This is a genomic window from Streptomyces sp. BRA346 (assembly GCF_052851135.1).
This window is the reverse complement of record NZ_JAIWIH010000044.1, coordinates 1-57,671: the sequence shown is the minus strand read 5'-3', so window position 1 is coordinate 57,671 and position 57,671 is coordinate 1. Positions and strand designations below refer to the sequence as shown.

Annotated in this window: 42 protein-coding genes, 2 tRNA genes, 1 pseudogene and 1 riboswitch (1 of these 46 running past the window's edge); of the genes and pseudogenes, 21 read left to right on the top strand and 24 right to left on the bottom strand. The window is 71.1% G+C overall.

Features of this window, described 5'->3' with window-relative positions; all coding sequences use genetic code 11:
• The 4 genes from LCH29_RS37440 to LCH29_RS37425 all read right to left on the bottom strand — a co-directional run.
• On the bottom strand, positions 1–410 hold the beginning of the coding sequence (locus LCH29_RS37440; protein ID WP_446466155.1) for a glucarate dehydratase family protein. It extends 823 nt beyond the left edge of the window; 410 of the gene's 1,233 nt are visible here — the first part of the coding sequence; the start codon lies at positions 408–410; its stop codon lies off the left edge, out of view.
• Positions 411–418: 8 nt separating this feature from the next.
• A complete protein-coding gene (locus LCH29_RS37435; protein WP_446466140.1) occupies positions 419–1,318 on the bottom strand; it encodes a 5-dehydro-4-deoxyglucarate dehydratase in 900 nt (299 codons plus the stop codon).
• 180 nt (positions 1,319–1,498) lie between these two features.
• Positions 1,499–2,425: a carbohydrate ABC transporter permease gene (locus LCH29_RS37430; protein WP_446466139.1), complete on the bottom strand. Its 927-nt coding sequence runs from the start codon at positions 2,423–2,425 to the stop codon at positions 1,499–1,501.
• Positions 2,422–3,441, bottom strand: coding sequence for a carbohydrate ABC transporter permease (locus tag LCH29_RS37425; RefSeq protein WP_446466138.1), 1,020 nt, complete (start codon positions 3,439–3,441; stop codon positions 2,422–2,424). The genes LCH29_RS37430 and LCH29_RS37425 overlap by 4 nt, the downstream gene beginning before the upstream one ends.
• 242 nt (positions 3,442–3,683) lie before the next feature.
• On the opposite strand from LCH29_RS37425, the gene LCH29_RS37420 reads away from it, so the two are divergent.
• Complete coding sequence (locus tag LCH29_RS37420; protein ID WP_446466154.1) at positions 3,684–4,826, top strand: RNA-guided endonuclease InsQ/TnpB family protein; 1,143 nt, start codon at positions 3,684–3,686, stop codon at positions 4,824–4,826.
• Positions 4,827–4,860: 34 nt separating this feature from the next.
• Here the strand turns inward: LCH29_RS37420 and LCH29_RS37415 are convergent, their stop codons facing one another.
• Positions 4,861–6,174, bottom strand: coding sequence for an ABC transporter substrate-binding protein (locus tag LCH29_RS37415; RefSeq protein WP_446466137.1), 1,314 nt, complete (start codon positions 6,172–6,174; stop codon positions 4,861–4,863).
• Positions 6,175–6,465: 291 nt separating this feature from the next.
• On the opposite strand from LCH29_RS37415, the gene LCH29_RS37410 reads away from it, so the two are divergent.
• A complete protein-coding gene (locus LCH29_RS37410) occupies positions 6,466–9,435 on the top strand; it encodes a glycoside hydrolase family 2 TIM barrel-domain containing protein (protein WP_446466153.1) in 2,970 nt (989 codons plus the stop codon).
• Positions 9,436–9,504: 69 nt separating this feature from the next.
• On the opposite strand, the gene LCH29_RS37405 is transcribed toward LCH29_RS37410, so the two are convergent.
• Positions 9,505–9,577 (bottom strand) — tRNA-Glu (locus LCH29_RS37405).
• An 81-nt stretch (positions 9,578–9,658) separates the two neighbouring features.
• The gene (locus LCH29_RS37400; protein WP_446466136.1) at positions 9,659–11,128 is read right to left on the bottom strand and encodes a metallophosphoesterase family protein; all 1,470 of its coding nucleotides are present in this window, start codon (positions 11,126–11,128) and stop codon (positions 9,659–9,661) included.
• A gap of 105 nt (positions 11,129–11,233) precedes the next feature.
• Here LCH29_RS37400 and LCH29_RS37395 point away from each other — a divergent pair, with 105 nt between their 5' ends.
• The 5 genes from LCH29_RS37395 to LCH29_RS37375 all read left to right on the top strand — a co-directional run bounded on the left by LCH29_RS37395 (position 11,234) and on the right by LCH29_RS37375 (position 16,097).
• Positions 11,234–11,584, top strand: a complete 351-nt coding sequence (locus tag LCH29_RS37395; protein WP_184503447.1) for a metallopeptidase family protein — start codon at positions 11,234–11,236, stop codon at positions 11,582–11,584.
• Between the two features lie 100 nt (positions 11,585–11,684).
• Positions 11,685–12,242: a hypothetical protein gene (locus LCH29_RS37390; protein WP_446466135.1), complete on the top strand. Its 558-nt coding sequence runs from the start codon at positions 11,685–11,687 to the stop codon at positions 12,240–12,242.
• 261 nt (positions 12,243–12,503) lie between these two features.
• The gene (locus LCH29_RS37385) at positions 12,504–14,627 is read left to right on the top strand and encodes a DEAD/DEAH box helicase (RefSeq protein ID WP_446466134.1); all 2,124 of its coding nucleotides are present in this window, start codon (positions 12,504–12,506) and stop codon (positions 14,625–14,627) included.
• Positions 14,628–14,747: 120 nt separating this feature from the next.
• A tRNA-Lys gene (locus LCH29_RS37380) sits at positions 14,748–14,820 on the top strand.
• 194 nt (positions 14,821–15,014) lie between these two features.
• On the top strand, positions 15,015–16,097 hold the full coding sequence (locus LCH29_RS37375; RefSeq protein ID WP_446466133.1) for a right-handed parallel beta-helix repeat-containing protein: 1,083 nt from the start codon (positions 15,015–15,017) through the stop codon (positions 16,095–16,097).
• Between the two features lie 87 nt (positions 16,098–16,184).
• On the opposite strand, the gene LCH29_RS37370 is transcribed toward LCH29_RS37375, so the two are convergent.
• From LCH29_RS37370 to LCH29_RS37360, 3 genes are all read right to left on the bottom strand, one after another.
• A complete protein-coding gene (locus LCH29_RS37370) occupies positions 16,185–16,709 on the bottom strand; it encodes a hypothetical protein (RefSeq protein WP_446466132.1) in 525 nt (174 codons plus the stop codon).
• Between the two features lie 299 nt (positions 16,710–17,008).
• A complete protein-coding gene (locus LCH29_RS37365; protein WP_446466131.1) occupies positions 17,009–17,464 on the bottom strand; it encodes a hypothetical protein in 456 nt (151 codons plus the stop codon).
• Between the two features lie 273 nt (positions 17,465–17,737).
• Positions 17,738–18,088 carry a hypothetical protein gene (locus tag LCH29_RS37360; protein ID WP_446466130.1) on the bottom strand — a complete coding sequence of 117 codons (351 nt, stop codon included), beginning with the start codon at positions 18,086–18,088 and terminating at the stop codon, positions 17,738–17,740.
• Positions 18,089–18,560: 472 nt separating this feature from the next.
• On the opposite strand from LCH29_RS37360, the gene LCH29_RS37355 reads away from it, so the two are divergent.
• From LCH29_RS37355 to LCH29_RS37335, 5 genes are all read left to right on the top strand, one after another.
• Positions 18,561–19,331, top strand: coding sequence for a DUF6227 family protein (locus LCH29_RS37355; RefSeq protein ID WP_446466129.1), 771 nt, complete (start codon positions 18,561–18,563; stop codon positions 19,329–19,331).
• Between the two features lie 137 nt (positions 19,332–19,468).
• A complete protein-coding gene (locus LCH29_RS37350; RefSeq protein ID WP_446466128.1) occupies positions 19,469–19,852 on the top strand; it encodes a hypothetical protein in 384 nt (127 codons plus the stop codon).
• A gap of 158 nt (positions 19,853–20,010) precedes the next feature.
• Positions 20,011–21,288 carry a PP2C family protein-serine/threonine phosphatase gene (locus LCH29_RS37345; protein ID WP_446466127.1) on the top strand — a complete coding sequence of 426 codons (1,278 nt, stop codon included), beginning with the start codon at positions 20,011–20,013 and terminating at the stop codon, positions 21,286–21,288.
• A 264-nt stretch (positions 21,289–21,552) separates the two neighbouring features.
• Positions 21,553–21,683, top strand: a riboswitch (cyclic di-AMP (ydaO/yuaA leader).
• Positions 21,684–21,694: 11 nt separating this feature from the next.
• Complete coding sequence (locus LCH29_RS37340; protein WP_446466126.1) at positions 21,695–22,858, top strand: M23 family metallopeptidase; 1,164 nt, start codon at positions 21,695–21,697, stop codon at positions 22,856–22,858.
• A gap of 157 nt (positions 22,859–23,015) precedes the next feature.
• Positions 23,016–23,972, top strand: a complete 957-nt coding sequence (locus LCH29_RS37335) for an aldo/keto reductase (RefSeq protein WP_446466125.1) — start codon at positions 23,016–23,018, stop codon at positions 23,970–23,972.
• Between the two features lie 268 nt (positions 23,973–24,240).
• Here LCH29_RS37335 and LCH29_RS37330 read toward each other — a convergent pair whose 3' ends face one another.
• The 3 genes from LCH29_RS37330 to LCH29_RS37320 all read right to left on the bottom strand — a co-directional run bounded on the left by LCH29_RS37330 (position 24,241) and on the right by LCH29_RS37320 (position 25,651).
• The gene (locus LCH29_RS37330; protein ID WP_446466124.1) at positions 24,241–24,546 is read right to left on the bottom strand and encodes a hypothetical protein; all 306 of its coding nucleotides are present in this window, start codon (positions 24,544–24,546) and stop codon (positions 24,241–24,243) included.
• Positions 24,547–24,639: 93 nt separating this feature from the next.
• The gene (locus LCH29_RS37325) at positions 24,640–24,840 is read right to left on the bottom strand and encodes a DUF397 domain-containing protein (RefSeq protein WP_446466123.1); all 201 of its coding nucleotides are present in this window, start codon (positions 24,838–24,840) and stop codon (positions 24,640–24,642) included.
• Positions 24,833–25,651 (bottom strand): helix-turn-helix domain-containing protein, encoded by an 819-nt coding sequence (locus tag LCH29_RS37320; protein ID WP_446466122.1) that lies wholly within the window; start codon positions 25,649–25,651, stop codon positions 24,833–24,835. The genes LCH29_RS37325 and LCH29_RS37320 overlap by 8 nt, the downstream gene beginning before the upstream one ends.
• A 249-nt stretch (positions 25,652–25,900) precedes the next feature.
• Between LCH29_RS37320 and LCH29_RS37315 the strand changes: the two genes are divergently transcribed.
• Complete coding sequence (locus LCH29_RS37315; RefSeq protein ID WP_446466152.1) at positions 25,901–26,533, top strand: ATP-binding protein; 633 nt, start codon at positions 25,901–25,903, stop codon at positions 26,531–26,533.
• Between the two features lie 4 nt (positions 26,534–26,537).
• On the opposite strand, the gene LCH29_RS37310 is transcribed toward LCH29_RS37315, so the two are convergent.
• From LCH29_RS37310 to LCH29_RS37295, 4 genes are all read right to left on the bottom strand, one after another.
• Entirely contained in the window at positions 26,538–29,678 is a 3,141-nt protein-coding gene (locus LCH29_RS37310; RefSeq protein WP_446466121.1) for a DUF3427 domain-containing protein, read from the bottom strand.
• A gap of 92 nt (positions 29,679–29,770) precedes the next feature.
• Positions 29,771–30,571, bottom strand: coding sequence for a restriction endonuclease (locus LCH29_RS37305; RefSeq protein WP_446466120.1), 801 nt, complete (start codon positions 30,569–30,571; stop codon positions 29,771–29,773).
• 408 nt (positions 30,572–30,979) lie between these two features.
• Positions 30,980–32,152 carry a serine hydrolase domain-containing protein gene (locus LCH29_RS37300; protein ID WP_446466119.1) on the bottom strand — a complete coding sequence of 391 codons (1,173 nt, stop codon included), beginning with the start codon at positions 32,150–32,152 and terminating at the stop codon, positions 30,980–30,982.
• Between the two features lie 73 nt (positions 32,153–32,225).
• Positions 32,226–33,569 carry a transcriptional regulator gene (locus LCH29_RS37295; RefSeq protein WP_446466118.1) on the bottom strand — a complete coding sequence of 448 codons (1,344 nt, stop codon included), beginning with the start codon at positions 33,567–33,569 and terminating at the stop codon, positions 32,226–32,228.
• 315 nt (positions 33,570–33,884) lie between these two features.
• On the opposite strand from LCH29_RS37295, the gene LCH29_RS37290 reads away from it, so the two are divergent.
• From LCH29_RS37290 to LCH29_RS37280, 3 genes are all read left to right on the top strand, one after another.
• Entirely contained in the window at positions 33,885–34,052 is a 168-nt protein-coding gene (locus LCH29_RS37290; protein ID WP_446466117.1) for a hypothetical protein, read from the top strand.
• An 85-nt stretch (positions 34,053–34,137) separates the two neighbouring features.
• Positions 34,138–35,334, top strand: a complete 1,197-nt coding sequence (locus tag LCH29_RS37285; protein ID WP_446466116.1) for a JmjC domain-containing protein — start codon at positions 34,138–34,140, stop codon at positions 35,332–35,334.
• On the top strand, positions 35,268–36,125 hold the full coding sequence (locus LCH29_RS37280; RefSeq protein WP_446466115.1) for an aldo/keto reductase: 858 nt from the start codon (positions 35,268–35,270) through the stop codon (positions 36,123–36,125). The genes LCH29_RS37285 and LCH29_RS37280 overlap by 67 nt, the downstream gene beginning before the upstream one ends.
• On the opposite strand, the gene LCH29_RS37275 is transcribed toward LCH29_RS37280, so the two are convergent.
• The 5 genes from LCH29_RS37275 to LCH29_RS37255 form a co-directional block, all read right to left on the bottom strand.
• Positions 36,113–36,970, bottom strand: coding sequence for a hypothetical protein (locus LCH29_RS37275; protein ID WP_446466114.1), 858 nt, complete (start codon positions 36,968–36,970; stop codon positions 36,113–36,115). The genes LCH29_RS37280 and LCH29_RS37275 overlap by 13 nt on opposite strands.
• 79 nt (positions 36,971–37,049) lie before the next feature.
• Positions 37,050–38,639 (bottom strand): PrsW family intramembrane metalloprotease, encoded by a 1,590-nt coding sequence (locus tag LCH29_RS37270; protein WP_446466113.1) that lies wholly within the window; start codon positions 38,637–38,639, stop codon positions 37,050–37,052.
• Between the two features lie 64 nt (positions 38,640–38,703).
• On the bottom strand, positions 38,704–39,525 hold the full coding sequence (gene trmB, locus LCH29_RS37265) for a tRNA (guanosine(46)-N7)-methyltransferase TrmB (RefSeq protein WP_446466112.1): 822 nt from the start codon (positions 39,523–39,525) through the stop codon (positions 38,704–38,706).
• A 681-nt stretch (positions 39,526–40,206) separates the two neighbouring features.
• Complete coding sequence (lhgO, locus tag LCH29_RS37260) at positions 40,207–41,412, bottom strand: L-2-hydroxyglutarate oxidase (protein ID WP_446466111.1); 1,206 nt, start codon at positions 41,410–41,412, stop codon at positions 40,207–40,209.
• 334 nt (positions 41,413–41,746) lie between these two features.
• A complete protein-coding gene (locus tag LCH29_RS37255) occupies positions 41,747–43,213 on the bottom strand; it encodes an MFS transporter (RefSeq protein WP_179935729.1) in 1,467 nt (488 codons plus the stop codon).
• A gap of 992 nt (positions 43,214–44,205) precedes the next feature.
• On the opposite strand from LCH29_RS37255, the gene LCH29_RS37250 reads away from it, so the two are divergent.
• Both LCH29_RS37250 and LCH29_RS37245 read left to right on the top strand, forming a co-directional pair.
• Positions 44,206–46,293, top strand: a complete 2,088-nt coding sequence (locus tag LCH29_RS37250; protein WP_446466110.1) for an asparagine synthase-related protein — start codon at positions 44,206–44,208, stop codon at positions 46,291–46,293.
• 162 nt (positions 46,294–46,455) lie between these two features.
• A pseudogene (locus LCH29_RS37245) lies at positions 46,456–50,602 on the top strand (AfsR/SARP family transcriptional regulator).
• Between the two features lie 143 nt (positions 50,603–50,745).
• Here the strand turns inward: LCH29_RS37245 and LCH29_RS37240 are convergent.
• Positions 50,746–51,543: a TetR/AcrR family transcriptional regulator gene (locus LCH29_RS37240; protein WP_446466109.1), complete on the bottom strand. Its 798-nt coding sequence runs from the start codon at positions 51,541–51,543 to the stop codon at positions 50,746–50,748.
• Between the two features lie 305 nt (positions 51,544–51,848).
• On the opposite strand from LCH29_RS37240, the gene LCH29_RS37235 reads away from it, so the two are divergent.
• A complete protein-coding gene (locus tag LCH29_RS37235; protein ID WP_446466108.1) occupies positions 51,849–53,219 on the top strand; it encodes an NAD(P)/FAD-dependent oxidoreductase in 1,371 nt (456 codons plus the stop codon).
• Between the two features lie 235 nt (positions 53,220–53,454).
• Positions 53,455–55,383, top strand: a complete 1,929-nt coding sequence (locus LCH29_RS37230) for an ATP-binding SpoIIE family protein phosphatase (protein ID WP_446466107.1) — start codon at positions 53,455–53,457, stop codon at positions 55,381–55,383.
• Between the two features lie 54 nt (positions 55,384–55,437).
• Here the strand turns inward: LCH29_RS37230 and LCH29_RS37225 are convergent, their stop codons facing one another.
• Positions 55,438–56,745 (bottom strand): MFS transporter, encoded by a 1,308-nt coding sequence (locus LCH29_RS37225; RefSeq protein ID WP_446466151.1) that lies wholly within the window; start codon positions 56,743–56,745, stop codon positions 55,438–55,440.
• Between the two features lie 146 nt (positions 56,746–56,891).
• On the opposite strand from LCH29_RS37225, the gene LCH29_RS37220 reads away from it, so the two are divergent.
• Positions 56,892–57,443, top strand: coding sequence for a MarR family winged helix-turn-helix transcriptional regulator (locus LCH29_RS37220; protein WP_446466106.1), 552 nt, complete (start codon positions 56,892–56,894; stop codon positions 57,441–57,443).
• Positions 57,444–57,671 lie beyond the last annotated feature (228 nt).

Genomic DNA, 57,671 nt, shown 5'->3' with positions numbered 1-57,671 from the left:
AGATACGCGCTGTACGGGACGGAGTCCCGGACCGCGCCGCCGAGGAGATCGCTCACCGGGCGGTCCGCCAGCTTGCCCTGGACGTCGAGGCAGGCGACCTCGACGGCGGCGTGCACCCGGCCGAGGTCGAAGGAGGAGATCGCGCCGCCCGCGTGGTCGAAGAGGGTCGCCGCCTTCTCGTACAGCTCGCCCAGCGCGTACACGCTCAGGCCCGTCAGATGGGGGCGCAGCGCCGCGAGCCGTTCCAGGTGGAGGGTGTCGCCGAACGTCTCGCCGAGGCCCGTCACCCCGTCCTCCGTCACCAGCCGCACGATGCTGCGCAGCGCCCAGGGCTCGTGGACGCCGTCCGCGTTGAGAAGGGGCGGGTCGCGGAAGGCGATCGGGGTGATCACCAGGTCCTTGATGCGCATACGTGTGGTCACACCAGTCCCCGTCCGGAGTCGATGATCTTTTGAAGTTCGGCGAGGTGGTCCTCGCTCGGGTCCACCAGCGGCGGTCGTACCCCGCCGACGTCCAGCCCACGCAGCCGCACCGCCGCCTTGATCAGCGAGATGGCGTAGCCGGGGACCGTGTCCCGCAGGGCGACCAGGGGCTGGAAGAACTCGGCCAGCAGCCGTTCCGCCGTCGCGGTGTCGCCGGAGCCGACCGCCCGGTGGAAGGCGAGGGAGACCTCGGGGGCGAAGCAGAACACCGCGGAGGAGTAGAGGTCCACGCCGACGGCCCGGTAGGCGGGCACGGTCATCTCGGCGGTGGGCATGCCGTTGAAGAACTGGAAGTCCCCGCCGACCGTGGAGCGCACGGTGAGCACGATGCGCTGCATCAGGTCGAGGTCGCCGGTGCCGTCCTTGAAGCCGGTCACGCGCGGGAGGGCGGCGATGCGGGCGGCGGTCTCCGGGGTGAAGACGGCGTTGCCGCGCTGGTAGACGATCAGGGGCAGCCGGGTGGCGGCGGTGACCTGTTCGACGTACCGGACCAGGCCCCCGGGCGGGAAGGTGACCAGGTACGGGGGAAGGAGCAGCAGCCCGTCCGCACCGGCCCGCTCGGCGGCGCGCGCGAACCGGTCGGCCAGCGCGACCGGCCCGCCCGCGCCCGCGTAGACGGGGACGCGGCCGCCGGTGACCTCGACGGCGATGCGGACGACGCGTTCGTACTCGCCGGGCTCCAGGCTGTGGAACTCACCGGTGCCGCACGCGACGAACACCCCGCCGGGCCCGGCGGCGACGCCCTGCTCGATGTGGGTGGCGAGGGTCTTCTCGTCGACGGTGCCGTCCGCGGCGAAGGGCGTGACGGGGAAGAAGAGCACTCCGGTGAGTCTCATGCGGGACCTCAGCAGTGGGGCAGTGGGGGAGGGGGAGACAGATGGCGGATTGCAGATGACGGCTGACGGCTGACGACTGACGGAGAGCTGATGACAGACGGTGGATGACAGACGGCGGATGACAGATGACAAACAGCGATAAATGTCAGCGCGTTGACGGATACCGTCATCCGGCAGCCGTCAGCCCTTCAACGCTCCCGCCGTCATGCCGCGGATCAGCGACCGCTGGAGCAGCAGATAGACGATCAGGCTCGGGATGAGCGCGAGCAGCGAACCGGCCAGCACCAGCCCCGGCCCGATCGTGTCGCTGCGCATCGTGGAGAGGGCGACGGACAGGGTGTAGTCCGACGGGTCGTTGGCGACGATCAGCGGCAGCAGGTACTGGTCCCAGATCATGATGAAGCCGAAGACGGTGATCACGCCGAGGGCCGGGCGGCACAGCGGCAGCACGACCTGGGCGAAGATGCGCCACTCCCCGGCGCCGTCGATCTTGGCGGCCTCCTCCAGCTCCGTGGGCAGCTCCTTCATGAACTCGGTCATCACGAAGATCGAGAATCCCCAGGCGCCGAGCGGCAGGATCATGCCGAGCAGGGTGCCCTTGAGGCTGAGATGGACGACCGGGAGGTCGCCGAGGACGAGTGACAGCGGGATCGCGATGACTTCCTCGGGCAGCATCATCGTCGTCAGGAAGAGCAGCGACAGGATGGCCCGGCCCCGGAACCGCTTGCGGGCCAGGGCGTACGCGGCGAAGACGCTGACGCTGACCTGGAGCAGCAGCGCGCCGCCCGCGACGATCAGCGAGTTGGCGAGGTAGTGCCAGACGTCGCGTTCGCCCGCGACCTTGAAGTTCTCCAGCGTCGGGGAGTTGGGGACGACGGACAGCTTCGTCGGGTCGGGGTTGTTGTCGAACGCGCCGGAGAACAGCACGATCAGCGGCCCGGCGAAGACGGCGAGCGCGAGCAGGCACAGCAGGGCCCGGAGGGCCATGCTCAGCAGGTGGTTGCGGCCGGTGCGCCAGCCGAGGGCGGTCTCGACGCTCTGCGAGACGCCGACGCCGGGGCGCCGCCTGGAAGCACGGGACGTACGGGACGTAAGGGAGAGGGTCACGGCCGGGCCTCCTTCCGTCGCTGGTACCACTGCATCGCGACCGTCAGGCACACCGTGACCAGGAACAGCAGCGTGGCGGCGGCGGAGGCGACGCCGATCTCGTTGCGGGTGAATCCGAGCTGGTAGATCCGGGTCATCCAGACGTCGGTGGATCCGGCGGGTCCGCCTCCGGTGAGGACGTAGACCTCGGTGAAGGTGCGGAAGCCGCGGATGGCGGCGAGGGTGAGCAGGATCGTGACGACGGGGCGCAGCGCGGGCAGGGTGATGTGGCGCAGCCGCTGCCAGGTGTTCGCGCCGTCGAGGGCGGCCGCCTCGTACAGCCCGCGGTCGACCTGGGTGAGCCCGGCGAGGACGATCACCATGTTGTAGGGGCCGCCGGTCCAGATGGCGACCGCCATGACGGACCACAGGGCGGAGCTGGTGTGGTCGAGGTAGTGCAGCGGGCCGATGCCGAGGAAGCCGAGGACGGTGTTGAGGAACCCGGCGCTGGTCGGGTAGTAGAGCAGCCGCCAGATCTCGCCGACGACGGCCGTGGCGGTGACGACCGGCAGGAAGACGGCGGAGCGCATGAACCACAGGGAGCGCGCCGGGCCTTCGAGGAGCAGCGCCAGGACGAAGCCGACGATGACGGATCCGATGGTTCCGCCGACCGCCAGCACCACGGTGTGGCCCAGCGCGGCCTGGAACTGCGGATCGCCGAAGACCGACCGGTAGTTGGCGAGGCCCACCCACAGATTGCCGAGGAACGGCCGGACGTCGTAGAAGCTCAGCTCGATGCCCTTGGCCATGGGCAGGTACTTGAAGACGACGAAGAGGAGCAGGGCGGGGGCCACGAACAGCCAGGGGATCCACGACGACGCGGTGAAGCGGCGGCCGCCGCGCGGGCGCCGCTTCACCGCCCCGACAGGCGGGGCGGCGGCCCGGCGTCGTCCGCCGGGCCGCGGCTCGGTGGCCGCGGTCCCGGAGACGGACGAGACGGCAGTCGAGCTCCCCGAGTGGCCCAGGGGCTGGGTCACTTGGTTCCTCCGAGGATGTCCCGACCTTCAGGCCGGGGAGGAAGCGGGCCCCTGCAGATCGGTGCAGGGATAGTCGAATCGCCGTGAGGGCGATTCGACGTCCACCCCGCACAGCTCCGGGGCAAGCCACACAGGCCTGTGACTCTCAACTGTCGTACCTCCCATTTAGATTGGCGATCGTGACGGTGGAAGCGAAGGCCGACGAGGACACCGGGTATGCCCGGTGGACCTACCGGCTTCGCATGTCCGCCAGCGCCCGTGTGGCGCTTGAGGCTGAGTGGGGCCGGTGCCGGTGGGTGTGGAACGAGTGCGTTGCCCGCTCGAAGAAGGCCCATAGGGGCGGGGGGAAGTGCGGTCCGGCCGCGCTGGACAAGATGCTGACCGAGGCCCGCCGTATCACTCCCTGGCTGAGGGAGGGTTCCTCGGTGCCTCAGCAGCAGCTCGTACGTGACTTCGGCAGGTCTCGTGCGAAGGCGCTGAAGGACATCAAGGACCGGCTGCCCATGCACCGGCGGGCGGGCATGCCCCGCTGGAAGAAGAAGCGGGACGCCGATCCGACGCTGAACTACACCCGGCGCGGCTTCCGCCTCAAAGACGGGCACCTGCACCTGCCGGGCGGCATCGTGGTGAACGTGGTGTGGTCGCGCGATCTTCCGGCCGACCCGTCGAGCGTGCGTGTCTACCGGGACAGCGTCGGCCATTGGTACGCGTCGTTCGTCGTCCCCGCCCAGGTCGACCCGCTTCCCCGAACCGGCCTGGCGCTGGGTGTGGACTGGGGCGTGCGCGAGACCGCCACCACCACCTCCGACGCTCACGACCTTCCCCATGCCGAGCACGGCAGGAAGGCCGCGGCGAAGCTGGGTCGCTACCAGCGGATGATGGCCCGGCGTCGCGCGCCGAAGGGTACGCCGCCCTCGAATGGCCACCGCACTGCCAAGCGGCAGGTGGCCAAGCTGCACAAGAAGGTCGCCCGGCAGCGGCAGGACACCGCCCGCAAATGGGCCAAGAAGGTTGTGCGTGACCATGACGTGGTGGCGGTGGAGGACTTCCGCCCGAAGTTCCTGGCCAGGACGTCGATGGCGCGTAAGGCAGCCGACGCTGCCATCGGTGCCACGAAGGCGGCCCTGATCGAGATGGGCCGCAAGCACCAGCGGGATGTCCGGCTGGTGCACCCTGCGCACACCACCATGGACTGTGCGCGGTGCGGAGCGAGAACCAAGCACGCGCTACCTCTTTCGGAACGTACCTACACCTGCGTCGCGTGCGGAGCCATATCCCCCAGGGACAAGAACTCCGCCCGTGTGATGCTCGTCCGGGCTGGTCTGGACCCGGCTGGTGTCGAGGGCGTAAGACCTCCCGGGCCGCCGGTCCGGGAGGCAGCCTGAGCCAGGAATCTCCCGCCTTAAGGCGGGAGAGCAGTCAATTGGCCACTCCCTGGGACTTCAGCTCCTGCTGAAGGGTGGAGTTCAGCTCGCCCAGCCCGCTCTTGACGCTGGAGCCGCAGTTGGCGAAGAGCTTGTTCAGCGACTCGGCGGTGTCCTGGCGGATGGGCTGGTAGTTGATCGCGGACGGGAAGGGCTTGGAGCCGTGTCCGTACGCGTCGGAGAAGATCTTCCACCGCGGGTCGTCGTAGACCTTGCCGGTGTCGACCTTGGTGTTGACCGACAGCCGCACGACGGGGGCGTCGGGGGCGGTCATGCCGAGCTTCTGCGCCTCGGGGCTGATCATGAACTCGGCGAGCTTGCGCTGCTGCTCGGACTTCTTCGAGCCCGCCATCAGATAGACGTTCTCGCCTTCGGCCAGCACGGTGTTGCCGTCCGGGCCCTTGGGCGCGGGGATGACCTCGAGCTTGTCCTTGCCGGGGGTCTTGTCGAACAGCGGGAACTCATAGGGGCCGGTGAGGGAGATGCCCACCTTGCCCTGGGTGAAGAAGGGGTACGAGTCGCCGGTGGTCATCGTGAGCGAGCCGGGCTGGGTGACCTTGCTGGAGCAGTACAGGCCCTTGAGCCAGGTGACCGTCTTGATGTTCGCGGGGGAGTCGGCGACCGCCTCGTACTTGCCGCCGCCGCGCGAGGCGACGATGTCGCCGCCGCCCTGCCAGATGAAGTTGGAGGCGAACCAGGCGAGGTAGCCGTTGTTGGTGGAGCCGGGGACGAGGAGGCCGTAGGTGTCCTTCTTGCCGTTGCCGTCCGGGTCGTCATTCGTGAACGCCTTGGCGACGTCGAGCAGCTCGGCCCAGGTCTTGGGGGCCTTCTTGCCCACCTTCGCCAGCCAGTCCTTGCGGATGAACATCCCCTGGGCCTGGCGGGAGAACGGAATGCCGTAGACCTTGCCGTCGGTGCCGACCGCGCCGGACCAGGCGGTGCCGGTGATGTCGGAGGTGCCCTTGATCGCCTTCTTGTCGATGGGCTGGAGCAGCCCCTGGGACTGGTAGTTCCCGAGGCTTCCCATGTCGTTGACGGTGACGTCGGGCAGGTTCTTGGAGGCGGCGCGCTGCTGGAGGAGCTTGTCGAAGTCGACGACGGGCTTGTAGTCGACCTTGATGCCGGTTTTCTTGGTGAAGGCGGCGAATATCCTCTTGTAGGCCTTCGCATCCACGGTGTCGCTGCGGGTCCACACCTCCAGCGGGCCCTTGGCATCGCCACCGCCGCTGCCGCTGGTGCTCGCGCCGCACCCGGCGACGAGGGAACCGGTGAGTGCCGCGCATGCCAGAGGTGCCAGTCGCCTCGTCATGGCTGAGTGTCTGAACATGGCCACCGCCCGTTCGCATAGATGAACACTGGTTATGTTTACGAACCAGATGGCGGGACGCTAGAGCGCTCCGGGGTGACTGTCAATACTTGTTTCGCTCTGTGCTGTGTTGTTTGCTAAGCCGGAACCATCACCTCCACATCCCTGTCTGAACAGGGCATCTCTCCTTCCGTCGGGAAGCTTCCCGGCAATGATCAACACGCGCCCGGGCACCCCGCCGGGCGTGCGGCCCGTCTCGCCGTCGCTGCGGCAGCCTGATCCCGGAGGTCAGTCATCGGACTCCGCCGACGCTCACATCACGCCAAGATCACGTACTACGAGGACCTCTCGCCCGGCACCGGAGCACTCGCCCCCCGCGCCGCCTTCCGCTCCGACGCGCGGACCCTCTCCCTCAACGGCGACTGGGACTTCCGGCTCTTCCCCACCGCGGCCCACGCGGAGGCGGCCGAGCAGGCGGGAGGGGACGGCTGGGAGAAGCTCCCCGTCCCCTCCCACTGGGCCCTGCACGGCCACGACGCCCCGCAGTACACCAACATCCGCTACCCCTTCCCGGTCGACCCGCCCCGCGTCCCCACCGAGAACCCGACCGGCGACCACCGCCTCGTCTTCGACCTCCCCGACGACTGGCCCGGGCCGGACGAGGGGGCCGACGGCCGCACCCTGCTGCGCTTCGACGGCGTGGAGTCCTGCTACCGGGTCCGCCTCAACGGCCGGGAGCTGGGCACCGCCAAGGGCAGTCGGCTGCCGCACGAGTTCGACACCGGCCCGCATCTGCGGCGCCGCGGCAATGTGCTGTCCGTACGCGTCCACCAGTGGTCCTCCGGCAGTTACGTCGAGGACCAGGACATGTGGTGGCTGGCCGGGATCTTCCGTGGCGTCACGCTCCTCCACCGGCCCGAGGCCGCCGTCGAGGACGTCTTCGTGCACGCCGGGTACGACCACCGCACCGGCCACGGCACCCTGCGCGTGGACGCCGATCCGGGAGGCCGCGTCACCGTTCCCGAGCTGGGCCTGACCCTCGCCACGGGCGAGACCGTGACCATCCCCGGCGTCCAGCCCTGGTCCGCCGAGGTGCCCCGGCTGTACGAGGCGCAGCTCGCGACCGACGGCGAGCGCGTCCCGCTGCGGCTGGGCTTCCGTACCGTCGCCGTCGAAAAAGGACTGATCACGGTCAACGGGCGGCCGCTGCTGCTGCGCGGCGTCAACCGCCACGAGTTCCACCCCGACCACGGCCGCGCCGTCCCGTACGCCACGATGCGCGAGGACGTAGCTCTGATGAAGCGGCACAACATCAACGCCGTCCGCACCAGCCACTACCCGCCGGACCCCGCCTTCCTCGACCTGTGCGACGAGTTCGGGCTGTGGGTGATCGACGAGGCCGATCTGGAGACCCACGGCTTCACCTACGACGACTGGCGCGGCAACCCCGCCGACGATCCGGCCTGGGAGGAGGCCCTGCTCGACCGGGCCGCCCGGATGGTCGAGCGGGACAAGAACCACCCGAGCGTGATCATGTGGTCGCTGGGCAACGAGTCCGGCACCGGCCGCAATCTGGCCGCCATGTCCCGCTGGATCCGGGACCGCGACCCGGACCGCCTGATCCACTACGAGGGCGACTGGTCCTGCGAGCACACCGACGTCTACAGCCGGATGTACGCCTCGCACGAGGAGGTCGAGGCGATCGGCCGCCGCGCCGAGAAGCCGCTGGACGACCCCCGGCTGGACGCCCGCCGCCGCGCCCTGCCGTTCATCCAGTGCGAGTACGCGCACGCGATGGGCAACGGGCCGGGCGGCCTCACCGAGTACCAGCGGCTGTTCGAGACGTACGAGCGGCTCCAGGGCGGCTTCGTCTGGGAGTGGATCGACCACGGGCTGCGGGCCCGGGACACCGCCGGGCGGCCGTACTTCGCGTACGGCGGCGACTTCGGCGAGCCGCTGCACGACGGCAACTTCTGCGCGGACGGCCTGCTCTTCCCGGACCGGACGCCGTCCCCGGGGCTGCTGGAGTACAAGAAGGTCGTCGAGCCGGTCGGGATCTGCGTGGACGCGGCCGCCCGCACCGTCCGCGTCACCAACAAGTACGACGTGGTCGACCTCGCGGGGCTCGCCTTCGGCTGGTCACGCGAGGTGGAGGGGCGCCGGGTCGCCGAGGGCGCGCTCGAGGTGCCGCCGCTCGCCCCCGGGGAGTCCGCCGAGGTGGCCCTGCCGGAGGCCGGTTCCGTCACGGAGGACGACGGGGACGGCGAGGAGTGGTGGACCGTACGGGCCGTCCTGGCGGCCGACACCGCCTGGGCGCCCGCGGGCCACGAGGTGGCGTGGGGCCAGGCGCGCGCCCGAGGCCCCGCCGCCACGCGTACGCCTGGGGCGCGCATCACCCCCGTACGCGCCCCCAGCGCCGATGGCGGCGCCCTCACCGGCGCCATCACCCTCGGCCCGGGCACCTTCGACCCCCTCGACGGCAGCCTCCGCACCCTCCACGGCCTGCACGTCGCCGTCCCGCCCCGGCTGAACGTCTGGCGCGCCACCACCGACAACGACCGGGGCCCGGACGACGCGAAGTCCCTCGCCGCGCAGTGGCGCCACCACGCCCTGGACCGGATGCGGCACCGCTGCGACGGCGTCACCGTGGACGGCGAGTCGCTGGAGGTCAGGACGCGGGTGGCGCCGCCCGGCGGCTTCTTCGGCCTGTCCGTCGTCTACCGCTGGACCGGCGAACAGATCGGCGACGGCACCCGGCTCGACCTCTCCGTCGACATCACCCCGGACGGTGAGTGGCCCTGCCCGCTGCCGCGGCTCGGCGTGGCCCTGGGCATCCGGGCGCCGCTGGACTGGATCGAGTGGTACGGCGGCGGCCCCGGCGAGTCGTACCCCGACACCCGGCGCGCGGCACGCATCGGCCGCTGGGCGACGACCGTGGACGCGTTCCAGACGCCGTACGTCTTCCCGCAGGAGAACGGCAGCCGCGGCGACGTCCGCTGGGCCGAGCTGCGCGGCCCGGACGGCGGCGGGCTGCGCGTCGAGGGCCGCCCCGCCTTCGCGCTCACCGCGCGCCGCTGGACCACCGGGCAACTGGAGGCCGCCCGTCACCCGGCCGACCTGGTCCCGGGCGAGGTGCTCCACCTCGACCTGGACGCGGCCCACCACGGCATCGGCACCGCGTCCTGCGGCCCGGGCGTCCTCGCCCCGTACGAGCTGCGGGCCACCCGGACGCGGTTCGGCGTCGGCTTCACCCTGCCGAACTGAAGGCAGCGGACAGCACGAAGGCCGCGCCTCGCTCTGCGAGACGCGGCCTTCGCACCAAAACCATGTGGGTGCCCCCAACGGGATTCGAACCCGTGCTACCGCCTTGAAAGGGCGGCGTCCTGGGCCACTAGACGATGAGGGCCGATGGCCCACCTGGGCGCCTCACGGCGCTTTCGGGGACGCGAGAAGCATATGGGATGCCGGTGAGGTTCGCCAAAACGGTTTACGGAGCTGTCGGCGCCGGGGTCGCGCCGGGCCGGTTCTCGGCCGGGAGATGACGGCTGACCTCGGCCTTGGCCAGCCCGAGCCCGCCCAGATCGATCTCGTCCCAGGCCTGGAGCCGACGGGTGTCCCGGTCCAGGTAGAGGACCGACGCCTGCACCGTGTCGGGCTCGGCGTCGTCCACCGCGCGCAGCCCGCTGCCGCCCGTCGAGCCCTCCGTCATCAGCCGGGTGCCGCCGGGCAGCACCTCCGTCCGGCGGTGGTGGACATGACCGGTGAGGGCGAGCGGGACCGTGCCGTCGGTCTCCCGGGCGGCCAGCGGATTGTGGGCGACGGCGATGTCCACGGGCGCGCCCTCCGCCTTCCGGGCCCGGATCGCACCGGCCAGCTCCCGGCCCGCCCGGTGCTCGGCGGCATCGCCCGCCACGGCGGCGGAGCGGTCCGGGGTGAACTGCGGGTCGCCTATGCCCGCGATCCGCAGGCCGCCGACCGTCACCGTCCGGCCGTCGTCGACGACGTGGACGCCCTTGCGGCCGGACAGATGGCGCTGCGTCGTCGCCGAGTCGTGATTGCCGCGTACCCATACATAGGGGGCGCCGAGGTCGGAGACCGGCTCCAGGAAGCCGTTCTCGGCGGCGGTGCCGTGATCCATCGTGTCGCCTGTGTCGATGATCACGTCGATCTTGTACTGCCGGACCAGCGACTGGACGATGTGCCAGGCCGCCGGGTTGAGGTGGATGTCCGATACGTGCAGGACCCGCATCGTCGTCGGATCGGGCCGGTAGGCGGGCAGGGTCGAGGTCGCCTCGTACAGCTGCGTGACATTGGTCACCAGCCGGGCCAGCTCCCGCTGGTACACGTCGAAGTCGCTGACGATGCTGCGCGCGTTGCCGACCACCGACGGGGCGCTCGACAGCAGCCCCGAATAGCGCGGCTCCAGCACCGAGTTCGGGTTCCAGGTCGCGTACGCGGCGCCTCCCGAGGCGGCCAGCAGCCCCAGCGCGAGGCCGCCCGCGGCCAGCGCCCGGCGCGGGCGGCGGTAGACGGCCAGGCCCAGCGCCGTGGCGCCGAAGACGACGGCCGCGCAGGAGCGCACCGCCAGGTCCCGGGTGCCGCGGACGACGTCGCCCGCCACCTCCCCCTGGAGCCCGGACAGCCGCTCGGGGTGGTCGACCAGCGCCGCGGACCGGATCGGGTCCAGCCGGTCCACGTCGACATCGAGGCGGAGCGGGGCGTGGTGGCTGCGGAGTTCGAGGGCGCCGAGCGGGGAGACGTTGATCTCGGTGCCGCCGGTCAGGGACGGCCGGAGCGCCATCCGCGTGTCCATCGGGCCCACCGAGGCGTGGACGCTCCCGACGACCAGCAGCCCCATCCACGCCCCGAGGAGGGTCACCGCGGCCAGCCCGGCGGCGCGTAAGACCGGCCGCGGCCGCTCGGTGGAGGCGGCGAGGGGGAGCGGATCGCGGGCCATGCGGCCCGTATGCCCGGCCCCAGGTCCCGTATGCCCGGCCGCCCGGGCCACCATTCCCGGGCGCGGACCGTCCCGTTCCGGGCCCGGCTGTCCGACAATGGCCACGTGCTGGAGATGACACGCGAGGAGTTCGAGGAACTGGTCGCCGAGGCGCTGGACAGGATCCCGCCGGAGCTGACACGGCTGATGGACAACGTCGCGGTGTTCGTGGAGGACGAGCCGCCGTCCCACGATCCCGAACTGCTGGGACTCTACGAGGGGACGCCGCTCACCGACCGCGGCGAGTGGTACGCGGGCGTCCTGCCCGACCGGATCACGATCTACCGGGGGCCGACGCTGCGCATGAGCGCGACCCGCGAGGACGTGGTCCAGGAGACCGAGGTGACCGTGGTCCACGAGATCGCGCACCACTTCGGCATCGACGACGAGCGGCTGCACGCGCTCGGCTACGGCTGACGGGCACCGCCTCCGGCGCCCGGGTTACGCCGCACGCGTGTCCTAAGGGGGGCGGGGCCAGTTGGGCACTGCGTCACAGCCCTGCGGCCTGGAGGTGTCCATGTCCGGAACCCCCGCTCCTCGCACCGACCGTTCCCCCCGGACCGACGCGCCCCGCGCCTCGCGCGCCCCCCGCGTCTCGGCGCGGAGTGCCGTGGTGGTGACCCTGGTGGCCGGGGCCCTGGCCCTGGGCGGCTGCATGAGCATCTCCGACGACCCCGGGAAGCCGGACCGGCACCGCGGCGGCTCCGACAAGCGCGGCGGGGCGGCGGAGCCCGGCGGCGGCGTGGTGGTGCGTACGGACGACCAGGGGCACACGTACACGGTGGCGCCGCGGGACGCCAAGGGGCACAAGCGCAAGGGCGGCGAGCGCCGTTCGCCGTCGGCGTCCGCGAAGGCGGAACCCGGCGCCGAGCCCTCGCCGTCGGCCGGGAAGCACGGCTCCCCGGCGCACCGCCCGGCGCCCTCCCCGCCGCCGGAGCCGGGCCGGCCCGCGCCCACCGAGCCCGCCCCGGAACCGCGTCCGACGAGCCCGGCGCCGAGCGCGCCCGACCCCAAGCCCACCTCGTCGGAACCGGCGTCCCCGCCCGCATCGGCGCCCGCGGAGCCCGCCGGATAGCGCGGGCGAACGCAGGGGGCGGCCCGGAGTGTGATGTACGGCTCAGGGGGCAGGGATGGTGGGTTGGCGGAGCGAATTTGCTCTTGGGGGGTGGAGGTGCGTATGGTGGTAGATCGTTTGATCCCATTTGCCCGGCGCCTCATCGAAGTGCGCCGTGAGGCGCGTTCCTTGCCATCCCGTGGCTGACCGCATAGAGGCGGTCGTGTGCGACAACACGGAGTTTGGGCGCGTGCCGAGACTCCGGAAGGTTTCGCATTTCGCATGTCCGTTTCCACTGATCACGCCGTCATGCCCGCCACCGACGAGCAGGGCGACCCCGGGGACCAGCCCCAGCCGGTCGAGCAGCTCCAGCAGGCCGAGCGCGCCGAGCCCACCACCGCCCCCGCCGAGCCCGGCGCCGACGTCTCCGCCGATGACACAGTCGACGCGGCTGACACCGAGGACGCCGGGCAGAGCACTCCCGAGACCTCCAAGGGCCCCGAAATCACCTTCGCCGAACTCGGTCTTCCCGAGCAGATCGTCCGCAAGCTCGCGCAGAACGGCGTCACCACGCCCTTCCCGATCCAGGCCGCGACCATCCCCGACGCCATGGCCGGGAAGGACATCCTCGGCCGCGGCCGCACCGGCTCCGGCAAGACCCTCTCGTTCGGTCTTCCGCTGCTGACCTCGCTGGCCGGCGGCCACACCGAGAAGAAGCGCCCCCGGGGCCTCATCCTGACCCCGACCCGCGAGCTGGCGATGCAGGTGAGCGACGCGCTCCAGCCGTACGGCGACGTCCTCGGCCTCAAGCTCAAGGTGGTCTGCGGCGGCACCTCGATGGGCAATCAGATCTATGCCCTGGAGCGGGGCGTGGACATCCTGGTCGCCACCCCGGGCCGACTGCGCGACATCATCGACCGCGGCGCCGCGTCCCTCGACAAGGTCCAGATCGCCGTCCTCGACGAGGCCGACCAGATGGCCGACATGGGCTTCCTGCCCGAGGTCACCGAGATCCTGGACCTGGTGCCGAGCGGCGGCCAGCGGCTGCTGTTCTCCGCGACGCTGGAGAACGAGATCGACAGCCTGGTCAAGCGCTACCTGGTGAACCCGGTCACCCACGAGGTCGACCCGTCCCAGGGCGCCGTCTCGACCATGACCCACCACGTGCTCGTGGTGAAGCCGAAGGACAAGGCCCCGGTCACCGCCGCCATCGCGGCGCGCAAGGGCCGCACCATCATCTTCGTCCGCACCCAGCTGGGCTGCGACCGGGTCGCCGAGCAGCTGTGCGACGCGGGCGTGCGCGCCGACGCGCTGCACGGCGGCATGACGCAGGGCGCCCGCACCCGGACCCTGGCCGACTTCAAGGACGGCTACGTCAACGTGCTCGTCGCCACCGACGTCGCCGCCCGCGGCATCCACGTCGACGGCATCGACCTGGTGCTCAACGTGGACCCGGCCGGTGACCACAAGGACTACCTGCACCGCTCCGGCCGTACGGCGCGGGCGGGCCAGAGCGGCACCGTCGTGTCGCTGGCCCTGCCGCACCAGCGCCGCCAGATCTTCCGGCTGATGGAGGACGCGGGCGTCGACGCCTCCCGTCACATCGTCGGCGGGGCGGGCGTCTTCGACGAGGACGTGGCCCGGATCACCGGCGCCCGCTCGCTCACCGAGGTGCAGGCCGAGGCGGCCGCGAACGCCGCCAAGCAGGCCGAGCGCGAGGTGCAGGACCTCACCCGGCAGCTGGAGAAGGTGCAGCGGCGCGCGGGCGAGCTGCGCGAGGAGGCCGACCGGCTGACGGCCCGTGCGGCGCGCGAGCGCGGCGAGACCCCCGCCCAGGGCGACGCGGCCGCGGCCGCCGGCGAGACGGCCGGTGCGACGGCGGACGGGGCGTCCGGGACCACCGCGGGCGCCGTTCCGTTCGTGCCCGCGCAGCGCTCGGCCGAGTCCTCGGCCCCGGCCGGTGAGCGCCGGGACGAGCGCGGCAACTTCGACCGCCGGGACCGCCGGGACGGCGACCGCGGTGGCCGTTCCTTCGACCGCCGTGACGACCGCCGGGATGACCGTGGCTTCGGCCGCGACCGNCGNGACGACCGTCCGTCGGGTGGCCGGGACCGTCGCGATGACCGGGGTGGCTTCAACCGGGACCGTCGGGACGGCGACCGTGGTGGCCGTTCGTTCGAGCGCCGGGATGACCGTGGCTTCGGCCGCGACCGNCGNGACGACCGTCCGTCGGGTGGCCGCTCCTTCGAGCGCCGCGACCACAACCACCGCGGCGGGGACCGCCCCTTCAACCGCGACCGCCGCGACGACCGCCCGGCGCGCCGTGACGACCACCGCGGCGGCAACGCCGGTGGCCGCTCCCACGACCGCCGCGCCGACAAGCCGCGCTGGAAGCGCAACGGCTGACCGACGCCGAGCGGCGGCGCCGTCCGGGGCCGTGCAACCCCCCGCGGTTGCACGGCCTTTCGACCCGGGACGATATTGTCTCGGGGCGGACCCCCTGGCCGGGCTATGCTGCGGGGGTGCGGGTCATTAGCTCAATTGGCAGAGCAGTGGACTTTTAATCCATTGGTTCAGGGTTCGAGCCCCTGATGACCCACAGAGGAAACCGCAGGCAGCATCGCTGACCTGCGGTTTCGTCGTTTTCCGGGGACCTCGCCCCCGTGCGCGCGGCCGATCGGCGGTCACACGGGCGGCGCCCGAGCGGATGCCGAAAGCCTCCTGGCCGCACAGGCTGAGCCTGCTCGCTCCCCCAGGACTCGCTCCCCCAGGAAATTGCGTTAGGAGACCCTCGTGCGACTCGTGACTACCATCCGCGGAACCCTCCCCGTCATGGTGCTGGCGCTCATGGCGTGGGGCGCTTCCGCACCGGCGTCGGCCGAGGGAGGGGGGACCAGGGCGGGCGGTGACGACGCGCCCCTGGCCACGGTGCCCTGCGGGGACGCGGCGGCGCTGGTCACCGCGGTGGGCCAGGTGGCCGCCTCGGGCGGGACCGTCTCCCTCGCCACCGGATGCGTGTACACCCTGACCTCGGTGGCGGCGACGGGCGCCAACGGCCCCGACGGGCTCCCGATCATCACCGGGAACGTGACCATCACCGGCACCGGAGCGAGCATCAGACGCATCGCCTCGGCCCCGGACTTCCGCATCGCGGAGGTCGCGCCCGGCGGACGTCTCACCGTCAAAGGCGTGACCCTCTCGGGCGGCAGGGCGCCGGACGGGGCCGGGATCCTCGACGCCGGCGCCCTGACCTTGCAGCAGAGCACGGTCACCACGAGCACCGCGAGCGGTGTCGGCGGCGGCGTCGAGATCGCCCCGGGCGCCGCGGCCACCTTCTCCGTGAGCCACGTCTCGGGCAACAGCGCCAACGACGGCGGCGGCGTCCACGTCGGTACGGGCGCCTCGCTGACCGCAAACAGCAGCACGTTCTCCGACAACACCGCCGTCAGCACCGGCGGCGCCATCGCGAACTGGGGGAATTCCACCCTGAGCGCCGTGACGCTCGATACCAACCACGCGACCAATTTCGAGGGCGGCGGTATCTGGACGTCCACCGGGAATATGACCTTCAACGGCGGACGCATCGTCGGAAATACGTCGGGAAGCAACGGCGCCGGTATCGCGAACTTCGGCAGCGCGCTGTATGTGCAGTCCACCGTGGTGTCCGGAAACATCGCCACCCTCAATGGCGGTGGACTCTTCAGTCACGCCGGGAACACACAAATCGTCGGTACCAATATCAGCGGCAATACGGCCAATGGCGGCCAGGGCGGCGGAATCTTCTCCGACGGCGGTTCGGTGTCACTGATGGCGACGAATGTGAGCAGCAACAACCCCAACAACTGCGTCCCGGCCCTCGCGGGCTGCTCCGGGTAGGACGCGTACCGGACCGACTGAGCGCCGCAGTGCCCCCGGAAGCGATGGCTTCGGGGGGCACCGGTGGCTCGACCCGGGGCCGATGTGTCAGTGCTTGCAGTCCTTCTTCGCCTTGACCTTGGCCTTCGTGACCTTCGCCTTGGCCTTGGCCTTGGCCTTGTGCGGGTCCTTGGCCTTGTGCTTGGCCTTCGCCTTGGCCTTGTGCGGGTCCTTGGCCTTGTGCTTGGCCTTGTGGTGCTCGACGTGCTTGACCCCGTTGTCGGCGATCGCGATGTTGGTGCAGTTGCTGCCGAGGTCGATGTCACCGGTGGGGGCGAGAGTGGCGCCGCCCGTGGTGGTGATGCCGGTGGTCGTGTCGCACTCGTTGCTCTGGGACACGGCCCGGCTGTTGGTGAAGTTGACGCACTCGGAGTTGGGGTCGAACGCGCCCTCGGGAGCGAGGTCGAGACCGCCGGTCGTGGTGAGGCCGAGCTCGGTGTCACAGGAGTTGCTCTGGCTGGTGCCGCTGGGCTGCGGGAACAGGCCATGAGCATTCGCGCTGCCTGCTCCGCCGACGACGATTGTGCCCGCGGCCGCCGCGGCCATGAGAGCTACCTTCTTGCTGATCTGCATCTTGCTGGTGCCTCCATATCAGGGTCTCCGCGAATGTTCCGCAGACACCCTTTTCAACGAATCCCGGAAGTTCAGGATCCGGGATCATGGAGAGCATCACCCGTTCGCCGCACTAAAGGTATGGTGCGGTCCATCGAATTACATATTCGATGGCGTCGGAGAAAATCGCAGGATGTGCCCTTCCGGTTTAAATTCCCGGACGTGCGAACGCGGCCCCTGGTATAGGTAACCCAGGGACCGCGTTCAGGGTCAGGAGCTCAGGGCTTCTGGCGACTTTTTTGATTTGCGCTCTTTCCGCTCTAACCGGTCTTCGCGCCGTCCCCGCTATCGTTGTTCTCGTCACCGGTGCCGGCCAGGTTGACGCAGTTGGTCTCGTTGGTGACCTCGCCGGGGCCGATGGTGATGGGGCCGAGGACGGAGGTCGTCTTGCAATCGTTGCTCTGCTTCGTCACGCCACCCGACTTGCTGTAGTTGATGCAGTTGGTCCGGTTGGTGGTCGTGGAGCCCGGAGCCAGGGCGACCGTGACCGGACCGATGACCGAGTGGGTCCGGCAGCGATTGCTCTGTTCCGTCACCCCTGACTCGGCGCTGTTGATGCAGTTGGTCTCGGTCGTGGTATCGGACGCCGTGAGCTGGACACCGCCGATGACGGAACTCGTATTGCAGCGATTGCGCTGGGCGCCCCCGTCATTGAGCCCGGGGCCAGGGGTGGCGGCGTCGGCACCGCCCGCACCGCCGATGAGCAGCGCACCCATGCTCGCTACAAGAAGCGCCGTCCTCTTCCGCATATGCATAAAGAGCCTCCATGTGAGTTCTTCGCGATATCAGCGAACGTCTGGTCTACGATGGCGGTGGACTGAGGGCACGAAATCAGCGGCACCTGTACCCGTTCGGCTCACAGAATCGAAAGCTGTTGTCAACCTTTTTACGTGGCTGTGGCCCTGGAAGGGAGTTTCCAGGGCCACATTCCCCAGGGGCCGCCCGGTGGTGTTCCGGCTCGGCCGGAACACCACCGGGCGGTCAACGCCTCACGGGCGGTCGTCGATGGCGATGTTGGCGCAGTTGCTGCCGATGTTGGTGTCGCCCTCGGGAGCCAGGGTCGCGCCTCCGCCAAGGTCGGCGGCGGTGCTGGTGTCGCAGTCGTTGCTCTGGGAGACCGCGCCCGTGTTGGTGAAGTTGATGCAGTCGGAGCCGATGGCGACGTCGCCCGTGGGGGCGAGGGTGAGGCCGCCGGGGGCGGTGATGCCGGTCTCCGTGTCACACTTGTTGCTCTGAGAAACGTGGTCGCCGTTGCCGTAGGCCATGGCACCCCCCGCTCCGCTGATGGCCAGCGCGCCGGCCGCTGCGGTCAGGAGAATCGCCTTCTTGCCGATGTTCACTTAATTCCTCCGTCTGGCTTGGTCCGCGGATTCAACGGACGCATGAGACAACGAAACTCATCGGGTAAGGCTTCGGGCTTCCAGTCAGCTTCACCCGTCCGGCACAGCGCGGTTCTTCCGGTGTGTGTTGTCCGGGAATCCCACAAACGAGGCCGCCAGAAGAGGCAATTGGAGCAAGGGTGCCTGGCCCTTTCTTAGGTGAATGAGCGGAGATGGTTGCAGGGCAAGACTCCCGAACGGAACACGGGCCCACGGTGACCGCCCGGTGGCCGCTCGGCGGCCGGGTGGTGGAGCGGGTTGCGGCCCCCGGAGTTGTTCGACTGGCCGAACGAGTGATACATCCTGACTCCGCGACGCAGGAGTGAGTGAGGCACAAGTCCGACCGGCTGCTTCGCGGAACCACAGGCGCGGCGCGTGTTCACGCCGCTACGCTGAGTGCGCGGGGCGGTCACCCGGGGGCGGGAGGAGAGACGTGGGGCACTCAGGAGCGGGGGGAACCCCCGCCGAGCTGATGGACGGGCTGCTGGCCCGTGCGCAGAACGGCTTCGAGATCGGCGAGGCGGTGCTGAGCCGGGCGCGGAGCGCCCTGATGCACCAGTCCGAGCTGCGTTCCTGCCGACAGTGCAACGAGCCGTCAGGCCCGCGCGGATACACGACGTATCGGCATGTCTTCCTGCTGCCCGACGGCAGCAGCCTGCTGCTGTGGGAGCTGGAGCACAACACCGGCCCGGACGGCCGCCCGCAGTTCGAGCTGTACGCGGACGAGGAGGCCCTCGCGCTCGCCGAGCGCCGCGTCCACCGTTGCATCGGCGGTGCCCGCTGGGAGGAGCTGGACGGGTTACCGCTGTGGCTGCCGGAGCAGATGCTCCAGGCCGCCGAGCCCCAGGCGGTCCAGCGTGCGTACGTGGCCGACAACTCGGCCGACCACGCCCGCCGCGTCCTGCGCCGCGCCGAGAACCCCGACCGGCCGGGGGAGGAGACCGAGCGGCTGCTGATGACGGCGTTCGCCCATGACATCGCGTTAGCTCCCAAGCCGCGCCGCCGCTCCGGCGGCCCCGACGCCACCTGGTGCCGCTTCTACGAGCACGCCTTCCTGCTCGCGGGCGGCGACGAGATCGTGCTGTGGGAGCTGGAGCACAATCTGACCCGGGACGGGCGGCTGGTGTGCGAGGTGTATCTCGACGAGGTGTCGGCGGAGTTGGCGGCCGACCGCCACGCCCGCGCCCTCGGCGTCGATCTCTGAGTACGCCGAGTTCCGAATGATCCGACAGTGGGCCCATCGGGTGAAGTGCGTGCGCGCCTCCCTGATGTCGCGGTTGTCCTTTCGTTGAATCGCAACGTGTGGTTTTCCGCGGATTCGGCTCTTCTGGAGGAAATCTCGTGAACATCGGAAAGAAGGTTGCTGTCCTGACCGTGGCGGCAGGCGCCCTGGTCCTGGGGAGCGCGGGTGGAGCGTCCGCCCACGGGTACGGCGGCTTCGACCCCTTCGGGGCGGTCCAGACCAACTCGTGTGACACGGCCATCGGCCCCATCGTCAACACCGCTGTGGGCGCCACCACGGGTGACATCTCGTTCGCCAGCAACTGCCTCAACTACACCAACGGCACGGCGGCCGTTCAGTCCAACGACTGTGACACGTCCACCGGCCTCGTCACCAACATCGGCGGGCTCGCCAGCTCGGGCGACATCACCGGTGGCAGCAACTGCACCAACATCGCCCTCGCCAACGGCGGTGGCTACAGCGGCGGCTACGGCCGCGGCTGACGCCTACTGAGCCCTGGCGGATGCCACGGCTTCCCCTGCGGCCCCGGATGCCTGCCATCCGGGGCCGTGGTGCGTCCGGGGCTGTCGCGTGACGCACCTGGCGACGCACCCACATGGCCGCGATCGACTCGCACGGCGGCCCGGCACCCGGAAGCCTGATGACGGAGTCACGGACCGACGGGGTCACGAACCAGGGAAAGCGAGACAGGCCGGTGGCGCGGGTGCGAGGGAGCAGGGCTCGTCCGGGCGCCCGTACGCCCGCCGCCGACTCCTCGGGCGCGGCCGCCGGACTCGTCACGGCAGAGGAGGCCCTCCAGGCATCCTCGGGGCGCCGGCTGGCCCGCTGGACCCCCGCCGTCCTCCTGCTCGGCGGCATCGCCTTCGACCTCGCCGCCCCGGCCCCGTACACCGCCTCCCCCTTCTTCGCCGCGGCCCCGCTGGTCGCCGCCTCCCTCTTCCCGCTGCGGCCGACCATCGTCACCACGGTGCTCGCCCTCACCGCCGTCTGCCTGCTGGCGGAGCTGCACGGCGTACGGGACCCGACCCAGGCCGCGACCGAGATCGCCACCGTGGCAACCGTCGCCCTGCTCGCGCTCGTGATCAACCGCGTCGTCCGCCGCGGCGACCGGCGGCTGGCCTCGGCGCGCGGCATTGCGGAGGCGGCGCAGCGGGCCGTGCTGCCCGTACCGCCCGCCCGTATCGCCGGGCTGGACGTCGCGGCGCGCTATGTGGCGGCCGAGCGGTACGCCGCGATCGGCGGCGATCTGTACGCGGTGCAGGACACCCCGCACGGCGTACGGCTGATCGTCGGGGACGTCCGCGGCAAGGGGCTCCAGGCCGTGGAGGTCGTCGCGGTCCTCATTGGTGCCTTCCGGGAGGCCGCGGAGCAGGAGGCGACGCTGGAGGGGCTCGCGGGGCGCCTGGAGCGGGCGTTGCGGCGCGAGGGCGCGCGACGGGCCGAGCTGGAGGCGTTCGAGGGGTTCACCACCGCCGTCCTCGGCGAGATCCCGCGCGGTGACTCCACCCTCCGCCTCATCAACCGCGGCCACCCGGCGCCGCTGCTGCTGCCCGGCGACGGCGCGGTGCGCCGCCTGGAGCCGGAGACGGCCGCGCTGCCGCTGGGGATGGGCGAACTGGGCGCGTGGCCCGACCGGGTGACGGAGCTGCGGTTCCCCGAGGACGCGATGCTGCTGCTGTTCACGGACGGGGTGACCGAGGCCCGTGACCGGCACGGCACGTTCTACGTCCCCGAGGAGCGGCTGCGCGGCCGCCGCTTCACCGGGCCGGGCGGGCTGCTCGACGCGCTGGTGGAGGACGTCGCGCTGCACGCGGGCGGGGAGACCTCGGACGACATGGCGCTGCTCGCGGTCCGGCGCCCGCCCGGAACGAACGGAATCACGACCCCCGCTCCGGACACGGACCGTAGCCAACCGTGACGCCCGTGCATAACGATTGACACACGATCAGCCCGCCGGAGGTTTTTACCATCCCTTTTCAACCGGGGTGAAACGCCCCCATCTGTCCATCCTTGGTTACTAAGTTCATGCCAAAGCTACGCGGATTCTTCAGAAGAGCTTGGAATCATGTCGCGCTCTCTATTAACGTTCGATAACGCAGCGCGGTCGGCACAGCCGTCGCAGAGGCGGCACCGTGCGCCGTCGCCGAATCCCGTACGTGCAGCGCGCCAGCACCACCAGTAGCACCAGGCACCACCAGCACCAGGGAACCGGGGAACCACCACCTTGGGGTGAATCGGGTCGAACCTGACCCGTAGGAGACCTTCCTGCTCCGAACCCGTCAGCTAACCCGGTAGGCGAGAGGGAAGGAAAGGAGTGCGCCCCGGTGGCGTCCAACAGGTCCGTACTGGACGAAGCTCCGTACCGCTCATCAGGTACGGGTCCCGGCACCGCGACCGCGTACGGAGTCGGCTTCGACGCCGGAGCCGGCGCCCGCCCCACGGTCGGCCTCGGAGCCGAAGCGGATGAGCCGCCCCTGGGCAAGGAAGCCGTCTGGGACGAGTGGAACCCCACCGAGGAGTCCATCGCTCCGCTCCGCGGCCGGCACCGCGTCGGCAAGCAGCGCGGCGGGACCATGGCCCGCAGCGGCGCCGTCCTCGGCGTCGGCGTCATCGCGGCGGTCGGCGCGGGCGGCATGGCGAGTGCCAAGGACCGGCCGACCGTCCCGATCTCCATGCCGGACCTCGCCCACGTCGCCGACGAGGTCAAGGCCCAGCTGCCCGCCGCCAAGGACCTGCCCGGCATCGGCTCCCTGATGGCCGACGACCAGGACTCCGCCCAGACCACCGCGACCGGCCTCACCACCAGCGGCGCCGAGGCGGGCGAGGCGCTGCGCACCCGCATCCTGCGGCAGGCCGAGAGCCAGCAGACCGCGGCGGAGGACGACAGACGCGAGAGCGAGGCGCGCGCCGCCGCCAAGGCCGCCGCCGACGACGCAGCGAAGGCCGCCGCCAAGGCCCGCGACCTGGCGGAGCAGAAGAAGGCCGAGGCCGCCGCCAAGAAGAAGGCCGCCGAGGCCGCCGCCAAGGCGAAGGCGGAGGCCGAGAAGGAGGCCGCAGCGAAGGCCGCCGCCGAGCGCCGCGCCAAGGCCGCCGGCGGGTTCACCCTCCCCGTCGCCTCGTACACCCTGACCGCGGGCTTCGGCCAGGCGGGCGACCTGTGGTCCGCCGACCACACCGGCCAGGACTTCGCCGCCCCGACCGGCACCCCGGTCAAGGCGCTGAGCGGCGGCACCATAACCCAGGCGGGCTGGGCCGGATCGTACGGCTACCGCATCGTGCTCACGCTCGATGACGGCACCGAGATCTGGTACTGCCACCTGTCGTCCATGGTCGTCACCTCGGGCAAGGTGTCCTCGGGCGAGACCATCGGCCGCGTCGGCGCCACCGGCAACGTCACCGGCCCCCACCTCCACCTGGAGGTCCGGCCGGGCGGCGGCTCGCCGATCGACCCGATGCCCTGGCTGCGCGACCACGGGCTGAACCCGTGACCCCCTGATCCGGCCGTCGCCGCGGCGACGGCCCATCGTTCCGGCGGCTCTGGCGCTCTCTCCCCCCTTGACGCCAGGGCCGCCGGTTCTCTGTCCGCGGCCTCCGCTGCGGCCTCCGACGGAATAACCCCCTCCCTCCTGCGCGTTGTAGTGACGCATGACTGAGACCCGCAAGGACACCCGTAAGAACATCGGCAGCCTGTCCGTCTTCCCGCTCTCCCTGGGCGGCAACGTCTTCGGCTGGACGGCCGACGAGGCCGAATCCTTCGAGGTGCTCGACGCCTACGTGGCGGCGGGCGGCAATTTCATCGACACCGCGGACGTCTACTCCGCCTGGGCACCCGGCAACGAGGGCGGCGAGTCCGAGACCATCCTCGGCAAGTGGTTCGCCTCCCGCGGCAACCGCGACGACATCGTCCTCGCCACCAAGGTCGGCGCCGGTTTGCCGGAACCCCGCGGACTCTCCTCGTCCGCCATCAAGTCCGGCCTGGACGAGTCCCTCCAGCGCCTGGGCACCGACTACGTCGACCTCTACTACACCCACTACGACGACACCTCGGTTCCGGTCGAGGAGATCATCTCCACCCTCGACGAGCTGGTGAAGGCGGGCAAGATCCGCGAGATCGCCGCCTCCAACATCTCCGCCAAGCGCCTGGACGCCTCCCTCACCTTCTCCGCCCAGGAGAACCTGGCCCGCTACGTCGCCCTCCAGCCCCACTACAACCTGGTCTCGCGCGACACCTACGAAGGCGAACTGGCCGACGTCGCCGCCCGCCACGGCCTGGCGACGCTCCCGTACTACGCGCTCGCCTCCGGCTTCCTCACCGGCAAGTACCGCCCCGGCACCACGGTCGACAGCGCCCGCTCCACGGGCGCCGCCCAGCACCTGGAGACCGAGCGCGGCCAGAAGGTCCTCGCCGCCCTCGACGACGTGGCCGCCAACCACAACGCCGACCACGCCTCCGTCGCCCTGGCCTGGCTCGCCGCCCAGCCGACCGTGGTCGCCCCCATCGCCAGCGCCCGCGTCCCCGCCCAACTCCCGGCCCTGCTGGCCTCGGTCGACCTCCAGCTCACCCAGCCCGAGCTGGACCTCCTGACGTCCGCCTCGGTCTGACCCCCGGGCCACGACGCCAGCGCCAACGGTGGGCTTCCGGGGGTTGAGGCGCGGGACGGACAGCGACACGCCGCGTTGTCGGCGTGTCACTGTCTTGCGCGCGCCTCAACCGCCGGTACTACCGCCCGTCGATGAGCAAGCGCCCACGACGCGAGCCCGCCGCCACGTGCCGACGGTCCCTGGGTTTGCGGTGAGTGCGTGTCGTCAACGCACGTGAACGCCGCTGTGGGACGGCCCAAACTCACCGCAAACGGCCGGGGCCGGCGGGTCAGCCCTCCTGCCGGTCGGCAAGCACCCACGACGCGAGCCCGACCCCGCCCGCCACGGCGAACACGGACGGCCATGCCCCGACCTTCTTCGCCAGCGGATGCGACCCGGCGAACGCGGCCACGTACAACCCGCCGAGCGCGGCCGCCGTCCCGTTCCCCGCCTTGTCCCGCCACCCCTTGGCGGCCACGGCCCCGGCCGCCGCCAGCGCAACCCCACCGAGCGGCCGCCGCTTGGTCCACCGGGCCACCCCATACCCCCCGATCAACCCACCCGCAGCCACCAGCCCCGCCGGTACCCCAGCCATGCCGCTACCTCCCACTCCTAGGGTCACTTTTGCCCCGACCCTACGCAGCGAGCCCCCACCCCGGGCCCGAACCGCCTACGCGTGGCCGGAGCCTCAGCCCAGCTCATCCGCCCGCAGCGCCGCGACGAAGTCCCCCCACGCCCCCGGCGAGAACCCGAGCACGGGCCCCTCCGGACGCTTCGAGTCGCGGACGGCGGTCTCGTGGTCCGGCAGCTTCGCCGTCTCCACGCAGTTGCCCCCGCTCCCATTGCTGTAGCTGCTCTTGTGCCACACGAGCGTTGCTATGTCAGTCATCCGTCAGTCCTCGCATCGCATGCCTGATGAGATTGCTGGATCGCTGAGGACTCAAGGACAACGCGCGTAGGTTGTCAAACGCCTTCGCATACTGAGCGATGTCTTCCGGACGCTCCAGGTACACGGCGTCCGTCAGTCCGTCGCGATAGACGACGTCGAGGTCCTCCTGCTCGGGGAACTTCAAGATGCTGAACGCCCCCACGGCAGGGTAGCTCCCGGCATCGAACGGCAGTACCTGCATTGTGACGTTCTTCAGCTGGGCGACTTCCAGAAGGTGTTCGAGTTGCCCATGCATCACCTTGGGACTGCCGATCGCATGTCGCAGGACGCTCTCGTGCACGATCGCCCACAGGTCGAGAGGTGTCGTGCCTGTCAGGAGAGCCTGTCGCTCCATCCGTACGTTGATCATGCGCTCACCGTCGTCGGGGCCCTGAGTGGGCGCAGCGAGGTGGAGCTCCCGGGCGTAGTCGGCTGTCTGAAGCAGACCGGGCACGAACTCGCACTCGTACGTCCGCAGTCCCGAGGCGGCCTGCTCTAACCCGACGTAGACCGAGAACCAAGAGGGCACCGCGCTGCCGTACGCATGCCACCACCCGCGCATCTTGGACTGCTTGGCCAGCTCCTTGAGGAGTTCACGCAGCTCGTCGGAGGTGCCGTAGAAGCGGCAGAGCGCATCGACGTCCGATGGCTGGACTCGACCCTGGCCAGTCTCCAGGCGGTTGACCTTCGAACCGCTCCAGTCCAGCTCCTGCCCTACCTGGCCGCAGGTGAGCTGGTGCTCCTCACGAAGTTTCTTGAGCTCGATCGCCAAGCGGCGACGTCGTGCAGTGGGTGATCCGGGCACCGTGAACTCCTCATCGGGTGACGTTGGTTCAGTCTTGTCGGCGTTTGGAGATACGTCAGTCACTCAATCGGGGGAATCTCTATATGCACATTGCATATGGGGATATGCGGTGCCATTCTCTCACGTGAAGTCACCAAGAGGCACACTGTGGTTGCGGCGAGTGATCACCTGGTGTGGCGCAACGGCAAGGGGTTGAAGCGCGTGGTCGAGCAGTGCATGCAGAGGAAGGCGTGGGACCTTCCCTTCCTGGCGGAGCCAGGCGAAGTGGCCGCGCTGAGACGCATCATGCGGACGCACCTCACGCTCTGGGGCCTCCCTGATCTCGTGGAGGCTGCGCAGATCTGCGTGAGCGAGCTCGTCGCCAACGTCATCACCCACGTCGGCCTCGGGACGCCGACGACCATGGCCGTCGACATGAACGGCACCTACCTGCGCATTGCCATCAGCGATCCGGACTCCCGTGCATTGCCCACGCTGCTGAGTGCGTCAACCACGGCCGAGTCGGGTCGGGGGCTGGCGCTGGTCGCTGCTGTGACCGACCGCTGGGGCGTCATCCCGACCGAGAGCGGCAAGACAACCTGGTGCGAGATCGCCACCGAGCTCAGGCGTAACGACACCCACGTTGATCGCCCTCAGGTTCATCGCGCCGAGGCTTTGCTGGCCCTCTACAGCCAGCCGCTCATGCAGACAAGCCCCTCATCGCCGCTGAGTCATGCGGTGGCGGAGGAGGCGGCGATCGCTTTGATCGCCGACCTCCTCCACTGGTTCCGCGCCCATGGGCAGGACCCCGACACGGCCTTGGATCGAGCCCAAATGCACTTCGAATCGGAGCTCGGCGCGGTCGGCTGAGCCGCTACCCCGCTGCAATCGCCGAATACGTCCAGACGTCGGCAGGCAGCTTGTGCTGGAGCCGCCAGACGATGCCCATGGGCTTGCTGCCCTCATGAGATGCGTATGCAGCGGGACCGAGCAGCATCCATGGCTGCGGGCCACCGATGTCGGTCTTCTTGTAGCGCCGCACGAAGAGCAGCACATGGGTACCGCGCTCCTGATGTTGCTGATAGCGCAGGCCCGTGGGGGAGGACTCCGAGGTCTGGTTCTGCGATTCCCAGTGGAAGCGATCTGGGCTCATCGCGTAGTCCTTGTACCGGGTCTGCGGCGAGAAGTCCTTGTCGTCCTTTTCGAGGGTGATCAAGAGTGCGTCGGTTCGAAGCCCTTCGCACCACTTCACGCCTTCGCGGAAGTTTCCCGGCACGAAGCCGCCCACATCGGCCTGGCCGAGGGCGGGCAGGATTTCCTCGCGGCTGTAGGAGGCGTGGACGGCCAGCGGGACCCCGCCGTGGTCGCCCAGGAGCGGGATCGGGTAGTGGTCGGTGTGCTCCAGGTTGTACGCGAGCACTTGGCTTAGCTCGCTGCGGAAGGCGCTCTGCTGGCGCAAGGACGCGAAGCCCTCGGCGTAGCTGGCGAATCCCCCGCCCAGTGGCCACAGGGAGAAGAAGAGCATCCGCGCGTACGCCTGGCCTGATGCATCGAGCGAGTCGTACCCCGGGGCGTCATCGGCCAGCATCCGGCGGTAGGCATGGACGCGTTGTGGATCGTCGACATGGAGGAACGCCGAGACCCGCTTGAGCAGTGCCTCTTCGCCCTCGGGGTGCTCCTCGCCCAGAAGGCGGGCTCGCCTCAAGAGCCGTGTCCATGAGTTGTTGCTGCGGTAGAGCTCTTTGAGTTCGCGGCGACTCTCGCGGAGATAGGCATCGAGCCGTGGTTCGGCGTACACGGCCACCTCTTGCGTCAACTGCCGGACGTTGACGTTGATCTGGCTCTTGATGTTGTCCAGGATCCGTTGCTTGGACTTACGGTCGAGGATGATCTCGCAGCCCGACGGCAGCTGCGGGAAGTCGCGCTCGATGTGCTCCGTGAGCCGGTTGCGGGTGAAGCTCGTCAGCGCACGGAACTGCTCCTCGAAGCGAAACTCCTTGCGGTGCTGCCCGATGAAATCGAGGACCGTGAGCACCGCCTTGTCCGGCGTGCGTCGCAGGCCCCGGCCCAGCTGCTGGAGAAACACCGTGGCGCTGGCGGTCGGGCGGAGCAGGAGGAGGGTGTCTACATCCGGGATGTCGAGCCCCTCGTTGAAGAGGTCGACCGAGAACAGGACCTGCACCTTGCCGTTGCGCAGGTCATTCAGGGCCTGGGCGCGTTCCGCGGTCGGGGTGGAGCCGTCGAGGGCCTGGGCGCTGATGCCAGCCTGGCGGAAGAAGTCGGCCATGAAGTGAGCGTGCGCAACGGTGACGCAGAAGCCCAGCGCCCGCATGACGCCCGGATCCGTGACCTTCTCTTGCACCGCCTTCACGATGAGACGAGCTCGCGCATGGTTTCCGGTGTAGAGCTGGCCCAGCTCGCCCGTGTCGTAGGAGCCCTGCTTCCAGGTGAGCCCTTCGAGGTCCGTGTTGTCGGCTATGCCGAAGTAGTGGAAGGGGCTGAGTAGATCATTCTCCAGCGCCTCCCACAGGCGCATCTCGGCGGCGATGTGGCCGTCGAAGAACTCATCCTGGACGTTCCGGCCGTCCATGCGCTCTGGCGTGGCCGTCAGGCCCAGAAGCTCCATCGGCTCGAAGTGGTCGATGATGCGGCGGTAGGTCGGTGAAACGCCATGGTGGAACTCGTCGATGACCACGACGTCGAAGTGGTCGGGCGCGAGCTTTTCCAGCGAACGAGCGTGGAGGGATTGGACGCTAGCAAAGACGTGTGTCCAGTCCTGTGGCTCATTGCCACCGACAAGGAGCTCCCCGAAGTTCGCATCATCGAGCACCTCTTGATAGGCGCGGAGCGACTGCTTCAGGATCTCTTGGCGATGAGCGACGAAGAGGAGGTTGAGCGGGCGCCCCTGGTGCTTCCTCTTCAGAGCCTTGTAGTCGAGGGCGGCCATCACGGTCTTGCCGGTGCCCGTTGCGGCGACAAGCAAGTTTCGGTGCCGACCGTGGATGTCCCGCTCAATATGGAGCCGCTCGAGCATGTCTTGCTGATGCGGGTATGGCCGCACTTCGAGGCCGGACAGGCTGATGGTGTGCGTGCCGGTCCGCTGCTTTCCGCTCGCCAGGGTGAGCGCCTCTTCGAGCCGGGGCGCGTCGCTGTCGGGGTCATACGTCTCGAAGGAGGGCTCGCTCCAGTACGAGTCGAAGGTGGCCTCGAACTTCTTCAAGACCGGCGGCGTCGCTACCGACGAGAGGCGGACATTCCACTCCAAGCCGTCGAGCAGTGCGGCCCTGGAGAGGTTCGAGCTCCCCACGTACGCGGTGTCGTAGCCACTGTTCCGCCGAAACAGCCACGCCTTTGCGTGCAGCCGCGTGGACCGCACCTCGTAGTTGACCTTGACCTCGGCGTTGAACTCCCTGACGAGTCGGTCCAGGGCGGTCCGCTCGGTAGCCCCGATGTATGTGGTCGTGATGACGCGGATCGGCACCCCGCGATCCCGCGCCGCCTTCAGCGACTCCTCCAGGACGCGCAGACCGTGCCACTTCACGAACGCACAGAGCAGGTCGACGCGGTCTGCGGTAGCTAACTCGGCCCGCAGCTCGAAGCCCAGGTTCGGGTCCTCGGGGGAGTTGGTGATGAGCGCCGCCTCGGAGAGCGGCGTCGCCGGGCGCATGGAGTAGACGCCCGGCGCCTCCTGCTCGGCGACGGCGATCAGTTGCCGAGGGCCGTCTGCGATGAGGTCAATCCACTGCTTGGCGCCGTCGAGCGTGCTGATCGACTCAAGGATGTGGTTGGCCGCGATGACCTGCTCATCGGGAGGCAGGTCAAGGAAGATCCGGCGCACGGTGTCGGCGACGTGGCGCGCGAGCACGTGAGGGGAGGAGTGCGCGCCGACCTTCTGCTGGACGGTCTTCCACCCTGCGGCGTCCAATGCCTTCAGCTGGTCCTCGATGCGTGAGGTGATCAGCCGCTCGTACAGTCCAGGTACCGGTGTGGTCTGGTCCGCAGAGTGCTCGACCATCGCAACATCCCCTCGTCGCTTTGTGGCATGAATGTTGTACCAAGTGGCACTGACACCGCGTTTGAACTGCTCGTCATTCAGGCAGACGAGCGTCAGTGCACGGGGTCGGCAGCACTGCTGTCGAAGACCTCGCCGTCGGGCCAGATCACCGCTGCGCCCGACATGTTGCACAGGTCAACCAGATCTTGTCGGGGCCGCGCGGGCAGCAAGACAGCGAGAGATGGCTTGGGCGAGATGTAGCGCCGATAGTCATACAGCTGCCCTATGGCCATGCGGACGGCCTCGCGGCTCACACTGCCCTTGGCCTCTATGAGAGCGTCGTCGGTGACATCGAATAGATCGGTGTAGAGGGCCCTTACCTCACCGGCAGGGATGATCTTCTTGCGCTTGACGGTGTGGCCTTGCGCCTCCAAGTAGTCGCGGTACTTCGTGACCAAGGGAGCCTCGCGCCGCTCAGCTTCGTGTTGCTTGCTCTTCGAGCTGACGGTCGTGCGCTCCGTCTGATGCTGCTCGACCTCGACGTCTTCGATCACGTCTTCATTGAGCGGTGTGAACGAGAGGCTATCGCCGAGATCGGCCGCCTGACCGACCGGCTTGAGACGAAACATGATCACGCTGCGCGACTCGTCGTTCGCGTCGAGCGCGTCCCGGTAGTACCAGGGAGGATCCGCGAGGGTGAACTCCCCGAGGTATGCGTAGACGCCGCTGGCGACTGCGTCGAACAGGCGTAGCGCGCGCCCGTCATGGACGTGCTGGAGTATGGCCCGGTTTCCCCGGACCATTTGCTGGTCGCCCTTCTGGCCTTCGCCGGTGTAGTGGTAGCAGCCGTCCTTGCCCCAACCGTCGAAGTAGCCGACTTTGTGGCCACGCTTGGGGTTGGTGAACAGCAGCACATTCGCCGATGAGCTGGAGTGGGCGATCCCTCCCTGGGGGCTACCGCCGTACGTGCTCTGAATCTGCGTCCGCTTGCGCTGCTCGCCGGGCGCTATGTCCCACATGGGTCCCCCAAGATCCGTCAATCAAGGTCGACCCACACGCTAGTCATATAAGCGCATGATCTTGGGAGGCGTGGCCCAGCGCCTCCTGGCGTTGTCTGCCTGGACGGGTTAGAGCTGACCTCGCGGGCCCGCAGGGGACTGCCGGGCGTGCGACGGTTGGAAGGCGTACGTAGGGTGCCGGGGTCTGTTGGGCACGGGCTGTTTGGGGCCTGGGGGAGCCGTACCCGTATCTCTGGCCGGGGTGCGTACCCGTACCCGTAGCCACCCTACGGCGGGGTGGGCCAGTTCCCGTGCACCATCCGCCTACGCCAGCGAAGTTCGTACCGCGTCGACCAATGAAGCCGCACGCGCATCGTCGGCCCCACTGATGATGTTGTTCATCACGTAACCGAAGGCGAGGCCATGCTCCGGGTCGGCGAAGCCGAGGGAGCCGCCTCGGCCGGTGTGGCCGAAGGCGTTTGGGCCGGTCATGGGGTTGGTCTCGGCGGACAGCATGTACCCAGCGCTGAACCGGCTCGGGATCAGCATCACCTGGTCCTTCCCACTGGCCTGCTCCTTGGTCGCCGACGCCAGGGTTGCCGGGGTGAGCAGGCGCACGCCGTCCACCTCGCCGATCAGCGCGGCGTACATGCGCGCCAGTCCGCGGGCCGTGCCGATGCCGTTGGAGCCCGGGAGTTCCGCGGCTTGCACCTCCGGTGAGTCGAAGTCGATCTCGGGTGGATCGGTCACCGCGTACGCCCTGTTGCTGAATGAGTTCGGGTCTTTCCAAGCGGCGACCATTTCGCGGAGTTCCTTGGGGAGTGACTCGGCGGGCACGGTGGTGAGGTCGACCTCCGGTCGCTGGTACATCATGCGGCTGACCCGGTCGCGTTGGTCCACGGGCAAGCCGATGAAGAAGTCCAGCCCGAGAGGGGCCGCGATCTCGTCGGCGAAGAAGCGGCCCGGTGAGCGGCCGGATACTCGGCGGATCACCTCGCCGACCAGCCAGCCCCAGGTCCGCCCGTGGTACCCGTGAGCCGTGCCAGGAGTCCACAGGGGGCGCTGAGCGGCCAGTGCTGCCGCCATCGGATGCCAGGCCAACGCCTCCTTCAGCGGTACCGGCTGATCCAGCGCGACCAAGCCGGCTTGGTGGGACAGGAGCCAGCGCACGGGAATGTCTGCCTTGCCGTTCGCGGCGAACTCCGGCCAGTACTTTGCCACCGGCGCGTCCAGGTCCAGCTCGCCGCGTTCGGCCAGCATGTGCACCGCGGTCGTGGTGGCTCCCTTGGTCGCCGAGTAGACCAGTTGCAATGTGTCCCGTGTCCACGGACGACCGATTTCGGGATCAGCGACGCTACCCCACAGGTCCACAACAGGCTGGCCGTGCTGGTACACGCACACGGCCGCGCCGATATCCCCGTGCCGGACGAAGTTCGCCTTGAACGCCTCACGCACCGGTTCGAATCCGGGTGCCACCTCACCGTTGATCGTCGTCATGCCGCTCATCCTGGCAGTTTGGCTGATCTCCCCGGTGGGGCGAACTCGACCTCGGTGTCCCGAGCAGTACCTATCAGGCTGCGACGGGCAGCGCCTGAAGGCGATCGCGGAACTCACGGACAGAGGCGACGGACCTGTGCGGTTCGAGCCCCGCGGAGAACTCCTTCAAGCGGTCCAGAGCCCGTACGGAGCTGACGCTGTCCTCCAGGAGCCGGGCGCCGAAGTTGGCGGCGTCCAGCGCCCCCTCCAGGTCACCACCGGCGAGCCGTGCCTCAGCCAGGCGGCTGGACCGTACGGCCTTGTCCCGCGGAGCCGCGCTCTTCACGGAGGTCTCCAGGGAACTCGTTGCGCGCTCTACCTCCCCGGAGCGCAGGAGGACCTTGCCTTCCGTCGACTTCAGTTGTGCCTCGGTGAACCAGTCGAGCCAGTCCGGGTTCTCCTCCTCCGCGTGGTGCTCCCAGTGGGAAGCGGCGCGGTTGAGCGCCCTGCCCGCCATGCGGTGGTCCCCGTCGCGCGACAGCGCCTCGGCCTTGTGCAGGTAGAGGAAGGTCTGAGTGCAGGGTGACAGCGAGCGGGGAGCGTTGTCGATGGCGGTCGAGATGAGGTCGACCCGCTCGGCGCTGCGTCCGGCCTCGGAGACATGCACCCCCATCTCCGCGAGGATGAAGGCGCCGAAGGCATCGTCCCCTGCGGTACGTGCGCTGCGCAGGGCCCCGACGTAATAGCGTTGGCCGACGGACCGCAGACCGGCGTCGTAGGCCATCCACCCAGTCAGATGCGACACCCGGGCTGCCAGCGCGTACAGGCGGACACGGATCCTGTCGGTGTATCGGCCGGCGCTGAGGAGACCGGTGACCAGAGCGAGATCGCCACGTGCTTGCTCCAGGAGCCGGGCGCCGCCGAGCTGGTCGTCGAGCGTGCGGAGCGTGCTGATGCGTTGCTCGATCGTCGAGACCATCGTGTCGGTGACCCGATCGCCGTTGAGTGCCGAGGCGAAGGCGGAGGGCGCGTCCACCCAGCTCGCCGCGAGTCCGGTCAAGGCGGTGCCGGTGATGGTGAGAAAGCCACGGCGATCCATGCGGCCACTCCCCACCAGATCGGACAACGCTTCGACCGTGCCGGCCTCGGTCCATGGGGCGGTAAGCCCTGTCACTTCCCAAACGGGAAGCCATCGCGGCCATCCTTCCGCGCGCGCCTGTTCGTAGGGAACGCGCAGGAGGTCGGCGAGTACGCGCTGGGCATCCGCGTCCGGCTCCTGTCCCTGCTCCCACTTCCAGACGGTCGTCCGGTTGGTCGCCAACGGGAGCCCTAGCGACCTGCCGTGAGCCTGCATGAGCCGGGCGAATTCGGCCTTCCCCCACCCGCGGGACTGGCGGACGAAGCTCAGCGGATGGGCTGCTAACGGCTCACCAAGCACGTCATCACTCCCGTCATCCCCTCGCGACGTAGTGGGGAGGCTACTTCACGTGTCCACGTACGGGGAGGGCGTCCTCAGGAGAAACCCCCTGGAAACGTTCCGACGTGCGCACTGGGGCCGTTGACTGAGTACCAGCCGTCCACGAGCCCAAGCGTGTATGGGCGGAGATCGTGCTTCCCACATCGGCGCCTGCTGTCCGCGCTGCCCTCCCCATGACCGCCGCCCCACGGACTCCCACTACTCCCACGGTCGTGGGGCGGCCACGACCTCTCGCCGGAGCCCTGGCGGGAGAAACCCAAGAGGAAGGAGTACGAGGTGGCAGAGCACGCGACACCGCCTCCGGTCCGGAGCGGCCTCCTGGTGGCGGTCGAAGAGCTGACCGCCGTCCACGATCGGTACGACAGCCTCCGGTCCGACAACGCCGGAAGCTCCGGCGACTCGCCGTGGCCGGGCGGCGACGGCAACCTGCACGACAGCGAGTAGGCACCAAGCGGTGGGGCCGATACGACTGGTCGTGCCGGCCCCGCCGCGTCCGCATCACGTGGTCGAACCCATGGAGGACGCAGCGATGGAACATCGATTGATCAGCGCGATCGAGACAGCACTCGGATGGAGCGGTGCGGAAGAGCTGGGCAAGGGCTTCGCACGGGGAAGCATGGACGACCTCGCCCTCGTCTCCCGCCTCCTGAGCCCGAACCGTCTGCTCGACATAGCGATGCGCAGGAGCCTCAACCGCCCGCAGTTCCGATGCTTCCAGAAGGGCGAGGAGGTGCACCCGGCCGTCTACTACACCGACAGCGTCAGCCCTCGGGGCCAGAGCATCCCCATGGTCAACATGCGCAGCCTCGGGAGGCTCTTGCAGGAAGGTGCGACGCTCATCCTCGACCAGGCCAACGTCTTCGATCCGACGATGGAGGCCGCGTGCCGGGCGTTGCAGTGGTGGTCCCACGAGCGCGTACAGGTCAACGCGTATCTGACCACGAACGACGCCGCAGGCTTCCCCTTGCACTGGGACGACCACGATGTCGTGATCGTGCAGCTTGCGGGTGAGAAGGAGTGGGAGGTGCGCTCGACTTCGCGGGCGGTCCCCATGTACCGGGACGCCGACCCCAACGACACCCCGAGCGGCGAGATCCTCTGGTCCGGGCCCCTGAAGGCCGGTGACGTCATGCACATTCCCCGAGGGCACTGGCATCAGGCGACCCGGACCGGCAGCGGCTCGGGAAAGAGCCTTCACGTCACGTTCGGCATCACCAAACGCACCGGAGCGAGCTGGCTCGCCTGGCTGGCCGACTGGGGCCGCGAACGCGAGATCTTCCGGCACGACTTGGACCGTCGGCACGGCCCCGACAACGAAGCCCTGATCGAGGCCGCCACGGCGCTGGTCGGCGAGCGTTCCCCGACCGACTTCCTGACCGCGTACGAGCAGGAGACGACGCTGCCACGTCACGTGCCGTACCTCGACATTCTCGGGCCGCTCGACGCCGTGGTGTGCACCACCCACTTCCCTCCCCGCGTTGTGGAGAAGGGGGAGACCGTCGAGGTCGTGGCTGCGGGGAAGAAGCTCACCCTCACGGCCAAGGCCCTGCCCGCGCTGCGGCTGCTGCTGAGCGGCAGGCCGGTCCCGCTGGAGCGGGCCGCGGCCGTCGTCGGCGCGGACGTGACGGAGCTCGCCGAAATCCTGGTTGAGGAGGAGCTGTGCGCGGTGCTGACGCCCGAGTTGTCCTCGGGCTACACCGGTCTCGTCACGAACGCCGTCTCCTGACTGGAGCGCTTGATCTTGGTGTCACCGCACTCGACACCAGCACCAACTACCTCGGCTTCCACTCGCATCGGATTCTGGCGCGGACAGCCGGTGACCTGCTGCCGATGTTCACGGTGTCCACGAAGATCGGGTACTTCCCGGGGAGGAACGGCGGGGAGCACTCCCTGAACCCCGTACGGCTGCGTACGGCTGTGGAACAGGCGGCCGACGACCTCGGGCGGGAGCCTGACCTGGTGTTCCTGCACAACCCGGAACACTCGCTCCGCGGGGCCGCCCCTCATGACCGGGACGTGCTGGCGCGGGCGTGCGCCGCCCTCGACGACGCTGCGGCGAAAGGGGTGTGTGCCGCCTGGGGCATTGCCTCCTGGGATCCATCACCGCTGCTGGACCTGATCGACCCGACCTCACCGAGACCGTCGGTCCTCATGGTCCGCGCTGGCCTGCTGGTCGGAGTCAGAACACTCGATGCCTCTGACGCTCTCATCAAGGCATGGAACCTGCGCGACGGTGCGGTGTGGGGGATGAGCCCCTTCGGAGGGAGCGCGAGCGCGCCGGTATGGGCCAGGATCGACCCGCGCGTGTTCCTACGGGACAGCGGTCGTCTCTCCCGCGTGCAGGCAGCCTTCCGGGCCGCCTATCACCTCCCGCGAGTCGACGCCGTTGCCGTGGGCACTGATGAACCGGCCCATCTGGGCGAGCTCGTCGGTGCCCTGACCGGGGAGGTCGAGGAGCGGACCATCCAGGAGTACCGAAGTCTCCTTCGCACACGTTTGCGCGATCAGCCTGCCTGAAGCTCCTCGATGACCTGCTCGGCCATGCGCCGCGCGGGTTCCAGCCGAGGGTCCTCCGGATGCGCGTACGGCCCGAGGATCTTCGAGCAGACGAACAACGTCATCAGCTTGCCGTCCCGGCTCTCGAAGTCGCGCTGACGCTCGTGCCGTACGCGATCGGCCAGAGCGGGGGTGGCAAGCGAGCTCGCCCACAGTGAGGCGGAGTCCAGCCCCTGCGGTGCGTTGCCCCAGTCCTCCCAGTCGAAGAGGCTGAAGACCGGAGCCGTCACGTTGGCCCAGTTCAGGTCCGCGTGGGCCGGTACCCATCGCTGGACGGTCGTATCGAAGTCGTCGGCGAAGACAGCTCGGATGGATTCGGTGACCAATTCCTGGGTGACGGTGTCGGTGTCCGGCGTGGCCACTCGCCTCGTCTTGTGAGCCGCCAGTGCGTCCAGCGAGGTGTTCAATGCCTCCCACCACTCATCTGGCAGTTCCGGGACTTCACTCAAGACGGCGCTTCCGACGGGAGCATCCGGCAGGAGGTCGGTTTCGTCGGCCCGCCACATCACCGGCCCGTCCGCTTCCCGCCAGACCAGGCATCCCTGCCAGGTCGGCTGAGAGACGCCTTCCAAACGGGCGGCACACTCGGTGCCGTTCCAGCCTTGGTCGGTGATCTTGTCCAGGAGACGCCGCTCGACCCGGACCCAGGTGTCGCGATCCGTCCGGGCTCCCACAGATCGACGTTTGCGCACCACCGTGTCCCTGAGCAAGCGCACCTGGAGAGACCGCCCGACGCGGTCAAGAACCTCGTCAACCGGCTGCACTCGTAGATCAACAGCCTGACTCGTGGAGACCGAGAGCGTCATACACGCGACCGTAGCAGCGAGGCTGAGGGGGCAGCCCGATACGGGAGACCGGGGCAGTCGCCAGGGAAGATGGGGAAAGCTACCGGTCGGATCGCGGTCCTGCGGGGCCGTACGGGACCGGGGCGGGATGCAAGGCCGACGGTGGCTGGGGTGCGTACGTCGGGTGCGGGGTTCGTTGGGCTTGGGGTGGCTGGGGGCCCGGCGGGCCGTACCCGGGGCCCGGCGTGCCGTATCCCGGGCCGTGGCCGTATCCCGGGGCGGGGGCCCGGTAGCCGTATCCGTAGCCCCCGTACGGCGGGGTCGGCCAGTACGGCGGGGGGAGCGGGCCCTGGGGTGGGCCCGGGTAGGGGAGGGGGAGGGAGAGGGCCGCGTGGGCCAGGGCCGGCTGGGCGGTCTCGCGGCGTTCCCACAGGCGGTCGAGGAGTTCCCGCTCGCGGGTGGTGAAGTCCGGACCCGCCGTGCCCCGGTGCGCGCGGCGGCGGAGGAAGGCGAGGGAGGTCGCGGAGGCGATGTACTCGCCGACCGTGCGGGCCGCCGCCGAGCCCTGGCTGCGGCGGGCGAGGTCGCGGGCGATGCCGCGGGCGCGCATCGAGGACAGCGCGATCGGTTCGGGCGGGGTGAGCCACCCGGCTGCCTGGTAGGTGGTGAGCTGCTCGCGCACGGTGCGCAGCTCGTTGGTGCGGGACCAGATGGTGAGCCAGGTCAGCAGCCCGAAGACGGGGACCATGAACGCGGCGTAGACGATGATGAAGCCGTAGCCGCCGAGGGTGGACGAGCCGTTCCAGAGGCCGTGGAGGACCATTGCGGCGAGCAGCGCCGCGATCGGCAGCAGGACGCGGCGGACGCGCTGGTGCCGGGCGGCCGCGGCGGCCAGGCCGAAGCCGACGCCGGTCATGGCGGTGAACAGGGGGTGCGCGAAGGGGGACATCACCGCGCGGATGAAGAACGTCGCGGCGGTGGTGGACCGGATGCCCGAGTAGCCGAACTCCTGGTCGCTGACGAATGCCGAGCCGAGATAGAGGATGTTCTCGGTGAAGGCGAAACCGGTGGCCGTGATTCCGGCGACGACGACGCCGTCCACGATGCCGTTGAAGTCGCGTCGTCGGAACACGAAGAGGAGGAGGACCGCGGCCGCCTTGGCGCTCTCCTCCACGAACGGCGCGATGAGGGTGGCCCCCCAGGTGTCGGCGTCGGCGCGGCCGCCCGGGGACGAGGAGTCCGCGATGGTCGTCATGAGCCATTCGGTCGCGAAGCCGTTCGCGATGAGCGCGACGAGCGTCGCGGCACATGCGCCCCAGGCGAAGGCGAAGATCAGGTTCCGCCAGGGTTTCGGGTCGACGCGGTCCAGCCAGCGGAAGACCGAGATGATCAGCGGTACGGGCAGTACGGCGAGGCCGAGGCCCACCAGGAAGCCCTTGGTGCCGGTTTGCTCGCGTACGAGCGCCAGGATGACCAGGCCGGAGAGCGACAGCAGTCCGATGAGCGCGGTGGCGCGCAGGGCCTTGTTGTCCCACAGGCGGCTGAGACGGCTCGTTCTGCCCCATGGCCCCGGGTGCCCCGGGTGCGGTGGCCAGCCTCCCGGAACAGTCGCGCCGTCGAACCACGGCTGCTGGTCGTACGGCGTGACCGGCGGATCCGGCGGCTGGTGGGGGGACGGGGACTGATGCACTCAACCGACCCTAACGAACGGGGGAGTGGCCGACCGCGTGATTATCCCCATGTGCGTAGGGGTGTTATGCCTCGTTGCGGCGGAAGATCAGGTCGTGGACGATATGCCCCTTGTCCAGCCCCTGGGACTCGAACTTGGTGAGCGGACGGAAGTCCGGGCGCGGGGCGTAGCCGCCGTCGGGCTCGGTGTTGTCGAACGACGGGCTGGCGGTCAGGACCTCCAGCATCTGCTCCGCGTACGGCTCCCAGTCGGTCGCGCAGTGCAGCAGCGCGCCGGGGCGCAGCCGGGTGGCGGCCAGCTCGACGAACTCGGGCTGGAGCAGTCGGCGCTTGTGGTGCCGCTTCTTGGGCCAAGGATCCGGGAAGTAGACGCGCAGCCCGGCGAGGGCGGCGGGCGCCAGCATCTCGCGCAGCAGGATGATCGCGTCGCCGTTGGCCACGCGGACGTTGGACAGTCCGTCGCGCTCCGCGAGGGCGAGCAGATTGCCCTGGCCGGGGGTGTGGACGTCGACGGCGAGGATGCCGGTGCCGGGGTCGGCGGCGGCCATCTGCGCGGTGGCCTCGCCCATGCCGAAGCCGATCTCCAGGACGACGGGGAGGTCCGGGTCGCCGAAGAGCTCGCCGAGGTCGATGCGGTGCAGCCCGTCGATGTCCAGCCCCCACTGCGGCCACAGGCGGCGCAGTGCCTCGCCCTGGCCGACGGTCACCCGGCCGCGGCGGGGGCGGAAGGAACGGATGCGGCGCTCATGGTGCGACCCGGCCGGATCGGCGGCGGGCCCGCCGGGGAACCGCGGCTCACCGCGGTCGCGGGCGGGTGCGGCGTCGGGGCCGGGCACGGTGCGGTCGCGCTCCGCATGGGAATCGGGGGCGGTGGAGTTCTCGGACACAGTGCTTCCGATTCTACGGGCGGGGGTGGGCCCACTGGCGGGCCCGCCTGGGGTGCCCCGGTGTGGGCGGGCCCCGGGCGTACGGGGGCGGCGTGACGCCCCAAGTGGTGGGCCGCCCGTGGTGTACGGGCTGAGGGCGAGGTGCTGGCGGCTGAGCCGGGGTCTTTCCCCCACCCCGCCCCTTCCCGAAACCGGGGGCTGCGCCCCCGGGCCCCCTTTGGGGGCTGCGCCCCCGGGCCTCGGCTGGGGCTGCGCACCCTGGACTCGGCTGGCGCTGTGCCCCCGGGCACGCCCCGGCTGGGGCTGCGCCCCAGACCCCGGCTGTACCCCCGGGCACGCCCCGGCTGGGTGCGCCCCAGACCCCCGGCTGTGCCCCCGGGCACGCCCCGGCTGGGTGCGCCCCAGACCCCCTTCGGGGGCTCTGTCCCCGCACCCCCGGTCGGCGCCGCGGTGTGGAGCCGCGGTCCGGTATCGCGGTCGGCCCCGCGGCGGTCGCGGGCCGCCGGTCGTGGCCGGTCTGCCCCCGGGAGGCCAGGGGCCGGGGCTGTCGGCGCCGACGCCTGGCGCGCCCGCATACCGACGCCCGCCGCGGTGCCGTCATCGCCGTACCAGTTGCTGACGCGGACGGGCAGCAGCAGCGGCTTGCCGACCCCTACCGGCCGACGGCCGTCGTGAGGCCGCTCACAGCGTCTCCAGGACTCGCCGGGCCACCTCGCGGCCGATGGGGAGGGAGGCCGTGGCGGCGGGGGAGGGGGCGTTGAGGACGTGGACGACGCGGGGCGACTGCGAGATCAGGAAGTCGTCCACGAGCGTGCCGTCCGGCAGCACCGCCTGGGCGCGCACCCCGGCCGGGGCGGCTATCAGGTCGTCGGGCGTCACGTCCGGCAGCAGTCGGCGGACGGCGTCGGTGAAGGCGCGCTTGGACAGGGAGCGGCGCAGCTCGCCCGCCCCGTACCGCCAGTGGCGGCGGGCTATCCGCCAGGAGCCCGGGTACGCCAGCGTCCCGGCCAGCTCGCGGGGGCGGACGGTGTGCCAGGCGTATCCCTCGCGGGCGAGGGCGGGCACCGCGTTGGGCCCGATGTGGACGCCGCCGTCGATGCCGCGGGTCAGGTGGACGCCGAGGAACGGGAACGCGGGGTCGGGCACCGGGTAGACCAGGCCGTTGACCAGCGACGTACGCGACGGCGCCAGCTCGAAGTACTCACCGCGGAAGGGCACGATCCGCATGCCCGGGTCGTCGCCCGCCAGCCGCGCCACGCTGTCGCACTCGAGCCCCGCGCAGTTGACCAGGGCCCGCGCCCGCAGCACCGTGCCGTCCGCCGTGCGGACCGCGACCGCGGTGGGGCGCCGGCCGATGCGGGTCACTCCCGCCCCGTACCGCACGGACGCTCCCGCGTCCCGCGCCAGCCGGGCCAGCTGCGCGGCCACCGCCCCGAAGTCGCACACGCCCGTCGTGCCGACGTGGATCGCGGCGAGCCCGCGCACCCACGGCTCGTACTCCGCTATCTGGGCGGGGCCCAGCTCGCGCACCGGGATCCCGTTCTCCCGGCCGCGCTGGACCAGGGCGTGCAGCCGCGGCAGCTCGGAGCGCTCGGTGGCGACGATGAGCTTGCCCGTGACCTCATGGGGGATGTCGTACTCCGCGCAGAACTTCACCATCTCCGCCGCGCCGCGCACCGCGAACCGAGCCTTCAGCGAGCCCGGTCGGTAGTAGATCCCGCTGTGGATCACTCCGCTGTTCCGCCCGGTCTGGTGGCGGGCCGGGCCCGCCTCCTTCTCCAGCACGGTCACGCGGGTGCCGGGCGCGGCGCGCGTGATCGCATACGCCGTCGACATGCCGACGATCCCGCCCCCGATCACCAGCACGTCGCAGTCCACCGCCGCCACGCCATGCACCTCCCCACGCGCCACCACAACCGTCCGGTCGCCCCACCGTCGATCCCTATCATGACCTGCGCCACTGACAGCGGCCCGAAACCCATGCGGCGCCTGGGATCCGGACGGGTGCGTGAAGATCACGCGGGCTTTGCCCGAAGCTCACGCCAGGGTCACCGACACCAGGCCGTCACCGATACCGAGAGCCGTCACGGATAACGGGCCGTCACCGATACCGAGCCGTCACCGATGCCGGGCCCGACACCCGATGCCGGGCCCGACACCCGATGCCGGGCCCGACACCCGGTACCGGGCCCGACGCCCGGCCGTCACCACGGTGAGCCCCTCACGCCGGCGCCACCAGCAGCGGCCGGGCCCGCTCCCGCAGCTCGGCCACCCGCGGTTCGTCCCGGTACGCCTCCAGCCGGTGCATCAGATCGCGTACGTACTCCGTGGTACGTGCGGAAGAGATGCGGTTGGCGACCTCCACGGCCCGGGCGCCCGCCGCGCACGCCGCGTCCAGGTTGCCGGACTCCAGTTCGGCCACGGCGGAGACGACGAGCCGCAGCCCGTGGGACCGTACGAACTCCTCCGTCGGCCGGGCCAGCGCCTGCTCGGTGAAGCGCCGCACCTGGCGCGGCAGCCGCAGGTCGCGGTAGCACTCGGCGGCGTCGGCGGCGAACCGCTCGTGGCTGTAGAAGTCGAGCCAGGACGGGTCGGGGTCGCCCGCCCGGGACCGCTCCAGCCAGCCCTCGGCGGACTTCAGCGCCGCCCCGCAGGCCGGGCCGTCCCCGGACTTGGCCTGGGCGCGCGCCTCGACCAGCCGGAAGAAGCTCATGGTGCGGGCGGTGGCCAGGCCGCGGTTGCGCTCCAGGGCGGCCTGGGCGAGGTCCACGCCCTCGTCGGCGAAGCCGCGGTAGGTGGCCTGGAGGCTCATCGACGCCAGTACGTAGCCGCCGAGCGGGACGTCGGCGGCGGCGCGGGCGAGGCGCAGCGCCTGGATGTAGTAGCGCTGTGCGGCCTCCTGCTGGCCGGTGTCGAAGGCCATCCAGCCCGCGAGCCGGGTCAGTTCGGCGGTGGCGCCGAAGAGGGAGCGGCCGACCTCGTCGCTGTACGAGCCGAGCAGTAGCGGTGCCGCGTCGACCCGGAGGCATTCGGGGACCATGGAGGAACGCCAGTCGCCGCCGCCGTACTTGGAGTCCCAGCGGCGCGCGTCCTCGGCGGCCTCGCGCAGCTTGGTGACGTCGCTGTGGCCGACGCGCTGCGGTAAGGCGTCGGCACCGCTGCCGCCCGTACCGCTCGCGCCCGCACCGGCGGCCGCGTCCTCGGCGTCCTCGGGCCCGCGCGCGACCGAGGTGTCGGCCGGGGATATGAGCCAGCGGGAGGCGGGCGTGGCGTACGCGCTGACCGCGAAGGACCCGGCGAGGCTCTGCCAAATACCCACCCCGCCACGCCGACCCGCGAGATCAAGCCGGTACAGCTCGGTCGCGGAGCGGACGGCCTGGCCGATGTCGCGCGGGAACGCGAGTCCGACCTCGGGGGCCGGATCGGCGTCGGCGAGGCCGATCTCATGGAGTGGGACGGGGCGGCCGAGTTTGCTCCCGATAGCGGCAGCAATCAGATGGGGCGCGGCGCCTTGGGGCACCATGCCCTTGGACACCCAACGCGCTACGGACGTCTTGTCGTAGCGAAGGGTCAGGCCACGCTGGGCGCCGAGGTCGTTGACTCTGCGCGCGAGCCCGGCATTGCTGATCCCAGCGAGGGCGAGAACGGTGCCGAGCTTCTCGTTCGGCCCGCGTGGCTCCCTGGACATGCGCACCCCTCGACAGCACCGACGGCCGCCCCGGCATAGGCGCGGGGCATTCGTAAACCCAGCGTAGTTCGCCGCATCCCGACCGTTAAGAGGTGGTGTCCCGGATGGCGAGATTCTTGTACGAACGGGCGTGCGGGGCGTGACGCGTGCTCCCGGTGTGTGTGGCTGTGCGCCCGTGTGTGCGCTCTGTCTCAGTCCCGGCGATAACGTTTCGATGGGACCTGCGTGGGTCGGCCCGCTGTACTGGATCCAGTGGGCTGGGGGACGCCGCCGCCTCATTCCCCGCGGGTGGCGGAACGGTCCGGGAGGCGGAAGCCGCCTCCCGGACTGTCGTGTTGGGAAGCCATGGAGGCGATCGGCGGCGATCGGCGGCGAACGGCGCGTGGCGGTCCGGGGGATGGCGGGGCATCCGCAAGACCGCCGAGCGCGCCACGGCGAACTTGGCCGGATTTCGCCTGTCAGGGCCGGGCTCCCGCGGCGGGCCGGGGAGGGGGAGGCCCGGCGCGGGAAGCCCCTTTTCCCGTAGCCGCGTTGACGTCTCCTCGTATACGGGGCGATGGCTGCTCGTCCGCGCGGCCATGCCTTCTCGTCGTACGCATCGGCGTCTTCTCGTATACGCATCGGCATCGTCCCGTATGCGCATCGGCATCGTCCCGTATGCGCATCGGCGTCGTCCCGTATGCGCGTCGGCCTCTTCCCGCACACGCGTCGGCGTCCTTGCGCTGTTGTGCGCCCCAGTCGTGGCAGCATGGGCCACGACGGAACGGTGCGTCGTGACGGGTGACGGTTCCCTCCCGGGCTTCCTGCGAACGCCTGCCCGCGGGGGCCGCACGGTGTGATCAACTCCTGGGATTCCCGCGGTCATCTGCGGTCAAGGGACATCCAAGAGATCCACGTAGTTGTCCGGTTCGATGTCGAAACCGTCAACAAGCTGTGCATGATGGCACCTACTTCTTGGATGCCCTGGATGCCCACAGCCTGTGGAGGCGGCGATGCGGTGGTTGGTGGGGTGGAGCAGTACCGCATCCGGCCCGGTCCCCCCGGAAGGCCGTGCGATCCAGCCGGTCGGTGCCCAACTCCTGTGGTCCGACCCCGATCCGCTGTGGGCGGTCGGCGACTGGCGGCCCGACGAGGTGCGCGTCGTCCAGGCCGACCCCTTCACCCGGCTCGCCGTCTTCGGCTGCTGCGGCGCCACCGACGAGGAGCTGCGGGTCGGACTGTTCGCCGCGCGCGGCGGCGCCCTGCGCCACCTCACCGCCTGGCCCGGCAGCTACACCGCCGTCGCGCAGGTCGGCCGCCGCATCACCATCGCCGGTGACCTGGCCGGTGCCCGGCCCGTCTTCCACACCGACTGGGACGGCGGTACCGCGTACGCCACCGCCGCGCTCCCGCTCGCCGACCTCATCGAGGCGCAGCTCGACGTCAGCCACCTCGGGGCGCTGCTCGCCTGCCCCGACTCCCCGGAGGCCGTCGGCGACGGCACGCCCTACATGGGCGTCAAACGGGTGCCGCCCGGACACGCCCTCGTCCTGCGCGACGGCGCCCGCGACATCACCGGCTACGAGCCCACCGCCTCGCTCGCCGTCGCCGCGCCCCCGCTGGAGCAGGACACCGCCGTGGAGGGCGTACGGGACGCCCTGCTGGAAGCCGTACGCGCCCGCCTCACCGCACCCCGCCACGCCCCCGCCACCGACGGACTCGACCCAGGACCCGTCCCCGGCATGGGCCCCGCCGAACGCCGCGCCGCGCGCGGCGCACCGGCCCCCGGCATCGGCGCCGACCTGTCCGGAGGCAGCGCCTCCGCCACGCTCGCGCTGCTCGCCGCCGGTCTCCCCGGCATGCCCGGCACCCTCGTCGGCCACGGCACCGAAGCCGGTGAACGCCTGCTCGCCGTCACCTTCAACGACCTCGCCACCACCGGCGGCGCCCGCAGCCGCGAAGCCGAACTGGAACGCGCTGGCGCCATCGCCGCCAACCCCCGGCTGCACCACGTGGTCGTCGCCGGGGGCGAGGAGGCCCTCCCGTACGCCGCCCTCGACATCGGCGCACTCACCGACGAACCCGGCCCCTCCCTCGTCATCGCCGAACGCCACCGGCGCCGCCTCGCCGCGGGCAGCGCCGACCACTTCGTCGGCCACGGGGCCCGCCAGGTGCTCGACGCCCACCCGGCCCGCCTCGCCGACCTGCTGCTCGACCGCCGCAGACGCCATCTGCTGCGCCCCGCCACCGCCCTCGCCAAGGCCGACGGGCCCAACGCCCACTCCTTCTTCGTCCCCTTCACCGTCTACCGCGCCGCCCGCCGACTGGCCCGCACCTCCTACCGGGACGGCGTGCAGGAAGCCGCCGCGCGCCTCCTGGAGCGCCGCTTCAGCGACGACGGCGCGGGCGTGGCCGCCGGAGCCGTCTCCGCCTCCCTCGCCTCGCTCGCCTGGTGCCGTCCAGGGCCCGCCGCCCGCTGGCTCACCGGGGAAGCCCTCGCCGAGGTGTCCGTCCGCCTCGAAGAGGCCGCGCTGCGCCCGGTTTTCCTGCGCCGCCCCGGCGAACGCCGCGCCGACGCCGCCCTCGCCCGCTACGCCGCCGACCACCGCGTCTTCGAACAGGCCGCGGAGGTGCGCAGCCAGCGCCTGCACGCACCCTTCCTCGACAACCAGGTCGTACGGGCCTGCCGCGCGCTCCCCGAAGCCCTGCGCGTCCAGCCCGGAGCGCGTGCCTCCGTCCTGCGGACGGTCCTCGCCGGAGCGGGCATCCGCGACCTCCCCACCGGCTGGGGCGCCACCTCCCACGCCGCGCACGCCGCCTCCGTACGGGCGGGCCTGCGCACCTGGCTCGGCGACCTCGTCACCCTCTTCGACGCGCCGCTGCTGGCCGACGCCGGGCTCATCGAGGCCCGCGTCGTCCGCAAGGCGCTGCGCGCGGCGTCCGAAGGCGAACGGCTGCCCCTGGACGGCCTGGCCGAACTGGTCTCCACCGAGGTGTGGCTACGCCGCCTCCTGGCCCGCCGCGGCACCTGCTGGACCGGCACGGCAGCCCCCCGCCAGCGCGCGGTGGCGGGCGGAGTGGTGCCCCGGCCCACGCTGTGACGGCCTGTGGTGTGACGGCCCGTGCTGTGGCGGGCTGCGCTGTGATGGCCCATGGGGCGGGGCCGGGGGCGCGCGCGGCGGCGTGCCGCGCGGTCGTTCGGGTGTGCGACCCGCACGCGGCGGAGTGCCCCCTTCCACGGCGAACCTAGGAGAATGGCCGCCGTGCGGTATCTCATCCTCGGCACCACCGAAGCGCGCGACGAACAGGGGAACCCGCTGTCCCTCGGCGGCCCCCGGATCCGCGCGCTGCTCGCCGTGCTCGCCCTGCGTGCCGCACGTCCCGGACCCATACCCGTCGACGTCCTCATCGACGAGGTGTGGGCCACCGACCCGCCGCACGACGCGCCCGCCGCGCTCCAGGCGCTGGTGGGCCGGTTGCGGCGGGCGATCGGACGGGAGGCCGTGGTCTCCTCGCCCGGCGGCTACCGGCTCGCGACCGCCGCGCCCCGGGACGACGTCGACCTGCTGCACTTCGAGCGGCTGGCCGACGACGGCATGCGCGCCCTCGACGCCGGTGACCCGCACACGGCCGCCGCCACGCTCCGGCGGGCGCTCGCGCTGTGGCGCGGACCGGCGCTCGCCGATCTGCCGGAGCGGGACGTGGCCGCCGCCCGCCCCGAGGCGCTGAGGCTGGCGGCGCTGCACCGCCGGATCGACGCCGACCTCGCCTGCGACCGCCCGGCGGACGTCGTTCCGGAGCTGCGCGAGCTGGTCGCGGACCATCCGCTCGACGAAACGTTCCATGCGCAGCTGATCCGCGCGCTGCGGGCCGCCGGGCACTCGGCCGACGCCCTGGCCGCGTACGAGGAGGTCCGCGAACTCCTCGCCGACCGGCTCGGCACCGACCCGGGGGCGGAGCTGCGGGAACTGCACCGGCAACTGCTGGCGGGCGAGCCGCCGCCAGCGGGCGCCATGCCACCGCCGGGGCCCCCGGCCGTCGGACGCCCCGCGGACGGGCTACGCGGGCGGTGACCAGGACCGCTACGCGGACCGTGACCGCGACCGGTACGGCGCCCCCGACGACGATCGCGACCGCGCCCCGGGCCGGGATCGCGGCCGCCACGGTGGCCGGGACCGCCACCCGGACGGCGACCGGGGCCGGGATCGTGATCGCGACGGTGGCCGGGACCGCCCCGCGGACGGTGACCGGGACCGCGCCGTGGGCGGTGACCGCGACCGCGCCGNGGNCGGTGACCGCGACCGCGCCGCGGACGGTGACCAGGACCGCGCCGTGGGCGGTGGCCGGGACCGCGCCGTGGGCGGTGGCCGGGACCGCTACGCGGGCGGTGACCAGGACCGCTACGGCTACGCGGGCGGTGACCAGGACCGCTACGCGGACCGTGACCGCGACCGGTACGGCGCCCCCGACGACGATCGCGACCGCGCCCCGGGCCGGGATCGCGACCGCCACGGTGGCCGGGACCGCCACCCGGACGGCGACCGGGGCCGGGATCGCGGCCGCCACGGTGGCCGGGACCGCCACCCGGACGGTGGCCGGGGCCGGGACGGTGGCCGGTACCGAGCCACCGACGGCGACCGCGCCCCGGCCTGGGAGCCGCGCCCCGCCCCGCCCCCGGCGGCGCCCGGCAACCTCCGGGCCCGCCTCACCAGCTTCGTCGGCCGCCAGAGCGACATCGGCGCCCTCCGCAGGGACCTTGACCGCGCCCGGCTGGTCACGCTCACCGGACCGGGCGGTTCCGGCAAGACCCGGCTGTCCGAGGAGACCGCCGCGACCGCGACGGCCGCCTACCCGGACGGCGTCTGGGTGGTCGAACTCGCCTCACTGGACGACTCCTCCGCCGTACCCGGGGCCGTCCTGAGTGCCGTCGGCCGCCGCGAGACGACGCTGCTCGCCTCCGGGCTCGAAGGCCGGACCGGCGGGGCGGACCCCGTCGACCCGGCCACGCGCTTGGTCGAGTACTGCGCCGACCGCCGTCTGCTGCTCCTGCTCGACAACTGCGAGCACGTCATCGACACCGTGGCCCGGCTCACCGAGGCGCTGCTGGCGCGCTGCCCGGGTGTGACCGTGCTGGCCACCAGCCGGGAGCCGCTGGGCGTGCCCGGCGAGACCGTACGGCCGGTGGAACCGCTGCCGCCCGCCCCCGCCCACCAGCTGTTCGCCGAGCGCGCCGCGACCGTACGGCCGGGCTTCGACCCGGCCGGGGACCCGGACACGGCGGCGGCGGTCGCGGAGATCTGCCGCCGCCTCGACGGACTGCCGCTGGCGATCGAGCTGGCCGCGGCCCGGCTGCGGCTGCTGACCCCGCGGCAGATCGCCGACCGTCTCGACGACCGGTTCCACCTGCTGACCAACGGCAGCAGGACCGCCCTGCCGCGCCAGCAGACCCTGCGGGCGGTGGTCGACTGGTCCTGGGACCTGCTGGACGAGCGGGAACGCACCGTGCTGCGCCGGGTGTCGGTCTTCGCGGGCGGATGGGGACTGGCCGCGGCGGAAGCGGTCTGCGCGGACGCGCCGGGGCGTGAGGACATACGCGCCGGGGCATGCGCCCCCGCGCACGCTCCCGCACACTCCGGCGCCCCCATCGCGCCCCTGGAGGTGCTCGATCTGCTCGGGGCGCTGGCCGACAAGTCCCTGCTGGCCGTGGACCACCCGCCGGGTGCCCGGACCGCGGTGGAATCGGCCGAGGGGGCGGACGGGTCGGCGGGCGGGACGGCGGGCGAGGCCCGCTACCGCATGCTGGAGACGATCCACGAGTACGTCAGCGAGCGCGCCGCCGAGGACGCCGCCGCCCGGGCCGACCACGCCGCCGCCTCGGCCCGGCACATCGCCCACTTCCGGGACTTCGCGCGCGCCGCCGAGCCGCGGCTGCGCTCCGCCGAACAGCTGCCCTGGCTGCGCCGCGTCGAGACCGACCTGGACAACATCCGGGCAGCCCTGCACCGCTCCCTGACCGCCCGCGACGAGGACACCGCGTTCGCGATCATCCTCGCGATGGGCTGGTTCTGGTGGCTGCGCAACTACCGCGACGAGGGTGCCGCCTGGGCCGACCGGGCCCTGTCCCTCGGCCGTGGCCCGCACGGCGCACAGGACGGCGAAGGGGGCGGCGAAGGGGACGACGGCCCGGCGGTGGACGTCCCGCCGCCCGCCCCGGACGGCATCGACGGCGACGACCCCGCCGTCACCCGCTACTGGCACGCCATGGACGTGCGGCTGCTGCGGTTCTTCATGCTCGCCGACACCGGTCACAGCCCGGACATGAAGGACCCCAGGACGCGGCTGACCGCCCAGCGCATCCGGGACGCCTACGACAGCCATCCGGGCCCGCGCAGCGCCCGCTTCCCCGGTCTGCTGTGGCCGTTCGCCGGGTACATCCTCGACGGTCACACCGCGGTGCTCCCCCTGATGGGCGAGGCGGTGGTCAACTGCCGCGAGTACGGCGACGACTGGTCGCACGGCGTCGCGCTGATGTTCCGTATGCACCTCTCCATCGACACGTCGAGCGGCATGGGGCGCGCCGAAGCGGACTACGCCAAGCTGCGCGAGCTGAGCACCCGCGTCGGCGACCGCTGGATGCTCGCCCAGGTGGAGAGCGCCGGGGGCGAGATGGCCACGCTGCGCGGGCGGCTCACCGAGGCGCGGGCCGCCTTCGAGGAGGCGCAGCGGCTGGCCCGGGAGATCGGCGCGCACACCGAGGTGCCGTTCCTCATCACCCGGCTGGCCGACCTCGCCCTCAACTCCGGTGACATCGAGGGCGCGGTGAAGCTGCTGGAGCAGTCCGAGCAGGAGGCCGAGCGCTGGGGCGTCCTGGACGTCCAAGGCTTCAACGGTTCGTTGCGCGGCCACATCGAGCTGCTGCGCGGCGATCCGGCCGCGGCGCGAGCGTGCTGCGAGGACGCCCGGCGGCGGGCGGCGAAAGCGACCCCGCCCCCGCTGTTCTGGGTCGTGCTCCAGGGGCTGGAGGGCCGGATCAGCGCCGAGGAGGGCGATACGTGGGGCGGCCTGCGCATGCTGCGCGACACCCTGCGCAAGGGCATCGAGGTGGGCTGTACGGAGGCGCTGCTCGCCCAGCAGGCGGAGTCGGCCGCGCACATCCTGGTGCGGCACGGACAGGAACGGCTCGCCGTCCGGCTGCTGGGTGCGGCCGGGGGCTGGCGCGGGCGGTTGCCGCGCACCCCGCTGGCGCTCGCGGAGACCCGGGAGACCGAGGCGCGGGCGGCCGCGGCGCTGGGCCCCGCCGCGGCCGGGAAACTGCGCGACCAGGCCACGGCCCTGACCGCCGAGGAGGCCATAGCCCTGTTCGACGAGGTCCTGGCCCCAGCCGAGGCCGACGCCGAGGCCGCCCGCTGACCCGAGCGCCCAGGCCCCCGACCGCATCCCTGGAGAGTCGGCGTCCGCCGGGCAGTACGCACCCGGCGGACGGATCGATCAGGAACCGATCAGGAGCCGATCAGGAACCGATCAGAAGATCGACCAGAAGGTGGCTCCCCCGGTCACCCCACCGGCCGCGACCGCAGCCCGTCCAGCAGGATGTCCAGCAGCCGGGCCGACGCCGCGGCCTGCTGCGCCGCGTCCGGCAGCGACGGCGCGGCCGTGGCGATCACCAGCAGCACATCGGCGACCGTGACGTCCGGCCGCAGCTCGCCCGCCGCCCGGGCCCGCTCCACCAGTTGCCCGACGACCTGGAGCAGCGCTGCCGCCCCCGCGTCGTCCGGATCGTCCTGCGGAATGCCCGGCTCTTCGACCAGCCGCAGCTCCGGCTGCGCGGCACCGGCCGACGGCAGCGCACCACCGGACGGCAGCACACCGCCCGACGGCACCACACCGGCCGGCTGCGCCGGGCCGGCTAACGCCACCTGCCGCTGCTGCGGAACCCGGATCTCCGGCTCCGCGTCGACCCCGACCCGCAGCACCTGCGGCGGCAGCAGCCGGCCCGCGCCGGACGCCACCGAGGTGCGCAGGAACCGGGCCAGCGCGGACCACGGCTCGTTCTCCTGCCCGAGCGCCGCCCGGGCCTGATCGGTCAGCCTCGCCGTCTCCTCCTCCGCTATGCGGCGGACGAGGACGTCCTTGCTGGGGAACCGCCGGTAGACGGTGCCCACCCCGACCCGCGCCCGCCGCGCGACGTCCTCCATCGGAGCCCCGTACCCCAGCTCACCGAAGACCTCGCGCGCCGCCCGCAGGACGTGTTCCAGATTGCGCTGCGCGTCCACGCGCAGCGGAGTGCTCCGGCCGCCGTTTCCGTCCGAGGACGCGACGGCTGCGGACCATGACGAACCCTGAAGGTGCATAAGTGATCCCCCGGTAATGACGTCTCCCCCCGGAGACTCCCCGCCCTGTCAGTCGGGGCAGTCACAACCCCGACGAAGTACGAACATAGTTGAGCGCAGGTCAAGAATGAAGAGGGTAGGTCGGGACAGACCGTCCCCCAACCGGACCACCAGGCCACCTTACCCCGCATCCCAGGCCGCCACGGCCCCCGTGACCATGGCCTGACCTGCGCTATTCCCCACTCTGCACCATGGCCCGGCCCCGGGGCACCTCCGGACCTCCGGTCACACAATTCGTCGGGGCTGTGGACAAACCGCGGTCGCGCATGCCTCATGGGAGGGTGAAGGAACCAGCGCGCATTCTCGTTGTCGGCGGCGGCTACGTCGGGATGTACACCGCGCTGCGCCTCCAGCGGAAGCTCAAGCGGGAGCTGAGGCACGGCGCCGTACAGGTCATCGTGGTCGACCCCGAGCCGTATATGACCTACCAGCCGTTCCTGCCGGAGGCCGCGGCCGGATCGATCTCGCCCCGCCACGTCGTGGTGCCGCTGCGGCGCGTCCTCGGCGACTGCCAGGTCATCATCGGCGAGGCGACCGCGATCCATCACGGCAAACGCACCGCGACCATCAGAACCCTCGCCACCGAGGAGGAGGGCACCGGCTCGATCGAGGTCCACTACGACGAGCTGGTGCTGGCGCCCGGATCCGTCTCCCGCACCCTCCCGGTCCCCGGCCTCGCCGAGACCGGCATCGGCTTCAAGACCGTCGAAGAGGCCATCGGGCTGCGCAACCACGTCCTCGAACAGCTCGACATCGCGTCCTCCACCCGCGACCCCGACGTCCGCGACTCCGCGCTGACCTTCGTGTTCGTCGGCGGCGGGTACGCGGGCGTCGAGGCCCTCGGCGAACTGGAGGACATGGCCCGGTACGCGGTCCGCTACTACCACAACATCGTGCCCGAGGACCTGAAGTGGATCCTCGTCGAGGCCACCAACCGGATCCTCCCGGAGGTCGGCGAGGAGATGGGCACGTACGCGGTCCGCGAGCTGCGCAGCCGCAACATCGACGTACGGCTGGAAACCCGCCTCGACTCCTGCCAGGACCGGATCGCCGTACTGAGTGACGGCTCACGCTTCCCCACCCGCACCCTCGTGTGGACCGCGGGCGTCAAACCGTCGCCCATCCTCGCGGCCACCGACCTCCCGCTGAACGACCGCGGCCGCCTCACCTGCACCGCCGCGCTCCAGGTGGACGGCGTGGAGCACGCCTGGGCCGCCGGGGACGCCGCGTCCGTGCCGGACCGCACGGCCGCCGAGCCCGGCGCCGTATGCGCCCCCAACGCGCAGCACGCCGTCCGCCAGGCCAAGGTCCTCGCCGAGAACCTGCTCGCCTCGCTCGACGGCCGCTCCCTCACGGACTACGAGCACAAGTACGTCGGCTCCGTGGCCTCCCTCGGCCTCCACCGGGGCGTCGCGCACCTCTACGGCCGCAAGGCGAAGGGCTATCCGGCCTGGTTCATGCACCGCGTCTACCACCTCAGCCGGGTGCCGACCTTCAACCGCAAGGCCCGGGTGCTGGCCGAATGGATCCTGTCCGGGCTGTTCAAACGCGAGATCGTCTCGCTCGGATCGCTGGAGAACCCGCGCGCGGAGTTCAAGCTCGCCGCGGACACCGGACGCCATCCCGAAGCCAGTTGACCCCGCCGGGGCGGAGCCGGGAACTCCCCTCCCACGAACGGCGTCTCACGGATGTCAGTCCGGTCGGCCACACTGGACGTGTGACCATGGGTGGGCTCGTATCTGCAAAGAGTGACAATCGCGAGGATTCGGAAGTTTGCTGCATTCCCCCGGGGGCCGTCCCCCGCACCCGCATCCCTCTCCCCGAACCCGCGCCGGCGCGCTGCTCAGCCACCACCCCACGAGGTAATCCGCAGTGAACTTCACGCGCTGGAGCGCCCGGCTCCCCCGCACGCAGCGACGCACCGCCGCGCGGTCCGACCGTGCCGCGCGGCGTCCGCAGCCCGCCACGGGCGGCGGCTCCGTCCCGGCCGCCCGCGGTGAGCGCACCGACCCCTCCGCCGCGGGCGAGCCGCCGCCGGGAGCGCCCGACGCCGCCCCCGACATCCCGCCGCCCGCCGCCGTCCCGACCCTCGACGGGCTCTCCGTCCACGACGTCCTCGGCCAGGTCCCGGCCCTGGTCGCGGTGGTGTACGGCCCCGAGCACCGCATCGCCTACGTCAACGAGGCGTACGCCGACCTGTTCGGCCACCGCACCCGCGGCGTCCCCGCCGGTCAGGCCCTGCCCGAGCTGCGTGAGCTGGGACTGCTGCCGCTCATGGACCAGGTCCTGCGCAGCGGTACGCCCCGTACGGTCAAGGCGCGCCGGGTCCCCGCGGCACCCGAGCCCGGGCCCGGCCCCGCGCCGGGCACCGACGCCGAGCCCGAGGCGGCCGCCACGGCCACCGGCCGGTCCCGGCACGGGTACTACACCTTCACCTGCTCGCCCATCGAGATGGCCGCCCCGGCCCCCGGTCCGGCCCGTGCGCCCGACCCCGTGCCCGCGCCCGCCCACGACGGGGCCGTCCCCGCGGTCCCCGACACGCCCGCCCCGGTCGCGGCCGCGACGACCACCGTGACCGGCACCGAGGACGCCGCCGAACCGGTGCGCGGCGTCCTCGTCTTCGGCGCCGACGTCACCGACCAGGTCGAGTCCGCCGAGCGGCTGCGCGCCAGCGAGCGGCTGCAGCGCGAGGCCGCCGTCACCCTCCAGCGCAGCCTCCTCCCGCAGGAGCTCGAACAACCCGACGACCTGCGCGTCGCCGCCACCTACCAACCCGGCGGCAAGGACGCGGCGGTCGGCGGCGACTGGTACGACGTCATCACCCTCGGCGGCGGCCGCACCGCCCTCGTCATCGGCGACGTCATGGGGCGCGGCGTCCGCGCCGCCGCCGTCATGGGCCAGCTGCGCACCGCCGTCCGCGCGTACGCCCGACTCGACCTGCCCCCGCACGAGGTGCTCCAGCTCCTCGACGGACTGGCCGCCGAGATCGACGCCAACCAGATCGCCACCTGTGTCTACGCCGTCCACGACCCCAACGAGAGCCGCCTCGTCTACGCCTCCGCGGGCCATCTGCCGATCCTGGTCCGCGACGCGGACGGCACCGTGCGCCGCGCCGCAGAACCCACCGGCCCGCCGCTGGGCACCGGAGGCTGGCTGCACACCTCCGGCTCCGTCCCGCTCGGCCCCGGCGCCAGCGCCGTCCTGTACACCGACGGTCTGGTGGAGCGGCGCGACAAGGACATCTACGACGGCGTCGCCGCCCTCGAACGCGTCTTCGCGGGCGCGACCGGCACGCCCCAGGTGATGTGCGACCGCCTCATCCGGGCGCTCGGCATCACCGCCGCGCACGACGACGACGTCGCGGTGCTGGTCCTCCAGCACCCCGCCCGCACCGGCCCTGACGCCGAGCTGTTCCACAACGCCGCGCTCGAACTCCTCGGCGGCGTGGAAGCGGCCCCGCGCGCCCGGGCCTTCGCCTCCGGCGTCCTCGCCAGCTGGCGCTTCCCCATGGAGCTGCGCGACCTGGGCGTGCTCGCCGCCAGTGAGCTGGTCGCCAACTCCCTCCAGCACGGCACGCCCCCGATGCGGCTCCGGCTGCGCCGCACCGACCGGCGGCTGATCATCGAGGTGACCGACGGCGACGACCATCTGCCGCGCCGCCGCCGGGCCGAACCGGTCGACGAGGCCGGCCGTGGCATCTCGATCGTCGCGACCATCGCCTCCTCCTGGGGCTCACGCCGCACGCCCGGCGGCGGAAAGGCGGTGTGGTGCGAATTCGCCCTCCCCGCCGGAGACCCATAAGACCTCCGGCGGAAAGGGCGACCCGGAGCCCGGAGCCCGGACCCCGGCGGCCGGTCAGGCCGCCGTGGTCACCGCGGCGGACGACTCCGAGCGCGGCGCGGGCACCGAGGGACCGGCGGTCCCGCGCAGCGGATTGTCCTGCCGCGCCGACAGCCGCCCGCCCAACCGCAGCGCGAGCACCGATATGCCCAGCGAGCAGACGATCAGGCCCGCGATGTACGCCCCGTAGAGACCGGCTCCCGCCATCAGCCCGCCGACCGCCGGGCCGACCGCCAGCGCCAACTGCTTCACCAGGGAGAACGCCGCGTTGTACTGCCCCAGCAGGGACGACGGCGCCAGATCCGCCACCAGCGGCGCGACTGTCGGCGACAGCATCGCCTCACCGAGACCGAAGAGCGCGTACGCCGAGACGATCGCGGCCGTCCCCATGACCTCGCTGCCCGGCACCAGACCGGCGGCCCCGGCCACCGCCCACGCGACCGTCCACACCAGCCCGACCAGCGCGATCACCCGGCTGCGCCGCCGCCGCTCGACCAGCTTGAGCACCACGAACTGCGCCAGCACGATCGCCGCCGTATTCGCCGCGAGCGCCACGCCCAGCATCGCGGGCGACACATGCGCGACGTCCACGGCGAACGCCGAAAGACCGGACTCGAACTGCCCGTAGCAGGCGAAGAACAGCACGAAGCCCAGCACACACAGCTGCACCATGGCCCGGTGCCCCAGCAGGGCACGCCAGCCGCCGGACCGGCCTTCGGCCGCCTCCGTCGGCACCGCACCGTCGAGCACCGGCCCCTTCGGCAGCCGTACGGTCGCCACCGCGGCACCCAGCACCAGGAACATCACCGCGTCGATCGCGAACAGCCGCACGAAGCCCGCCGGGGACGAGGTGTCCACCAGCAGCCCACCGAGCAGCCCGCCGACGCCGAGCCCCAGATTGCTGAGGAAGAACTGCATCGCGAAGGCACGGGACCGGGTCGCGGGCGTCGAGCACCACACGATCAGCGTGGCCAGCGCGGGCTGGATCACCGCCATGCCCGCACCGAGCACCCCCGCCGCGGCGAGGACCAGCGGCTCGCTGGCCGCCAGCCCGAGCCCCAGTGAACCCACGGCGGAGGCGACCGCACCCGCGACGGCAACAGACAGCGGCCCACGCCGGTCGATCACCCGACCGGTGAAGGGCAGCACGACAAGCGCGGCCACCGCGAACATCGCGAGCACCAGGCCCGCCGTATGCGCACCGAGATCCCTCACCTGCGCCACATAGACGAACAGGAACGGGACCGTGAAGCCGTTGCCGAACGCGCTCAGCGCGTTGCCCAGTTGGATCCGGCGCAGCGCTGCGCCCATCGCGGTGGTCACACTCACCTACCTAGGTCGAGAAGGTCGTACGGAGTCGAACGAAGCCCGCATACTCGAAGCCTCAAGACTTCGAAGCTAAACTTCGACGCTTAAGAGTACATGGTGAAGGAGTTCAGCGCGAACGACTTCCGTGTCATACTCCGCACATGGCTGACACCCCCGACCCGGACGACCTGCTGACCCTCGAACAGCAGATCGCGGCCTACCAGCGCGAATTCCAGGACCTGGACCCGCAGGTGGAGCAGGTCGTGAACGCCCTGAGCCGACTCACCCGGCGGATGAACGTCGCCTACAGCAGGCAGTCCTCGACCCTCGGCATCAGCAACGTCGAGTTCGAGGTCCTGAAGGCCCTCGTCCTGTCCGGCTCCCCGTACCAACTGGGCCCCGGCGACCTGGCCAAGCGGCTCGGCCTCACCCCGGCCGCCATGACCCACCGCATCGACCGCCTGGTGAACGAAGGGCTCGTCACCCGGGAGCGTGATGAGAACAATCGCGTGCGCGTCATCGTCGAGCTGACGACCGGCGGCCGCGAGAAGTGGCTCGAGGCGATGCGCCGGGCATCCGTCTTCGAGGAAGACCTGCTCCAGGACCTGTCCTCCGAGGAGCGCGGCGCCCTCGGGGAGATGCTTGCCCGCGTCCTGCGCCGGGTGGAGGAGGCCCAACCGGACGCCGACGGACGGCTGAACGACCTCGGTTGAGGCATTCGGCCGACACGGGTTGACACCGATCAGACCGATCCGTAATGTTCCCCGAGCTGCCACAGAGCCGTAACGGTTCATCGGTACGCACTCGAGCCGCACCGGCGGCAAACCACTTCGCACGACCCTCAATCGGGAACGACTTCGGCATGCCGAAATCCGGACCGAAAAGCTCGATTATGAGCATCCGGGGGAATCCGCTAAAGTGGTGGACACGCCGGAAGGCGC

Excerpts from the sequence above, each read along its gene's own strand:
- LCH29_RS37285 (WP_446466116.1), top strand. The coding sequence starts at position 34,138 with ATGGAACATCGATTGATCAGCGCGATCGAGACAGCACTCGGATGGAGC.
- LCH29_RS37325 (WP_446466123.1), bottom strand. The coding sequence starts at position 24,840 with ATGACTGACATAGCAACGCTCGTGTGGCACAAGAGCAGCTACAGCAAT.
- LCH29_RS37250 (WP_446466110.1), top strand. The coding sequence starts at position 44,206 with ATGCGGTGGTTGGTGGGGTGGAGCAGTACCGCATCCGGCCCGGTCCCC.
- LCH29_RS37390 (WP_446466135.1), top strand. The coding sequence starts at position 11,685 with ATGTCCGGAACCCCCGCTCCTCGCACCGACCGTTCCCCCCGGACCGAC.
- LCH29_RS37300 (WP_446466119.1), bottom strand. The coding sequence starts at position 32,152 with ATGACGACGATCAACGGTGAGGTGGCACCCGGATTCGAACCGGTGCGT.
- LCH29_RS37420 (WP_446466154.1), top strand. The coding sequence starts at position 3,684 with ATGTCCGCCAGCGCCCGTGTGGCGCTTGAGGCTGAGTGGGGCCGGTGC.
- LCH29_RS37345 (WP_446466127.1), top strand. The coding sequence starts at position 20,011 with ATGACGGAGTCACGGACCGACGGGGTCACGAACCAGGGAAAGCGAGAC.
- LCH29_RS37365 (WP_446466131.1), bottom strand. The coding sequence starts at position 17,464 with ATGGGTGCGCTGCTCATCGGCGGTGCGGGCGGTGCCGACGCCGCCACC.
- LCH29_RS37255 (WP_179935729.1), bottom strand. The coding sequence starts at position 43,213 with ATGTCCAGGGAGCCACGCGGGCCGAACGAGAAGCTCGGCACCGTTCTC.
- LCH29_RS37310 (WP_446466121.1), bottom strand. The coding sequence starts at position 29,678 with ATGGTCGAGCACTCTGCGGACCAGACCACACCGGTACCTGGACTGTAC.
- LCH29_RS37315 (WP_446466152.1), top strand. The coding sequence starts at position 25,901 with ATGCAGAGGAAGGCGTGGGACCTTCCCTTCCTGGCGGAGCCAGGCGAA.
- LCH29_RS37335 (WP_446466125.1), top strand. The coding sequence starts at position 23,016 with ATGACTGAGACCCGCAAGGACACCCGTAAGAACATCGGCAGCCTGTCC.
- LCH29_RS37400 (WP_446466136.1), bottom strand. The coding sequence starts at position 11,128 with ATGGCCCGCGATCCGCTCCCCCTCGCCGCCTCCACCGAGCGGCCGCGG.
- LCH29_RS37370 (WP_446466132.1), bottom strand. The coding sequence starts at position 16,709 with ATGCAGATCAGCAAGAAGGTAGCTCTCATGGCCGCGGCGGCCGCGGGC.
- LCH29_RS37240 (WP_446466109.1), bottom strand. The coding sequence starts at position 51,543 with ATGCACCTTCAGGGTTCGTCATGGTCCGCAGCCGTCGCGTCCTCGGAC.
- LCH29_RS37415 (WP_446466137.1), bottom strand. The coding sequence starts at position 6,174 with ATGACGAGGCGACTGGCACCTCTGGCATGCGCGGCACTCACCGGTTCC.
- LCH29_RS37330 (WP_446466124.1), bottom strand. The coding sequence starts at position 24,546 with ATGGCTGGGGTACCGGCGGGGCTGGTGGCTGCGGGTGGGTTGATCGGG.
- LCH29_RS37220 (WP_446466106.1), top strand. The coding sequence starts at position 56,892 with ATGGCTGACACCCCCGACCCGGACGACCTGCTGACCCTCGAACAGCAG.
- LCH29_RS37235 (WP_446466108.1), top strand. The coding sequence starts at position 51,849 with ATGCCTCATGGGAGGGTGAAGGAACCAGCGCGCATTCTCGTTGTCGGC.
- LCH29_RS37275 (WP_446466114.1), bottom strand. The coding sequence starts at position 36,970 with ATGACGCTCTCGGTCTCCACGAGTCAGGCTGTTGATCTACGAGTGCAG.
- LCH29_RS37435 (WP_446466140.1), bottom strand. The coding sequence starts at position 1,318 with ATGAGACTCACCGGAGTGCTCTTCTTCCCCGTCACGCCCTTCGCCGCG.